The following is a 57,206-nucleotide window of genomic DNA, read 5'->3' on the forward strand; positions in this document are numbered from 1 at the left end:
CGTTATCGTGAGACGAGTTCTGATTACATTCGTGAGCAAATGGAAAAGTATATGGCAGAGCAAGCTTGTCCGAAGTGTAAAGGCGGACGCTTAAAGCCTGAAAGTTTAGCTGTATTTGTTGGTGAAAAAACGATTGCTGATGTAACGAAGTATTCTGTTCAAGAAGTACAAGAATTCTTCTCGAATGTGGAGCTAACGGAGAAGCAACAAAAAATTGCTCATTTAATTTTAAGAGAAATTCAGGAGCGCGTTGGATTCTTAGTAAACGTCGGTTTAGACTATTTAACGTTAAGTCGTGCCGCAGGAACTTTATCAGGTGGTGAGGCGCAGCGTATTCGTTTAGCGACACAAATTGGTTCTCGTCTTACGGGTGTGCTTTACATTCTTGATGAGCCTTCGATTGGTTTACACCAGCGTGATAACGATCGTCTTATTCGTACATTGCAAGAAATGCGCGATTTAGGTAATACGTTAATCGTTGTTGAACATGATGAAGATACGATGATGGCTGCGGACTATTTACTTGATATCGGGCCTGGTGCAGGTATTCACGGTGGACAGGTCGTTTCAGCGGGGACGCCAGCTGAAGTGATGCAAGATGAGAATTCATTAACAGGGAAGTATTTAAGTGGTAAAGAGTTTATTCCAGTTCCACTTGAAAGACGTAAAGGTGATGGACGTAAAGTAGAGATTGTCGGCGCAAAAGAGAATAACTTAAAGAATGCGAAAATGTCATTCCCACTTGGTACGTTTGTAGCGGTAACGGGTGTATCTGGTTCTGGTAAAAGTACGATGATTAATGAAGTGCTATATAAATCGTTAGCTCAAAAGCTATATAAAGCGAAGGCAAAGCCAGGGACTCATAAAGAAATTAAAGGTCTTGAGCATTTAGATAAAGTTATCGATGTTGATCAATCGCCAATTGGTCGTACACCACGTTCTAATCCAGCAACGTATACAGGTGTATTCGATGATATTCGTGATGTGTTTGCGCAGACGAATGAAGCGAAAGTGCGCGGATATCAAAAAGGACGTTTCAGCTTTAACGTAAAAGGTGGCCGTTGTGAAGCGTGCCGCGGTGATGGAATTATTAAAATCGAAATGCATTTCTTACCAGATGTGTATGTTCCATGTGAAGTTTGTCACGGTAAACGTTACAACCGTGAAACGTTAGAAGTGAAGTATAAAGATAAGAATATTTCTGAAGTGTTAGGGATGACAATTGAAGACGGGGTAGAATTCTTTGCTAATATCCCGAAAATTAAGCGTAAACTTCAAACGCTTGTAGATGTTGGGCTTGGTTACATGAAATTAGGTCAACCAGCAACAACGTTATCTGGTGGGGAAGCACAGCGCGTGAAATTAGCATCTGAATTACACCGTCGTTCTACAGGTCGCACATTATACATTTTGGATGAGCCAACGACTGGTTTACATGCGCATGATATTGCACGTCTTCTAGAAGTGCTACAACGTCTTGTGGAGAGCGGTGAAACAGTACTTGTAATTGAACATAATTTAGATGTTATTAAGACAGCTGATTATATCGTTGACCTTGGGCCAGAGGGCGGAGACAAGGGTGGACAAATCGTTGCTTCTGGAACGCCAGAGCAAGTAGTGAAAGAAGAGCGCTCATATACAGGTAAGTATTTAAAAGAGATTTTAAATCGCGATAAAGCAAGAATGAAAGAGAAAATAAAAGAAGTAGAGTTATCGCAATAAGTGTATGAATAAAAACCGGGTGGAAATGACACTCGGTTTTTATTGTATAGGGGGAGAAGATGGAGTTTTTAGAGGTGTTAAGAAAGAAAAATATGAAAGTAAGAGAGTTTCAAAAGTGGGGTGTATATTTTCGCAAGCGCTGGGAGAATCATTTTGCAAATCATTTAAGTGATAAAGAAAAAGGAGACATTTTTCTTTATGGAAATAAGTATGCATGTGGTTATCTATGGCACATATTTAGTTATGAGAAAAAGAAGCGTTTGGAAGGGACGGAAGCGGAGAGTGCGTTTCATAATGAAGTGAAAAAGGATTGCTATATATTCTATCAACATTGTGATGATGTACTGTTAATAAAAGATGCGAGTTTATTACATATGGATGATATATTGTGTGAGAGGGACGATGCGTATAAAGGTGATATCTATATTGTAGATAAAGATTTCACTTGGACCTTTGTGAAAACTCATGAACATAGGTGGTGTGGCCCTTATTTCACAAAGAAATGTTAGTAGGTATACAAGCATGAAGCATCGAATAAGTTGATATAAGTATTTGTATGATACTTGCGTTTATTATCTATTAGCGTATGATGAAATATATATGTTTAAAAGGATGTGTAACGAAATGAGATGGATTGTATCACTTCTTGTAAATAGCGTTGTGTTAATCGCTGTATCGGGACTTTTAAAAGGGATTGCACCAGATGCATTTTACGTAGCAAATATACAAACTGCAATTATTGCGAGTATTATATTGGCGGTTTTAAATGTGTTCGTCAAGCCGTTTTTAATTCTAATTACGCTACCAATTACTGTTGTAACTTTCGGTTTCTTCTTAATTGTTATTAATGCGATTACGTTAAAAATAGCAGATTCATTATTAGGAGATGCTTTTAATATATCAGGATTTGGTGTAGCGATTGTTGCGGCAATTTGTATTTCGATTTTTAATATGATAATTGAAAAGGCAATTGTCGAACCGTTATATGAAAAAAAGAGAAAATGACAAAAAGAAAAACATTTCATCATTCATATGAAATGTTTTTTTCTATTTATTAGAAACCGTATTTCTTGTTTTCAGAAAAAAATGGTACAATATCCGATAGAATGGAATTTTACATCAAACGAGACTGAACCCGCAGCGGAGTGGAGGTTTATACATATGCCAAAAGTAAGGACAAAAGATTTAATTGAACAATTTCAATTGGAGTTAATCAGTGGTGAAGAAGGAATTCATCGTCCGATTGATACAAGTGATTTATCACGACCTGGAATTGAAATGGCAGGATTCTTTACATATTATCCAGCTGATCGCGTGCAGCTTCTTGGAAAAACGGAGCTTACGTTCTTTGATACATTAACGACAGAGCAAAAACAAGAGAGAATGAAAGCGCTTTGTACCGAGGAGACGCCATGTATTATTATAACTCGTAATCAGGATGTACCAGATGAGTTATTACAAGCATCACGTGAATCAGGCATGCCTTTATTACGTTCTTCTCAAACGACAACGAGATTATCAAGTCGTTTAACAAATTATTTAGAAGGTAAGTTAGCGCCAACAACAGCTGTTCATGGTGTATTAGTAGATATTTACGGTGTTGGTGTTTTAATTACAGGTCAAAGTGGTGTTGGTAAAAGTGAGACAGCTCTTGAACTTGTGAAGCGTGGTCACCGCCTTGTTGCGGATGATAGTGTAGAAATTCGTCAAGAAGATGAAGACACATTAGTAGGAAGCTCACCAGATTTAATTGAGCATTTATTAGAAATTCGTGGTCTAGGTATTATTAACGTTATGACGTTATTCGGTGCAGGGGCAGTGCGAAATTATAAGCGTATTACACTTGTTATTAATCTTGAAATTTGGGATCAAAAGAAAAATTATGATCGCTTAGGTCTTGATGAAGAGAAGATGAAGATTATTGATACAGAACTTACGAAGATTACACTTCCAGTTCGTCCTGGTCGAAACTTGGCTGTTATTATTGAAGTAGCAGCGATGAACTTCCGTTTAAAACGTATGGGAGTCAATGCAGCACAGCAGTTCTCTGAACGATTAATGAGTGCAATTGAGTTAGGAAATCAGGAGTAAACATTGGAGAGGGAGGTCATACATATGCTGTTAGCTTCTGTACCACAGCTTGACCGTGTAGCCATCCAGCTTGGGCCGTTTCCTGTGTATTGGTACGGGATTATTATCGGTACAGGTGTGCTATTAGGTCTTTGGCTGGCAACTCGCGAGGGAGAAAGGCTAGGTATTCCGAAAGATACATTTGTTGACCTTGTATTAATTGCGGTACCGATCGCTATTCTATTTGCGAGAATGTACTATGTTATTTTTGAATGGGAATATTACGCGCAAAACCCGAGTCAAATTATTAATATTCGTCAAGGTGGCTTGGCGATTCATGGTGGTTTAATCGGGGCTGTTATTACAGGAATTCTTTTTGCAAAACGTCGCGGGGTTTCATTTTGGAAGTTGGCAGATATTGCTGCACCAAGTATTTTACTAGGACAAGCAATTGGCCGATGGGGAAATTTTATGAACCAAGAGGCGCATGGTGATGAAGTAACAAGACAGTTTTTAGAAGGTCTTCATTTACCAGATTTCATTATTAATCAAATGTATATTGATGGTGTTTACTATCATCCGACGTTTTTATATGAATCATTATGGAATTTTGCAGGTGTAATTTTATTACTTGCATTAAGAAAAGTGAATTTACGACGTGGGGAATTATTCTTCACATATTTAATTTGGTATTCAGTAGGGCGCTTCTTCGTAGAAGGCTTACGTACAGATAGTTTAATGCTAGGACCACTTCGTATTGCACAAGTAATGTCAATTGGACTTGTTGTTATTTCTATTATTTTCATTATTGTGAGACGAAAAATGGGGCAAGCTGATAAAAGATATTCGGAAAATTAGAGAAAAGTAGCATCTTATTATAAGATGCTGCTTCTTTCATATTCAGGAAAGAGAAAGGACTAAGGCAATGAGAATAAATACAGTGTTATTTGATTTAGATGGAACATTAATTAATACAAACGAACTTATTATTTCTTCTTTTTTACATACTTTACATACATATTATCCAGATCAATATAAGCGTGAAGATGTGTTGCCATTTATCGGTCCATCTTTGCATGATACTTTCAGCAATATTGATGAAAGTAAGGTAGAAGAGTTGATTGCAAGCTATCGTCAATTTAACCATGATCATCATGATGAATTAGTAGAAGAATATGAAACTGTATATGAAACAGTTCAAGAGTTGAAGAAGCAAGGTTATAAGGTTGGTATTGTTACAACAAAAGCGAGACAAACCGTTGAGATGGGATTAAAGTTGTCAAAGCTTGATGAATTTTTTGATGTTGTCGTGACAATTGATGATGTGGAACATGTGAAACCACATCCAGAACCACTTCAAAAAGCGCTCGAGTTATTAGAGGCGAAACCAGAAGAAGCATTGATGGTTGGGGATAATCATCATGATATTGTTGGTGGTCAAAATGCGGGTACGAGAACAGCTGCGGTTTCATGGACGTTGAAAGGTAGAGCGTATTTAGAGGCTTACAAGCCAGACTTTATGCTAGATAAAATGAGCGATTTGCTACCGATTTTGTCTGATATGAACCGTTCATAAAGGCCCAAGTAAGCAAGTAGGGGATGTGTTTCCCTAGTTGCTTAAAGTTTCACTTTTTTTAGTAGAGGAGCGAGCTAAGTGCGACGGACAACGCGCTATCCTGTTTCAGGAGAAAATTCATTATGGAATGTGTATAAAACAGTGTCTTTTTGGAAGGTAATGAAAAACTTTATTATTATCCAAATTGCGCGTTACACGCCATTTTTATCTGTGAAGAATTGGTTGTACCGCACTTTTTTACGGATGAAAGTAGGAAAGAAAACATCATTTGCGCTTATGGTAATGCCAGATATTATGTTCCCAGAAAAGATAACTGTGGGAGAGAATTCAATTATTGGCTATAACACAACGCTTTTAGCGCATGAATACTTAATTCGTGAATATCGACTTGGGGAAATCGTTATTGGAAATGAAGTGATGATTGGAGCGAATGCAACAATATTACCAGGTGTGAAAATTGGAGACGGTGCGACTGTCTCAGCTGGCACACTTGTTCATAGAGATGTACCGAGCGGTGCTTTCGTAGGTGGAAATCCAATGCGTATTATTTATACGAAAGAGCAAATGGCCGCAAGAGAAGGTTCATGGTGAAAATGTAACATTTCTCTTCTTTTTTTATGAATAAAAAGGAAATAATTGAGTATAATATACTGTTTTGTTTTTTACGGAATCGTTTATACTTATAGATAGAAGAATGTGTGAACGAAGAAAACAAAAAACTGGAGGATATATGGGGAAAAATCAAAGAATATATAAGGAGAACGGACAAGTTATCTCTTTTAATCAATTAGCGGACTTCTTTTATAAAAAAGGGATGAGGGCTTACAAAGGGCAAAAATTGCAAGATGCAATTAAATATTTTCGAAGAGCGGCACAAAGTGAGAAGGAGCCGTTTATTTTATGCCAATTAGCAATAGCTTTATCTGAAGCTGGTGAATATCAAGAGTCGAATCAAACCTTCTTAAAGTTAGTTAAATCTAATCCAGAACTTGAACAATGCTATTATTTTATTGCAAATAATTATGCATATATGGGGTTATTTCAACAGGCAAAGAAATATGCGGATCGCTATTTAGAAGTTGCAAAAGAGAAGGAATTCGTAGAAGATACATTAGAACTTCTTGAGATTATGGAAGAAGAAGCGATGGGTGCGGAAGAGATTGAGGATGAAGATGATTTAATTGTTATGCAGGAAGAAGCGAACCGTTATATTCGTAATGGACAATTGGAAGAAGCGATTGCTACATTAGAAATTGTTACGAAAGATTATCCGGAATTTTGGTCAGGTCATAATAATTTAGCCATTGCACATTTTCAATCTGGTAATGTAGACAAGGCACTGAAGTTAACGGAAATGATTTTAGAGAAAAATCCTGGTAATATACATGCGCTTTGTAATACGCTTATTTTTCTATATTCAATTGGAGAGCATAAACAAGTAAAAGCGTTAGCGGGACAGCTAGTTTCAGTATATCCGATTTCATTTGAACATCGTTTGAAACTGGGAACGACACTTGCTACAATCGGGTATTTTGAGCATGCATATAAATGGTTCAAATTATTAAAACGTCAAGGATACGAGGGAGACGTTAGTTTTTATTATTGGTTTGCATATTCTGCTTATATGGTGAAAGATCAGCAACTAGCTGAAAAAATGTGGCAACATGTCGTGGAATTGCACCCTGATAAAAAAGGAAAAGAGCCGTGGAATGCGCTAAATTCAGCGGATGAAGGGCAAAGTGTGTTATTTGAAGAATTACGAAAATCATTTCAGCAAAGTGCGACGCTAGAAGAACAAATGCTAGCTTTATATTTAATGAATGAATTGTCAACGCCAGAGAAGGTCGGATTCTTCTTTGATATAACGCAAGCGAAGAACGGTGTTCCAATCGTATCGCAACTTGCAAAGTACTTCTTTTTACTTAATAGTCATAAGAGTATCCTGGCAGATTTACAACAATTTGAGCAGTGCGTGCGAATCGCGGATGCGTTATACAATTATACGAAAAAAGATGATGAATTAATTGAAGAGTGTTTACACTTTTGGTTTTGTACGTTCATACGTTTATATACATCTGGAGACATTTTTACAAACGTGTACGGCTGGTCAGCTGCGATTGAATACATTGTACGTGGCGAACAAGGAAATAAGATGACACAGTCGGAGCTTGGAGATGTATATAATGTATCTGTATCGACTGTCCGAAAGTATGTGCAAGCTGTTAAGCGTACGCACACATAAGATAAGCAAATCATTGGGAAAAAAATGATGCTAACAGTATAATGAGGGTAACTTAATTGTGTAGGAATGGATAGGAGTGAGTAGTGTGTCAGAAGAAAAAATTTATGATGTCGTTATTATTGGTGCAGGACCAGCTGGTATGACAGCTGCAGTATATACATCTCGTGCAAATTTAAGCACATTAATGCTTGAGCGTGGTATTCCAGGTGGCCAAATGGCAAACACGGAAGATGTAGAAAACTACCCAGGTTATGAGTCTATTTTAGGACCAGATTTATCAAATAAAATGTTTGATCATGCAAAGAAATTTGGTGCTGAATATGCATACGGTGATGTGAAAGAAGTCATCGATGGTAAAGAATATAAAACAATTATTGCTGGTAAAAAAGAATATAAAGCACGTGCCATTATCGTTGCAAGCGGTGCAGAGTATAAAAAAATCGGTGTACCAGGTGAAAAAGAACTTGGCGGCCGTGGTGTATCATATTGTGCAGTATGTGATGGTGCATTCTTTAAAGAAAAAGAACTTGTTGTTATTGGCGGCGGAGACTCTGCTGTTGAAGAGGGTGTATATTTAACACGCTTCGCATCAAAAGTAACAATCGTTCACCGTCGTGACACTCTTCGTGCACAGAAAATTTTACAAGATCGTGCTTTCCAAAATGAGAAAGTGGACTTCATTTGGAACCACACTATAAAAGAAATTAACGATACAAACGGTAAAGTAGGAAGTGTAACACTTGTAGACGTAAACAGTGGAGAAGAAACAGAACTTAAAACTGACGGCGTCTTCGTATACATCGGTATGTTACCTTTATCAAAACCATTTGTTGAACTAGGTATTACAAATGAAAATGGTTATCTTGAAACGAATGAGCGTATGGAAACGAAAGTTCCTGGTATTTTCGCAGCAGGCGATGTTCGTGAAAAAATGCTTCGTCAAATTGTTACTGCAACAGGTGACGGTAGTATTGCAGCGCAAAGTGCACAACATTACGTAGAAGAATTACTAGAGGAATTAAAAACTGTATCAGAAAAATAAGGGATAATATACCTTGTGAGAAGGAAGCTACCGATAGGAGCTTTCTTCTTTTTTTTGTAAAAGTGTCAAAGTTTTGTCAAAAATAATTAAGATTATAAGCTTTCTTATTGATATACTGGACTTTACGGAAAAAATCACTATAAGAAATGAGGAATTTATTCAGTATGGAATGGCGTAATGTATATCGTGGATTTTGTATGGGCGTTAGTGATTTAATTCCTGGTGTGAGCGGCGGTACAATCGCTGTTGTGTTAGGGATTTATGAACAATTGCTTGCGGCAATTAGCGGATTCTTTAGTCGTGAATGGAAAAAACATTTAGGGTTTTTAATTCCCCTTGCAGCTGGTGTGGCAGCAGCGTTTTTAACGTTAAGTCACGTTATTAAATATTTACTTGCAAATCATTATGAACCGACTCAGTTTTTCTTCCTCGGTTTAATTATTAGTATTTTACCAATGTTAATGAGGGAAGCTGATGCAAAGGCGACGTTTAAAGGTAAGCACATCGTTTTATTAATTATTGCAGCAATTCTTGTTGCAATCACAGCTTTCTTTAAACCGGATAAGGCAGCAGACCCAATTACAACATTAACAATTTTGAATGCAATCGGTTTATTCTTTGCAGGATGGATGGCTAGTATGGCCATGCTGCTTCCTGGAATTAGTGGATCGTTTATTTTACTAATTATTGGTGTGTATCCAACAGCAATTAACGCTTTAACTACACTTAACTTACCTTTAATCGTGGTTATCGGTGCTGGTGTTATGGTAGGATTCGTTGTAAGTAGTAAAGGAATTAGTTTCTTATTAGATCGTTATAAAAGTATGACATTTGCGGCAATTATTGGACTTGTTATCGGCTCGATTGTAATTGTGTTCCCTGGGATTCCAACTGGCGGATTTTCAATTATAAGTTCAATTATTACCTTTATTTTAGGATTTGCGATTGTTACTTATTTCGGTAAGAAATAAGGGCTTTAATCCCCTTGGCGATAAAAATCGTTAAGGGGATTTTTCATGCTATTCATTGAAAGTCTAAGCATTTACATTGCTTGTTATAGGAAGCTTTTTTACAATTATTGAGTAGCATATGCTTAGCGAAAGAGGACTGGCTCCTTCGTTGTAGCAAACTGTTTTTGATAGTATAATGAAAGAAGTATGCAGTGAGGAATTTTACTGCAAGTAGCTGAGGTGAAGAAACATGCAAAGAGTGACAAACTGTGTGTTAATTAGAGATAATGAAGTACTCTTACTCCAAAAACCTCGTCGAAATTGGTGGGTTGCACCAGGCGGGAAAATGGAGCGTGGTGAGACTGTAAGAGATTCCGTTGTTCGCGAGTATCGTGAAGAAACAGGTATTTATTTGAAAAACCCAGCGTTAAAGGGGGTTTTCACCTTTGTCATCCAAGAAGGTGATAAAGTTGTTTCGGAATGGATGATGTTCTCCTTTTTAGCGACAGATTTTGCAGGAGAAAACAAACTAGAGAGCGAAGAAGGCATCATTGGTTGGCATACGTTTGACAAAATTGATGATTTAGCAATGGCGCCAGGAGATTATCACATTATTGATTATTTAATTAAAGGAAATGGTATAATCTACGGTACATTTGTATATACCCCAGATTTTGAGTTGCTTTCATATCGATTAGATCCGAGTTAAACCGTCAAGGAGAGGATACGATGACAGAGAATAATGATATAAAAATGGTAATTATTACAGGAATGTCTGGAGCTGGAAAAACAGTAGCTTTACAAAGTTTTGAAGATTTAGGATATTTTTGTGTAGATAATTTGCCACCAATGTTATTGCCAAAGTTTATTGAGCTTATGGCGGATTCAAAAGGGAAAATGAATAAAGTGGCACTTGGTATTGATTTACGTGGCCGCGAGTTTTTCGAACATTTATGGGGAGCACTTGATGATTTATCAGAACGTACATGGATTATTCCTCATATTTTATTTTTAGATGCGAAAGATAGTACGCTTGTAACTCGTTATAAAGAAACGAGACGTTCGCATCCACTTGCACCAACTGGTTTGCCATTAAAGGGAATCGAAGCAGAGCGCAATTTATTAACAGATATGAAGGCACGAGCGAATATTGTGCTTGATACATCGGATTTAAAACCGAAAGAATTACGTGAAAAAATTGTTCAGCTGTTTTCAACTGAAACTGAGCAAGCATTTCGTGTAAATGTTATGTCATTTGGATTTAAGTACGGTATTCCAATTGATGCAGATTTAGTATTTGATGTTCGTTTTTTACCAAATCCATATTACATTCCACATATGAAGCCATTAACAGGACTAGATGAAGAAGTTTCTTCGTATGTACTGAAATTTAATGAGACACATAAGTTTTTAGAGAAGTTGACGGATCTGATTACTTTCATGCTGCCTCATTATAAAAGAGAAGGCAAGAGTCAACTTGTAATTGCAATTGGATGTACAGGTGGACAACATCGTTCTGTTACGCTTACAGAGTACCTTGGGAAACATTTGAAACCAGAGTATAGTGTTCATGTATCTCATCGTGATGTGGAGAAGAGAAAGGGCCATTAAGGGATGAAAAAAGAGAGAAAACCTAAAATTGTCATCATGGGAGGCGGAACTGGACTCTCTGTTTTATTAAGAGGATTAAAGCAATATCCTGTTGATATTACAGCAGTTGTTACAATCGCTGATGATGGTGGTAGTTCAGGTAGATTACGTGATGAGCTAGAAATTCCACCCCCAGGTGACATCCGTAACGTACTTGTTGCATTATCAGATGTAGAACCACTGGTGGAAGCTTTATTTCAGCACCGTTTCACAACAGGAGATGGACTGAAAGGTCATGCGTTAGGAAATCTATTGTTGGCAGGTATGACCTCGATTACAGGAGACTTTTTCCATGCAATTACAGAAACGAGTAAAGTATTAAATGTCAGAGGACGTGTGTTACCAGCAGCAAATCAAAGTGCGGTACTTCATGCGGAACTTGAAGATGGAGAAATTGTAACAGGTGAATCAAAGATTCCTTATTACGGAAAGAAGATTAATCGTGTCTTTTTAACTCCAGAAGATGTAGAGCCATTGCATGAAACGTTAGCTGAGATTAAAAGAGCTGATTTACTTGTTTTCGGTCCAGGAAGTTTGTATACGAGTATATTGCCAAATTTAGTTGTTAACAAAATTGGGGACGCTGTTCTCGCTGCAAAAGCGAAGAAGGTATATGTATGTAACGTTATGACACAAGCGGGTGAAACGATGGGATATACTGCTTTTGACCATGTGCAGGCGTTACATGATCATTTAGGGCAACCATTTATCAATACTGCAATTGTAAATAATCGTGATATTCCTTGTGAATTACGTAAGTTATATGAGGAAGAAATGTCTACACCAGTTGTAGTGGATGAAGAACGTTTTGCTGAAAATAATATTGAAGTCATTCAAGGTGGATTAGCGAAGTATGATGATCGTGTTGTAAGGCATGATACGTTAAAGTTAGCTTCGATTTTATATTCATTGTTATAAATGTGCGTTGCCTCGTTTGAGGTAACGCTCCTCATTCATATAGGACAAGAATTTTGTTCCATAATAATCGTATAAGGAGGTGTTGACTGTGTCATTTGCATCAGAAACAAAGAAAGAGCTGACGAACCTTGAAATGAAGGAATGCTGTGAAAAAGCTGAATTATCAGCGTTACTTCGAATGAATGGATCGCTTTCTTTTTCAAACCGTCGTCTATCTATCGATATTCAAACAGAAAATGCGGCAATTGCAAGAAGGATTTATACGCTTTTGAAAAAGGGATATGATGTGACGGTAGAATTGCTTGTTCGTAAAAAAATGCGATTGAAGAAAAATAATGTATATATCGTAAGGCTTGTTGAGAAGTCTCGCGAAATATTAGCCGATCTTCATATCGTTCGAGATGACTTTTCATTTATTCGAAATATATCACAAGGATTGATTGAGAAGAAGTGTTGTAAACGATCGTATTTACGCGGTGCATTTTTAGCAGGTGGTTCAGTAAATAACCCAGAAACATCATCTTATCATTTAGAGATCTTTTCGTTATATAAGGAACATAATGATGCTATATGTGAACTGATGAACGGATTTGATTTAAATAGTAAGACGTTGGAAAGAAGAAAAGGGTACATTACCTATTTGAAAGAAGCTGAAAAGATTACGGAATTTTTAAATATTATTGGTGCTCATAATGCACTTTTAAGATTTGAAGATATTCGAATTGTTCGCGATATGCGTAATTCCGTAAATCGTTTAGTGAACTGCGAAACAGCTAATTTAAATAAGACAATTGGTGCAGCGCTAAGGCAGATTGAAAATATCCGCTATATTGATGAGACGGTTGGTCTTGATATATTGCCAGATAAACTACGAGAAATTGCGCAACTACGAAGAGATTATCAAGATGTAACATTGAAAGAATTAGGTGAGATGGTATCCGGGGGGAAAATTAGTAAATCGGGTATTAATCATCGTTTGCGTAAAATCGATGAAATTGCAGAGAAATTACGCGCGGGGGAAACGGTAGCAAAAAAATAAGAGGTTAAAGGGGAAATGGAGCTGTGGTTCAAAAAAGAGTTCAGGTTTCATTAAAAAACGGTTTACAAGCACGTCCGGCTGCGTTGTTTGTACAAGAGGCAAATCGTTTTCATGCGGATATCTTTATCGAGAAAGATGGAAAGACAGTAAATGCAAAGAGCATAATGGGGATTATGAGCTTAGCAATTGGAACTGGTAGCATGATAACAATTACAACAGAAGGTTCAGATGCAGAAGAGGCTTTAGAAGCATTAGCTGCATATGTACAGTAAGAAGCTATCGCGTATATGCGATAGCTTTTTTGTTTTGTTGTTTGTGGTAAGGATGAGTTTAATAGGTGAAGGTATGTAGACTTAGGATAAAACATAAAAAAAAGCGCCCTGTTATAAGGCGCTTTCGCTTTTAATTATATCCAGCTCCAGTGGCTAGAATGGTCGGTGGCTTCGCTTCTTCCGTCGAGGTAAAAAGCACCTCTTTGACAGAAGCTCCATCCTCCTCCCATTCTGAACGAGCCGCTATCGCTTTTAATTTATTAACGATTTGTAAAGATCTTATCGATTAAGCCGTATTCTAGAGCTCTTTCTGCTGTCATGAAGTTGTCGCGGTCTGTGTCGCGTTGTAGAACTTCAAGTGGTTGACCTGTGCGGTCAGCAAGAATTTGGTTTAATTTTTCACGTAAGAATAGGATACGTTTTGCAGCGATTTCGATTTCAGTCGCTTGACCTTGTGCTCCACCAAGTGGTTGGTGAATCATAACTTCACTGTTAGGAAGTGCGAAACGTTTTCCTTTTTCACCTGCTGCAAGTAAGAATGCACCCATAGATGCAGCCATACCGATACAGATTGTTGATACTTGTGGTTTAATAAACTGCATTGTATCATAGATTGCCATACCCGCTGTGATAGAACCACCAGGGCTGTTGATGTAGATGTGAATATCCTTTTCTGGATCTTGAGATTCCAAGAATAAAAGCTGGGAAACAATTGAGTTAGCTACGTTGTCATCAATTGCACTACCAAGCATAATGATGCGGTCTTTTAATAGTCGAGAGTAAATATCGTAAGCGCGTTCTCCACGATTTGTTTGTTCAATTACTGTAGGAATTAAATTCATCTGTTATTTCCTCCTTCTAAAGCTTTCTTAGTCTTATAATACAATTATGGTCAATAAAGGTCAAACGAAACCACTTTAAATCAAAAAAATATGTAGTTGTACCATGAATTATTCGCTATGTTTTTGAAATTCCCTGCTTATGTATCTTCAACATCATAACCGAATTACATAAATTTAAACGTTATGAAAGCTGGAGAAAAAAGAAAAGAACGCCTTTTGACGGAAGCGTTCTTTCATTATTTATTCTTTTAAAAGATAGGTAACTCTATTTAAAATCTTTTCGATTTGTTTCGCGTTTTTACTATACATTTCGCTTGCTGATTTCGACTTTGTTTCTAAGGAAAATAGTTCAAGATCAGCATGACATTTTTTTAAAGATGCCAATAATAAAGGTTTGTTTTGAGGAGAAGGCATTTGTAGTTTGTCATTATAAATGTCGATAGTAAGTTGTCCGTATGAATCCACTTGACCGAGAAAGACATTTTCAATAACAACACCGAGTTTTTCTAGTTCAGCATGTAACCAAGCGCGGTTATGTCCACTAGAGGATAGAGGTTCATCTAGTACATTTCCATCCATAATAACAGTTTGCGGTTCTTTCTCGTTTGGTACTTTTAAGCCAACGTCTTTTGCTGTAAGTGGTTGGCAGTCTTTCTTCAATAATACATTTAACTCTCCGCTCGGTTCTAATACGGCAAATTCAACATCAGCTACACTGAAAGCATCTTTTCCTCGGAGAAGTTCAAGTAATTCGTCACTTGTATATTTTTCTTTCTTTAAGTTATCTTCGAGTATTTTTCCATCTTTTATTAGTACGGTAGATTTCCCTTCAAAGAAGTCTCGAGCTGTTTTGTTCTTTAAGGAGAGGATTCCTGTGAGAAAAGGTACCACAGCGAAAATGAGTATCGCAAAGACGCCGTGGAAAAATTTTGAATCGAGCCCTGTAGATACTTGGGCAGCGATGTCACCGATTGTCATTCCGGCTATGTATTCAAAAAAGGAGAGCTGAGAGATTTGTCTTTTCCCTAACCATTTCGTAATAGCGAATAAAATAATTAATATGAATACAGAGCGAAGAATGACAAGTGTCCATTCCGGTAGGTGAGACATAGTCGTTTCCTCCAGTCTACTTAAAACCCTTTATATTGTGGTTCTTCACGTTCTAATACTGAAACTCTATCTTTTAAATCAGCGATGATGCTGTCCATTTCTAACATACATTCATGAAATACGCGTTTTGATTCTTCGTCTTGTGAATTTAAGGAAAGGGAGCTTAAACTTGCTTGAGCTCCTCTTACACTAGCAAGGCAAGTTTTTACGCTAGCTATAACAGTCATATAAACACCTCTTATCCTTTCGGTTTGAATAACAATGCCCCTATGAAGCCGAAAATAATAGCTGCGGATACGCCGGCACTCGTTACTTTAAACATTCCCGTAATAACGCCAACGATTCCGTGTTTAGCAGCTTCTTCCATTGCACCATGAACGAGGGCGTTACCGAAGCTTGTAATAGGTACAGTTGCCCCAGCTCCAGCGAAATCAATTAATGGTTCATACAAATTGAATCCATCTAATATAGCGCCGGCAACAACGAGTGTTGCCATTGTATGGGCTGGCGTTAGCTTTCCGACATCAAACATAAGTTGTCCAATTACACATATGAGTCCACCAATGACGAAAGCCCAGAAAAAAATCATTGCGTTGCACCTCCAAATTCAATCGAAACGGCGTGAGCGATACACGGAATCGTTTCTTCTTGTTGGAATGTAAGTGGAGATAGTAAAGCGCCTGTCGCAACGACAAGTATTCTTTTGAACTCTCCTCTTTTCATTCGATTTAATAAGTGACCATACACGACGGTTGCAGAACATCCAGGGCCACTAGCACCGGCTATGACAGGTTGTCCTTCTCTATAAATGATAATCCCGCAATCTTGAAACTGTTCGTTTGTTACTTTTGTTCCATGCTTATGTAGTAAATCGTAAGCAATTTCGCGACCGACATGACCAAGATCACCTGTCACGATTAGGTCATAGTAAGAGGCATCGATTTGTCGTTCGCGTAAATGGGCTTCAATTGTATCAACGGCAGCTGGAGCCATCGCACCTCCCATATTAAAAGGATCTGTTAATCCCATATCAACAACTCGACCAATCGTTGCAGAGGTTACCCTAGGACCATGTCCAGTATCGCTTAAAATGGCTGCGCCAGCTCCGGTTACTGTCCATTGTGCAGTAGGTGGCTTTTGGCCACCGTATTCGGTAGGGTAGCGGAATTGTTTTTCTACAGCTGCATTATGGCTCGATGCACCAGTTAATAGATACTTTGCGCCTTTTGCATTTACGATACTTGCCCCGAGCGCTAAACCTTCCATAGAAGTAGAACAAGCACCGAATAATCCGAGATACGGGGTGCCAAGTGTACGACACGCAAAGCTTGTAGGAGTAATTTGATTAATTAAATCTCCTGCGAGTACAAATTGAATATCGTCTTTACGAAGTTCTGCTTTTTCAGTAGCGCGACTACAAGCTTCTTCGAACAAAATCTTATGTGCTTTCTCGTAAGAATCTTGTCCGAGCCATAAATCTTCATGGAGGATGTCGAAGTCTTCGGGGATGTTGCCATTCGCTTCAAATGGTCCACCGACAACCCCTGTTGAGATGATGACTGGTTTGTTTTCAAATACCCAAGTTCGATGCCCTTGTAACATTTATAGCCCTCCCCATTGAACGAGAATCGTTTTAATAAGTGCGATGACGAAAGCGGAAAATACACCAAATAAAATAACAGAACCAGCTAGTTTAAACATATTAGCACCTACGCCAAGGACAAATCCCTCTGTTCGGTGTTCGATACACGCGGCAATAACAGAGTTACCAAATCCAGTGACAGGTACAGCTGTCCCAGCACCTGCAAACTGACCGAGACGATCATATACACCGAATCCGGTTAGCAACATTGAGATGAAAATAAGAGTTGCTACTGTTGGATTCCCTGCTGAGCGTTCAGTAAAATCGAAATACGTAATATAAAAAGTTGATATCAGTTGCCCGATTAGGCAGATAAAACCACCTACGAAAAAGGCCTTTACACAATTTTTTAAAACAGGGCGTTTCGGTTCCCGTTCTTGTTCAAATTTTTTATACTCCTGTTGTACAGGAGTTAAGTTTTTATCTTTACTAGACATTGCAATCCTTCCTTTTCTATTCGAAAGCGTTAAGTGTTAGATTCCATTTCGGATCCGATTAGCTTTAACTGTTTTTTGATCTCATCTTTAGATACTTCTTTTTTCTTAATTTTGTTTGCGAGCTTTTCGAGTAACATAAAGATTTTTTTATCTGTACTAACACGAACATCAAAAGTAGGATATTCATCACTTAATTGCTTTTGAAGTTTCTTGCGCAAAGGTTTTAATCCAAACCTTTCATGATGCTCAGGTGTAACTGCTATGTAGAGATCTAAATTTGAATTCACTGCTGCGCTTTTTATAATTTCATCCATAGCGAGGGCCTTTTTCTTAGCTCCTTGCGATATAGATTGATTAAAGGATTCTGTACTCGTCTTTGTTAATTTAGGGCCTTTTTCTTTTTCGGATCGTTTTGTTTCTTCTTTCTTTACCTTTTTATCTAATGGGCTATGATCACAACCGGTAAAGGAACTAAATAGAAGTATAAATAACGTGGTTATAAGTCCGATCTTTCGCATAATCATCATTCCATTTCTATTGCAATATGTAATGTGATAGAAAAAGGATGACTGCATATCATCCTTTTTCTATCTCACAGCAAGACAGCTTCGTTATTGCTGTGAGTATTGTGGTTCTTCTTGTTGGACTTCTTCAACGCGTGGGTTTAAAGAATCGATAATCGTTTGTGTTTGCTGCGCAGCTGTTTGGAAAAGTTGCTTAGCTTGTTGGTTATCCGTATCAAGAGCGAATCCCTCTAAGCTAGCTTGTGCACTTTTTAATCCAGAAACAGTTTGCTTTAGTTTCGTAATTACAGTCATTGAATGAAGCCCCCTTTGGAATATCAATTCAAAGATTATAATTTGTGAGTTGGAGTGAATTTATGATTGGAAAATTTAGGGGTGGAATATATTTTATATGCTTTTAGCTAAGGTGCATAAGGGAATGCGGGGATATTTTTATTGATTTAGATGGATTTTATTGCTATTATTATGAGAAGAAAATGAAGTGTTTTCTATAATCATGCGCCCATAGCTCAGTCGGATAGAGCGGTGGTTTCCGGTACCACGTCTGCCGGGGGTTCGAATCCCTCTGGGCGCGTCAAAAAGTCCTAACTTACGTTTTGTAGGTTAGGACTTTTTTATTTATACGTGTACGTTCAAAATGCCTTGTCGCATTGCCTCTGTTAAAGCTTCGGAGCGTGATTCTTATTATTATATTTTGTTCTCGGTTACTTCGTTTATGCGGCACTTTTCGCAGTGTTTGGTTCTATGGTAAGCAGGCCAGAAGAATTATCCGGAACAACGATGCCGATTACGCTTATATTGATGGGAAGTTTAGTGGTGGAGTTATTAGTAGTACTTGATAACCCTGAAGGGCTAGTATCAAGGGTGACATCATATGTTCCGTTTACAGCTCCAATTAGTATGGTAGTTAGGATTATTAATGGATCTGTGAGTAGTCTGGAAATTATAGCTTCTATATTAGTTCTGCTAGGTAGTATTAGCCTTATTTCTTTATTTGCTGCGAAAGTATATCCAAAGGGTATTTTGCGAAGTAGTAAGAGCTTGAAGTTATTTCAGCTTTTGAAAAATAGTTGATTAGTGGAAGAGAAGATAGGATCTTCTCTTTTTTTATTGCTCATTTTAATATCTTGTATTAATATTTACTATTAGTACTTAGTGTTAATTTTAAATCTTATTATTTTCTTTCAATATTATTCAAATTTCGGTTGTAAGTTGTAAATCTCATTAATACATATAAATTAATAATATTTTGGAATGGGTGTCTGTGATAGCATTCTCCTTTTACCAAACTTATTGTACAATAGAAACAAGGGGGAGATTAGTTTGAAGGCAAGTCTTTTACAAGAACAAAGCTTACGTTTGGCAATGACACAAGAGTTAAGGCAAGCGATTACAATGCTCCAGTATAATGTACAAGAATTATCGGAGTTTTTGTATGAGCAATCGTTAGAGAATCCCCTTATTGAGTTAGGTGGTTTTGAGAGGGAGAAGAAAAAGAGCTCTAACAACAGTAAAAGTACCAGCAAACAAGTCGAGAATCAGATGGAGATCTACAGTGTGGATTCTACAACGATTCAGCAACATTTATTAAATCAAATACAGTATTATAAAATAGATGAAGAAGAGCGAAAAGTATCTTCTTTCATTATTATGAACATGGATGGAAATGGATATTTACAAGAAACGAATGAAGAGTTAGCAGAGCTCCTTTCTGCGCATATTCATGTAGTCGACCGCTCTGTAGAGCTCGTCCAATCACTGGAACCAGCAGGGGTAGGGGCGCGTAATATTCAGGAATGTTTAACCTTGCAATTGAAGCGCTTACAAAGGCGGAATGGATTAGCAGAAGAGGTTGTAGAAGATCATTTCGCTTATTTTGTGAAGAAAGATTGGCGAAAGCTCGTTCAAGTGTTGAAATGTAGTAATGAGGAATTACAGAGTGCGGTAAATTGTATAACGTCATTACAACCAAAACCAGGTCTTGCGTTTTCTTCAGATAAACCACTTTATATTGTGCCTGATATGGCGGTGAAAAAAGATGGCGATCGCCTCGTTTTACAAATGAATGAGAGAAATATGCCAAGAATTGAAATTCATTCTGAATATAGTGCGCTTCTTAATAATAGTGAAAGTGAAGTAGCATCTTACGTATCAGAAAAGTATCAGCATGTGCAGTGGATTATGCGCAGTTTGAAGCAGAGAAAACAGACGCTGCTGCAAGTGATGAATATTATTATGGAAAAACAACGTGATTTCTTCTGGAAAGGTCCAGAGTATTTAAGACCTCTCGCTTTAAAAGAGGTAGCGGAAGAGTTAAGTGTGCATGAATCAACAATTAGTCGTGCGACGCGAAATAAATATGTGCAAACACCACACGGTTTATTTGAGATGAAATCGTTCTTTAGCAATGCCGTTTCGACGACTGAAGATGAAGCAGTTTCTACAAAACGTGTAAAACAATTTATTCAAACGCTAATTGGGGCAGAGGATAAGAAAAAGCCACTTTCAGATCAAAAGATTTCAAAATTATTAGAAGAAGAGCATGAAATTGTTATTTCTCGAAGAACAGTGGCGAAGTATAGAGAACAAATGCATATCCCAGCTTCGTCATTACGAAAAACGATCGGATAGGTGAAGAAGATGAAAGTTGTACTGTATACTAAAAAAGATTGTGGCCTTTGCGTGAAGGCGAAACAAGTTTTACAGGAAGTACAATGTGAATATTCTTTTCAAATCGAGGAAATAGATATATATGAAGATAATGACCTTTTAGAAAAATATCACTTAATGATTCCGGTTGTAGAAATAGGCGGAAAACAAGTAGAATATGGTAACATTCACAAAGGTGTCATAATAAACTATATAAAGAATGCAGTTAAGAGTTGAATAAGTTTCTATCTCCTGTTACAATAATACACGTAGCAGGGATTATTTTTTTAACCTATGTGGGACACAAAATGTCACTACGGGACGTAAAGTGACCACTAAGGAAAAATGAACCAATGTAGTGAGGAGAAAAGATATGCGCTCATGGATTCAGAACACAAAAAAATTATTACCTGATCTGCTACCTGTTATGCAAACGAGAATGCAAATTCTTCAATACATTAGGCTCATGCAGCCGATTGGAAGAAGAAACTTATCAGCAAGCCTCGGTATGACAGAACGAGTATTGCGAAGTGAAGTTCAAGTTTTGAAAGAACAAAACTTAGTTCACGTCGCTTCTTCTGGAATGACTTTGACAGAAGAAGGAACAGCTTTAGTTCTTGCTTTGGAAGACTTTATGAAAGAAATTTCCGGGTTAAAGGTTTTAGAAAAGCAACTTAAGGAAACATTAGACTTGGATGAAGTTTTCGTTGTCCCTGGTGATAGTGATGAATCGCCTTGGGTCAAACTGGAGATGGGCCGTGCTTGTGTGACTTGTATAAAAGACCGTCTGACAGCGAATAATATCGTTGCTGTGGCTGGAGGAACTACGCTAGCTGCTGCTGCGGACATGATGCAACTTGATTGCAAAGATTTACATATGCTATTTGTCCCAGCACGTGGTGGAATTGGAGAAGGTGTTGAACTAGAAGCCAATACCATTTGTGCCAAGATGGCGCAAAATACGATGAGTAATTATCGCTTATTGTATGTTCCAGACCATGTTAGTAGCGAAGCATATGCGTCTATTGTGACAGAGCCTTCCGTGAAAGAAGTTCTTGAGTTGATTCGATCTTCCAATATCGTCATTCATGGAATAGGTGATGCGTTAACAATGGCACGTCGCAGAAGTACTTCAGAAGCAGATTGGTTAAAGATTCAAGCAAGCGAAGCAGTTGGCGAAGCTTTCGGTTACTACTTTAATGAAGAAGGAAATGTTGTTCATAAAGTAAGAACAGTTGGTATGCAACTAGAGGATTTACAAAATGTATCTCACGTTGTAGCAGTCGCTGGAGGTTCTTCAAAGGCAAAGGCAATACAGGCTGTAATAAAGCAAGGGCACACTTCAATTCTAATTACAGATGAAGGTGCAGCAAAACAGTTAACAAAGGGTTTTACCCTTTAATATAATCCCCCAAGGAGGAAATTCAAATGACTAAAATTGGTATTAATGGATTTGGACGTATCGGACGTAACGTATTCCGCGCAGCTCTTAACAACTCTGAGGTAGAAGTAGTAGCAATCAACGACTTAACAGATGCTAAAACATTAGCTCACCTTTTAAAATATGACACAGTTCACGGAACTTTAAATGCAGAAGTATCTGCTAACGAAAACAGCATCGTTGTTAACGGTAAAGAAATTAAAGTTATCGCTGAGCGTGACCCAGCTCAATTACCATGGAGCGACTACGGAGTAGAAGTAGTAGTAGAATCTACTGGCCGTTTCACTAAAAAATCAGACGCTGAAAAACACTTAGGTGGATCAGTTAAGAAAGTTATCATCTCAGCTCCAGCTTCTGACGAAGATATCACTGTAGTTATGGGTGTTAACCACGAACAATACGATGCAGCTAACCACAACGTAGTATCTAACGCTTCTTGTACTACAAACTGTCTAGCTCCATTCGCTAAAGTATTAAACGAAAAATTCGGCGTAAAACGCGGAATGATGACAACAATTCACTCTTACACTAACGACCAACAAATCTTAGACTTACCACACAAAGATTTACGTCGTGCTCGTGCAGCAGCTGAAAACATGATTCCAACATCTACTGGTGCAGCTAAAGCTGTAGCATTAGTATTACCAGAACTTAAAGGTAAATTAAACGGTGGCGCTGTACGTGTTCCAACTGCTAACGTTTCTCTTGTTGACTTAGTTGTTGAACTTGACAAAGAAGTAACAGTTGAAGATGTAAACGCAGCATTCAAAGCAGCAGCTGAAGGCGAATTAAAAGGTATCCTTGGATACAGCGAAGAGCCATTAGTATCTATCGACTATAACGGATGTACAGCTTCTTCTACAATCGATGCATTATCTACAATGGTAATGGAAGGTAACATGGTTAAAGTACTTTCTTGGTACGATAACGAAACTGGTTACTCTAACCGCGTAGTAGACTTAGCAGCTTACATGACTTCTAAAGGTCTTTAATTCTTAATTATATAAGTAATCAATGACAAAACGAGGGAGAGGGTTTGTTCCCTCTCTCTCTTCTTTCGTTTTAAAAGCAAATGTGTTAAGCTTTTGAATGGGTTTTGTCAATCCTAACTAGTAGTCGGAGGGAAATCCAATGAACAAAAAATCAATTCGTGACGTAGATTTAAAAGGTAAGCGTGTATTTTGCCGCGTTGATTTCAACGTACCTATGAAAGAAGGCAAAATTACAGATGAAACTCGTATCCGTGCAGCTCTTCCTACAATTCAATATTTAGTAGAGCAAGGTGCGAAAGTTATTTTAGCAAGTCACTTAGGCCGTCCAAAAGGTCAAGCAGTAGAAGAATTACGTCTTACTCCAGTAGCAGCACGTTTAGGCGAGCTTCTTGGTAAAGATGTTAAAAAAGCGGACGAAGCATTCGGACCAGTTGCACAAGAAATGGTTGCAGCAATGAACGAAGGCGACGTATTAGTTCTTGAAAACGTACGTTTCTATGCGGGCGAAGAAAAGAACGATGCAGAACTTGCGAAAGAATTTGCAGCACTTGCTGACATCTTCGTAAACGATGCATTCGGTGCAGCTCACCGTGCTCACGCTTCTACAGCAGGTATCGCAGACTACCTACCAGCAGTATCTGGTCTATTAATGGAAAAAGAGTTAGATGTACTTGGTAAAGCACTTTCTAACCCAGAACGTCCATTTACAGCTATCATTGGTGGTGCGAAAGTAAAAGATAAAATCGGTGTAATTCGTCATCTATTAGACAAAGTAGATAACTTAATCATCGGTGGCGGACTTGCTTACACATTCGTTAAAGCTTTAGGTCATGAAATTGGTCTATCTCTATGTGAAAACGACAAGATTGAACTAGCTAAAGAATTTATGCAACTTGCAAAAGAAAAAGGCGTAAACTTCTACATGCCAGTTGATGTTGTAATCACAGAGGAATTCTCTGAAACTGCAACAACTCAAATCGTTGGTATCGACTCTATCCCTTCTAACTGGGAAGGCGTGGACATCGGTCCTAAAACACGTGAAATTTATGCAGATGTAATTAAAAACTCTAAGCTTGTTGTATGGAATGGACCAATGGGTGTATTCGAAATGACTCCATTCGCAGAAGGTACAAAAGCAGTAGGACAAGCATTAGCAGATGCAGAAGATACATACTCTGTTATCGGCGGTGGTGACTCTGCAGCAGCTGTTGAAAAATTCGGTATGGCTGATAAAATGAGCCACATTTCTACTGGCGGCGGTGCGTCATTAGAATTCATGGAAGGCAAAGAGCTTCCAGGTGTAGTTTGTCTTAACGACAAATAAGTAGCAGCCAAAGAAAAAGGACGGTGCAAAGCATGCGTAAACCAATTATCGCAGGTAACTGGAAAATGAATAAAACTCTATCTGAAGCAGTTAGCTTCGTAGAGGAAGTTAAAGGTCAAATCCCAGCAGCTTCAGCTGTTGATGCAGTAGTTTGCTCTCCAGCTCTATTCTTAGAGCGTTTAGTAGCTAAGGCTGAAGGAACTGACTTACAAGTAGGTGCACAAAACATGCACTTCGAAAAAAATGGTGCATTCACTGGCGAAATTAGCCCAGTAGCACTTAGCGACTTAAAAGTAGGCTACGTAGTACTTGGCCACTCTGAGCGTCGTGAAATGTTTGCTGAAACAGACGAATCAGTAAACAAAAAGACTCTTGCAGCATTTGAACATGGTTTAACACCAATCGTATGTTGTGGTGAGACTTTAGAAGAGCGCGAAAGCGGAAAAACATTTGATTTAGTAGCAGGTCAAGTGACAAAAGCACTTGCAGGTTTAACAGAAGAGCAAGTTAAAGCAACTGTTATCGCTTATGAGCCAATCTGGGCTATCGGTACAGGTAAATCTTCTTCTTCTGCAGATGCAAACGAAGTATGTGCGCACATCCGTAAAGTTGTTGCAGAAGCTGTTTCTCCAGAAGCTGCAGAAGCTGTTCGTATTCAATACGGCGGTAGCGTAAAACCAGAAAACATTAAAGAGTATATGGCACAATCTGACATCGACGGCGCTTTAGTTGGCGGTGCTAGCTTAGAGCCTGCTTCGTTCTTAGGTCTTCTGGGGGCGGTAAAATGAGAAAGCCAACAGCTTTAATCATTCTTGATGGTTTCGGACTTCGTGAAGAAACTCATGGGAATGCTGTAGCACAAGCTAAGAAACCTAATTTTGATGGTTACTGGAACAAATTCCCTCACACAACGTTAACAGCTTGTGGTGAGGAAGTAGGTCTTCCAGAAGGTCAAATGGGTAACTCTGAGGTTGGTCACTTAAATATCGGTGCTGGCCGCATCGTATATCAAAGCTTAACACGCGTAAACGTTGCAATTCGTGAAGGTGAGTTCGATCAGAACGAAACATTCCAAAATGCAATTAAAAGCGTAAAAGAAAAAGGTACTGCTCTTCATTTATTCGGTTTACTTTCTGATGGTGGTGTGCACAGTCACATGAACCATATGTTTGCTCTTCTTCGCTTAGCAGCAAAAGAAGGTGTGGAGAAAGTTTATATCCATGCATTCTTAGACGGCCGCGATGTTGGACCACAAACAGCAAAAGGTTATATCGATGCAACGAATGAAGTAATTAAAGAAACAGGAGTAGGACAATTCGCGACTATCTCTGGTCGTTATTACTCTATGGACCGTGACAAGCGTTGGGATCGCGTAGAAAAATGTTACAGTGCTATGGTGAATGGTGAAGGCCCTACTTATAAATCAGCAGAAGAGTGTGTAGAAGACTCTTATGCGAACGGTATCTATGATGAATTCGTATTGCCGTCTGTAATTGTTAACGAAGATAACACGCCAGTTGCAACAATCAATGATGATGATGCAGTTATCTTCTATAACTTCCGTCCAGACCGTGCAATTCAAATTGCTCGTGTATTTACAAACGAAGACTTCCGTGAGTTCGATCGTGGTGAAAAAGTACCTCACATTCCTGAATTCGTATGTATGACACACTTCAGTGAAACTGTAGATGGTTACGTGGCATTCAAGCCAATGAACCTTGATAACACTTTAGGTGAAGTTGTTGCGCAAGCGGGATTAAAGCAACTTCGCATCGCGGAAACTGAAAAGTATCCGCACGTTACATTCTTCTTTAGCGGTGGTCGTGAGGCTGAATTCCCAGGAGAAGAGCGTATCTTAATTAACTCACCGAAGGTTGCAACGTATGACTTGAAACCTGAAATGAGCATTTACGAAGTAACGGACGCTTTAGTAAATGAAATCGAAAATGATAAACATGATGTTATCATTCTTAACTTTGCGAACTGTGATATGGTTGGCCATTCTGGGATGATGGAACCAACAATTAAAGCAGTAGAAGCAACTGACGAATGTTTAGGAAAAGTTGTAGAAGCAATTCTTGCAAAAGATGGTGTAGCACTTATTACTGCTGACCATGGTAATGCCGATCAGGAGTTAACTGCTGATGGCGGTCCTATGACAGCTCATACAACTAACCCGGTTCCTTTCATCGTTACAAAAAATGATGTAGAGCTTCGTGAAGGTGGTATTTTAGGAGATATCGCTCCAACAATGCTTACACTTTTAAATGTGGAACAACCGAAAGAAATGACAGGTAAAACAATTATTAAATAATTTGCTTATATAAAAAGGAGAGAATTTATTATGTCAACAATTATTGATGTTTATGCTCGCGAAGTCCTTGACTCTCGTGGTAACCCAACTGTAGAAGTAGAAGTTTACACAGAAAGCGGCGCTTTCGGACGCGCTATCGTACCAAGTGGTGCATCTACTGGTGAGCACGAAGCAGTAGAATTACGTGACGGTGACAAATCTCGTTACCTAGGTAAAGGTGTTGTTAACGCAGTAAACAACGTTAACGAAATTATCGCTCCAGAAATCGCTGGTTTCGATGTAACTGACCAAGCTGGTATCGACCGTGCTATGATCGAATTAGATGGCACTCCAAACAAAGGTAAACTAGGCGCTAACGCTATCCTTGGTGTATCTATGGCAGTAGCTCACGCAGCAGCTGACTTCGTAGGTCTTCCATTATACCGTTACCTTGGTGGATTCAATGCAAAACAATTACCAACTCCAATGATGAACATCATCAACGGTGGTTCTCACGCTGATAACAACGTTGACTTCCAAGAGTTCATGATCTTACCAGTTGGTGCTCCAACATTCAAAGAATCAATCCGTATGGGTGCTGAAGTATTCCATGCACTTAAAGCTGTATTACATGACAAAGGTCTTAACACTGCAGTAGGTGACGAAGGTGGATTCGCTCCAAACCTTGGTTCTAACCGTGAAGCACTAGAAGTAATCATCGAAGCTATCGAAAAAGCTGGTTACAAAGCTGGCGAGAACGTATTCTTAGGAATGGACGTTGCTTCTTCTGAGTTCTACAATAAAGAAACTGGTAAATATGACCTTGCAGGCGAAGGCCGTACTGGCTTAACTTCTGCAGAAATGGTTGATTTCTACGAAGAGCTTTGCAAAGACTTCCCAATCATCTCTATCGAAGATGGTTTAGACGAAAACGACTGGGATGGTCACAAATTATTAACTGAGCGTATCGGTGATAAAGTACAATTAGTTGGTGACGATTTATTCGTAACTAACACTCAAAAACTTGCTGAAGGTATCGAAAAAGGTATCTCTAACTCAATCTTAATTAAAGTTAACCAAATCGGTACTTTAACTGAGACTTTCGAAGCTATCGAAATGGCTAAACGTGCTGGTTACACAGCAGTTGTATCTCACCGTTCTGGTGAAACTGAAGATGCTACAATCGCTGACATCGCAGTTGCAACTAACGCTGGCCAAATCAAAACTGGTTCTATGAGCCGTACTGACCGTATTGCTAAGTACAACCAATTATTACGCATCGAAGACGAACTAGGCGAAATCGCTGTTTACGATGGTATCAAATCTTTCTACAACATCAAACGATAATTGTAGAAAATAACGACAGACCGTGAGAAATCACGGTCTGTTTTTTTATGCTAAAATTGTTCATCCGTCATAAGTGACATGAAATGTTTAAAGAAGCGGTTATAATCAAAATCAATTGCTATGTGATGACTCGGCCAATCAATAAATGGCTTAGTGTCTCCTAAAGAGCGAAATTCTCCTATACTTGCTCCTTGTGCATAAGATTCCGTCATGACAACAATCGGTGACTTATGATAAGTGAACATAGCATTATCAAATAAGGCGAGTATTGGCATTGTGTCATGAAAGGGGCTTCCCTTTAAATGTGGTAAGGCATCTTTATAATAGCCGTAGTAATAATGATCGAATAATGGTTTGACAAGTGGGGCTTTTCCTTTTGCCTCAATATACTCCGCCATTTCGGGTGTAATGATGGAATATTGGGTGACGTTTAATGGGTAGATGTATATGTTAGCTGCGGATTGAAGAACTATATTGGCGGCAGTAGGGTCGCCAAAAAAGTTTGCTTCCGAAATAGGGGTAACGTTACCGGGGTGGAGAAAAGCACCGCCCATTACGTAGTAAGATTTAATTTGCTTCATTAATTGGTTACATACAATAAATAAAATGGCTAGAGAGGTTAGCCTTCCTAAACTGACAATGATTAATTCTTCTTTATATTGTTCAATAAGAGGAATAACTTCGAAAAAATTCTCCATTTCTTCGCTAGGTACATTCACCTTTGGAATAATTGACCCAAGCCCTTGTTTTCCATGTACATCTGTAAAGAAAGCAGGAGGGGAACCGGTAAGCGGACGTTCTGAACCACCGAATATCTTGATATTTCTATTCTTTGTTTCGTTCGTAAGAAAATGAGCATTTTGTACGGCCATTTCTTTTGGAACATTGCCGTAATCGGCAACAATACCGATGATTTCTATTTCATCGATAAAGAATGCTAAGAGGAGGGCCAACGTATCATCAATTCCAGGGTCACAAAAAATGAGAACTTTTTTGGGCATATGTTCACCACCTATTTTGTTTATCCCGCACAAACCCGTAATAATCAGTAGGGATGAAGAATTCCCGACTAATTAAAGTTTCACTTTATATATATGTAAGCTTAAGGATAAAAAGATTATTTTGTTAAAATAACAACTGGTTAAATTCAGAAAATAAAAACTTTTTATATTAGGTCAAGGTTTTTGACTTAATTTTCATTTGAAAATGCAGTCATATCAAGGTTGTAAGCGTATAACATAGGCTGTTTTTGCTGTCAAGTCGATAAATTGCAGCTTTTTACAATTTATACTATGATAAAGATATTAACAGAAGATCGTATAAACATGAGGGATGATGAACATGAAATTTACAAAGATTCTTGTCCAAATTGCTGCTCTTTACGTTTTTTATATGGTTGGAACTTGGGTACAAGAAATGTTAAATATTCCGATTCCAGGAAGTTTGATTGGAATGTTCCTTTTACTTGTTTTACTTAGCCTAAAAGTTCTCCCAGTGAAATGGTTCGATTTAGGAGCAGAAACACTCGTTGCTATTATGCCGTTTTTATTAATTCCGCCAACGCTTGGCCTAATGAATTACGGTGCTTTTTTTATGAGTAAAGGAATTTCTCTTTTCATTACAGTTGTAGCGAGTACATTTTTAATTATTATTGTCGCAGGACATACAGGGCAATATCTTGCGAATAGAAAGGAAAGAGAGTCGCGATGAGTCAAATATTAATCGGAATCGGTTGGGTTCTTTTTACGGTGCTATTATATCAATTATCTAAAAAAATCTATAAATTATTTCCAACACCATTTACTATTCCAATGCTTGTAGCGACAGGATTAATGGCTTTCTTATTTATCGTGCTTGATATACCATATCAACATTATATGGAAAGTGGTGGTGGCTGGATTGCAAAGCTACTGGGACCCGGTGTTGTAGCCTTTGCAATTCCTCTTTATAAACAACGTCATGTTCTGCAAAAATATGTTGTACCGATTGCGGGCGGCGTATTAGTAGGTACAACAGTTGCAATCGCTAGTGACTTTGCCATTGCTTCACTTATGGGAACAGATAAAAGCTTAATTTTATCTTCTTTACCAAAATCAGTAACAATGCCAGTTGCGATGAGCGTTTCTGAACAAGTTGGTGGTGTACCTTCCTTAACAGCGGCTTTCGTTGTTATCGCAGGTATTACTGGAACGATTACAGGACCTCTTTTATTAAAATGGAGCCGTGTTACAAATTCAGTTGGTAAAGGTATCGGATTTGGATGTGCTTCTCATATTATGGGCGTTATGAGAGCGATGAAAAATAACGAACATGAAGGTGTTATTGGATCGGTAACAATGACATTAACAGCAATTTTGACATGCTTACTTGGACCGTTATTTGCAATGATGTTTATGTAATAGAAGAAAAGCGAGAGCGCCTCTATAGCTCTCGCTTTTCTATAGGATTTATGCTACAGTTACAATAACTGAATCTTTGTAGGAGGTACGCTAAGTGCATACGTTATTATCAGTTTTACTTATTATTGTATCGATTTTAATGATTGTTATGGTACTTATGCAATCTAGTAATAGCTCAGGCCTTTCAGGTGCAATTTCAGGCGGTGCGGAGCAATTATTTGGTAAGCAAAAGGCACGTGGAATTGAAGCGGTATTAAACCGTATTACAATTGTTTTAGCTGTATTATTCTTTGTATTAACAATTGGTGTTACGTACTTCAATTTATAGAATTGAAAGAAGAAGCGTTAGTGAATGGTACTAATGGTTCTTCTTTTTTATTTTGCTATTTGAAAAAAGTTTCTAATTAGATTATAGAAATATAAATATGGTACACTAGATATAGAAAGAATACGACTAGATTACAGAAGAGAAAGAGGAGAAGTACATGATGAAATTAGCATCTCCGAAACCATTTACATTTGAGGGTGGAGACCGCGCTGTTTTATTACTACATGGATTCACAGGAAACTCAGCTGATGTACGTATGTTAGGGCGTTTCTTAGAAAAGAAAGGCTACACTTGTCATGCGCCAATTTATAAAGGACACGGCGTACCACCAGAAGAACTTGTTCATACAGGCCCTACAGATTGGTGGCAAGATGTAACGGAGGCATATCAGCTTTTAAAAGATAAAGGCTTTGAGAAAATTGCTGTTGTTGGTTTGTCACTAGGCGGAGTATTTTCTTTAAAATTAGGTTATACAGTACCGGTTTTAGGTGTAGTACCAATGTGTGCACCGATGTATATTAAGAGTGAAGAAACGATGTACCAAGGTATATTGGCATATGCTCGCGAATATAAAAAGCGTGAACAAAAATCACCAGAGCAGATTGAACAAGAAATGCTAGAATTTCAAAAGACACCGATGAATACATTAAAAGCATTACAAGAATTAATTGCTGACGTACGCAATAATGTAGATATGATTTATGCACCAACATTTGTTGTACAAGCACGTCATGATGAAATGATTAATACAGATAGTGCTAACATTATTTATAACGGTGTAGAATCTACGTTAAAAAACATTAAATGGTATGAAGACTCTACGCATGTCATTACACTTGATAAACAACGTGACGAGCTACATGAGGATGTATATAACTTCTTGGAGCAACTAGATTGGTAAGGTCTAGTTGCCTCTTTTTTTCATAAGGGAATTTTTCACCCCGCTATTTGCGGGCAGTAAGACTAATAATCAGTGGGGATGAACAAAACCCCCACTGATTAAAGTTTCACTTTATGGAAGCTGTAAAAAAATCATTGGGAGATGATTAAAGTTTCACTTTATCCCGCATTAACGGGCAGTAAGACCCCAACCTTAAAATTCAGCAAAACAAAGAAGTTAGGTAGGGATCAACTGCCCGTAAAAGCCCGATTGGTTCAACTAATAATCAGTGGGGGGATGAACAAATCCCCACTGATTAAAGTTTCACTTTATACATCCCCCATCTTTCGGATACACTAAATAATATAAGGGTTTAAAGGAGGTATTTCTGCTTGGAAGAAATCATACAAGAACATATTGATAAGTTGTTATTATTTATGAGAGAAGAAGCGTATAAACCGCTAACGATACAAGAGTTAGAAGAGGCATTTGGAATTGAAGGTTCTGAGGGCTTTAAAGATTTTGTAAAGGCACTTGTAATGATGGAAGAGAAGGGGCTTGTTATTCGTACACGTAGCAACCGTTACGGTCTTCCTGAAAAGATGAATTTAGTACGAGGTAAGTTAATTGGACATGCACGTGGCTTTGCGTTCGTTGTGCCAGACGAGAAGAAAACAGGAGACGATGATCTTTTCATCCCGCCTACAGAGTTAAACGGTGCACTTCACGGTGATACAGTATTAGCACGTGTTAGCTCACAATCAAGTGGATCACGCCAAGAAGGTTCAATTGTACGTATTTTAGAGCGTGGTACGAAAGAATTAGTTGGTACATATACAGAGTCGAAAAACTTTGGATTTGTTATACCTGATAATAAGCGCTGGACAAGTGACATTTTCATATTGAAAAGTGCATCAATGGGAGCTGTAGAAGGCCATAAAGTAGTTGTGAAAATTACGAGCTACCCAGAGAACCGTTTAAGCGCAGAAGGTGAAGTTATTCAAATTCTAGGTCATAAAAATGATCCAGGAGTAGATATTTTATCTGTCATTCATAAACATCATTTACCTTTAGCATTCCCTGAAGAAGTGATGGAGCATGCAAACAGTGTACCAGAAACGATTTCAGAAGAAGATTTAAAAGATCGCCGTGATCTGCGTGACCAAATGATCGTAACGATTGATGGTGCAGACGCGAAAGACTTAGATGATGCTGTTACAGTAACGAAGCTTGAGAATGGCAATTACAAGCTAGGCGTTCATATTGCGGATGTAAGTCATTACGTTCAAGAAGGTTCTCCAATTGATGTTGAAGCAGCGGAGAGAGCGACGAGTGTGTATCTTGTTGACCGTGTAATTCCGATGATTCCACATCGTCTATCTAACGGTATTTGTTCATTAAATCCGAAAGTAGACCGTCTGACATTATCTTGTGAAATGGAAATCAACAACTTAGGTGATGTTGTCAAACACGAGATTTTCCAAAGTGTGATTAAAACGACAGAGCGTATGACGTATGCTGATGTAAGAAGCATTTTAGAAGATGAGGACGAAGAGTTAATCAAGCGCTATGAGCCGCTAGTACCGATGTTTAAAGAGATGGGCCAATTAGCACAGATTTTACGTGAAAAACGTATGCGCCGTGGTGCAATTGACTTTGACTTTAAAGAAGCGAAAGTATTAGTAGATGAAGAAGGAAAACCGACTGATGTTGTCATGCGCGATCGTTCTGTATCAGAGAAGTTAATTGAAGAATTTATGCTTGTTGCGAACGAAACAGTAGCAGAGCACTTCCACTGGATGAACGTACCGTTTATGTACCGTGTCCATGAAGATCCGAAAGAAGATAAGCTTGAGCGTTTCTTCGAGTTTGTAACGAACTTCGGATATGCGGTAAAAGGACGTGCGAATGAAGTACACCCTCGTGCATTACAACAAATTCTTGAAATGGTTCAAGGACAGCCTGAAGAAGTAGTAATTTCAACGGTTATGCTTCGTTCTATGAAGCAAGCACGTTACGATTCGGAGAGCTTAGGACATTTCGGCTTATCAACTGAGTTCTACACGCATTTCACATCGCCAATTCGTCGTTACCCAGATACGATTGTTCATAGATTAATTCGTGAATACATCATTAACGGTAAAGTCGACAGTGAAACACAAGCGAAATGGCGTGAAAACTTACCAGAGATTGCAGAGCACTCTTCTAATATGGAACGCCGTGCTGTTGAAGCAGAGCGTGAAACAGACGAAATGAAAAAAGCAGAGTATATGGTCGATAAGATCGGTGAAGAGTATGACGGTATGATTAGCTCTGTAACAAACTTCGGTCTGTTTGTAGAGCTTCCAAATACGATTGAAGGTCTTGTACACGTTAGCTACTTAACGGATGATTACTATCGTTACGACGAAAAACATTTCGCAATGATCGGAGAACGTACAGGTAACGTATTCCGCATCGGTGATGAAATCACAATTCGCGTTATTAATGTAAATAAAGACGAGCGTGCAATCGACTTTGAAATCGTTGGCATGAAAGGCACACCTCGCCGTAAGTTCAAAGATCGTCCAGTCGTTATTGAACAGCCAAGAACAGGCAGAAAGAAACGCGGTGGACGTAGCGAGCGCAGTAATGAGCGCGGCGGAGAACGTGGCACAGGTAGAAAATTTGACCGTGGTGGCAAAGGAAAAGGAAGAGGAACAGCATCAGCATCCACATCCGCATCCGCAAGTCAGCCAGGGAAAAAAGATGGTAACGGCAAGAAGAAAAAAGGATTTTTCGAAAACGTACCAGGATTCAAGAAGAAAAAGAAAAAGCGTAAGTAAGAAAAGGATGGCTTCGCTTTGATGAAAAGCGGGGCCTTTTCTTTTTTATTGTAATCCAGCTACAGTGGCTAGAATGTTCGGCGGCTTCGCTTCTTCCCAGAGGCAAAGGGCGCCTCAAGGTTAGAAGCTCCGTCCACCTCACATTCTGAGCGAGCCACTTTCGCTTTTTGATGTAATCCAGCTACAGTGGCTAGAATCTGTTGGCCATTTCACTCCCTCGGACGAAGCAAAAAGCGCTTCTCTGTCGGGAGTTCCAATGTCCAAAGATTCTGAGCGAGCCACTTTCGCTTTTTATTAACATTTGTTACAATAGTAAAAATAGAGGAGGGACGTTATATGCCAAAAGGTACAGGTAAGGTTATTGCACAAAATAAAAAAGCATTTCATGATTATTTCATCGAAGAAACATACGAAGCAGGGCTTGTCCTTCAAGGAACGGAAATTAAGTCGATTCGCGCTGGACGCGTAAACTTGAAAGATGCGTTTGCACGTATACATAATGGTGAAGTATGGGTTCATAATATGCATATTAATACGTACGAACAAGGGAATCGTTTCAACCATGATCCACTTCGTACGAGAAAATTACTTCTTCATAAAAAAGAAATTGATAAGCTAGCGGGCGCTGCAAAAGAAACGGGCTACGCATTAGTTCCACTTAGAATCTATTTGAAAAATGGATTTGCAAAAATGGCACTTGGTTTAGCAAAAGGTAAGAAGCAATACGATAAACGTCACGATTTAAAAGAGAAAGAAGCGAAACGTGAAATTGCACGCGTGTTCCGTGATCGCCAAAAGATGTAATACAGATATTTACATTTGTAAAACGGCGCGCGTATGATATAATAACTTATGTAAGGTTGTTGCACATTGAAAAACAGCTCTTAGTAGCTATCACGATATTTTCTTCGTATGCTCCATTTTTATCATGGGGACGTTACGGATTCGACAGGGATAGTTCGAGCTTAGGTTGCGAGTCGAGGGGATCGGCCTCGTCAAAACGTCAAAGCCTATAATTGGCAAACAAAACAATCTTTCTTTAGCTGCTTAATTGCACTAAAGGTTCCTCCCTCCATCGTCCATGTGGTAGGGTAAGGGACTCAAACTAAGTGGACTACGCCGGAGTTCGCCGTCTGAGGACAAAGGAAGAGAACAACCAGACTAGCAACTTGGAAGCCTGTCGATAGGCCGAAGAGTTCGCGAAATGCTAATATATCGACTACACTCGTAGAAGCTTAAGTGCCGATATTTTTGGACGTGGGTTCGACTCCCACCGTCTCCACCAATACATATTTGGTGGTTTTTTTATTTTGTATATAACAAGCAGTATAAGATGGCCGTTTTGGCCAACTTATACTGCTTTTAGTTTATGGACAACTTATATAACTTTTATAGAAAATAAGCGGTTTTTTTATTAGCTCCTTTCTTATATGTAATATTGCATATAAGAGTGTATTGATAAAAATGCAAGGGCTCCCTATAATGAGGGCATAAAGATAAATCAAATTTCAGTAACAATAAAAAAGGAGGAAATAATATGGAAATCGCAATGGCAGTTTTGAAATTTTTAGGTGGAGTAATTCCGTTAGTTCAAGAACTTCTAAAAGTATTTATGTAAGTTTATTAGTTGGCTATCATTTATCAATCATTATCATATGTAACTAAAAAAGAACGGGGTGATTTTTCTGAATATTATGAAAAATACCAAGAGAAGAAAGTTCCTTGCATGTCTATTAGTTAGTTTATGCACTATTAATTATTCATCTATTTCCTTCGCAGAAACACAAGTAAGTAATGCAACTGATGTAAGTAAAAATGCTAGTGGCATTGATACTGGTATAGCAAATCTTAAATATAATAATCAAGAGGTTTTAGCTGTAAATGGTGATAAAGTAGAGAGTTTTGTTCCGAAAGAAAGTATCAATTCAAATGGTAAATTTGTAGTAGTGGAACGCGAGAAAAAATCACTTACAACGTCACCAGTCGATATTTCAATTATTGATTCTGTAGCGAATCGTACGTATCCAGGAGCTGTACAACTTGCAAATAAAGCTTTTGCAGACAATCAACCGAGTTTATTAGTGGCTAAGAGAAAGCCTTTGAATATTAGTATAGACTTACCTGGCATGAGAAAAGAAAATACAATCACTGTCCAAAATCCGACATATGGTAATGTAGCTGGAGCAGTGGACGATTTAGTATCTATTTGGAATGAAAAGTATTCCGCAACACATACGTTACCTGCAAGAATGCAGTATACAGAATCTATGGTTTATAGTAAATCACAAATAGCAAGTGCTCTTAATGTTAACGCTAAATATCTTGATAACAGTTTAAACATTGATTTTAATGCGGTTGCAAATGGAGAAAAAAAAGTGATGGTAGCGGCATATAAGCAAATATTTTATAGTGTAAGTGCTGAACTACCTAACAATCCATCCGATCTCTTTGATAATAGTGTTACTTTTGGTGAGTTAACTCGTAAAGGCGTAAGTAATTCAGCTCCACCTGTTATGGTTTCAAATGTAGCTTATGGTAGAACAGTTTATGTAAAATTAGAAACAACATCTAAGAGCAAAGATGTACAAGCTGCTTTTAAAGCATTACTTAAGGATAACAGTGTCGAAACAAGTGGACAGTATAAAGATATTTTTGAAGAAAGTACCTTTACTGCTGTAGTATTAGGTGGAGATGCGAAAGAGCATAACAAGGTTGTTACTAAAGACTTCAATGAAATCCGAAATATCATTAAAGATAATGCTGAATTAAGTCTTAAAAATCCAGCATACCCAATCTCATATACAAGCACTTTCTTAAAAGATAATGCAACTGCTGCTGTTCATAACAATACAGATTATATTGAGACGACAACTACAGAATATTCAAGTGCTAAAATGACACTTGATCATTACGGGGCTTACGTTGCTCAATTTGATGTATCTTGGGATGAATTCACATTTGATCAAAATGGTAAAGAAGTACTAACACATAAAACATGGGATGGTAGTGGCAAAGACAAAACGGCTCATTATTCTACAGTTATCCCTCTTCCACCGAATTCGAAAAATATAAAAATTGTAGCAAGAGAATGTACAGGTCTTGCATGGGAATGGTGGAGAACAATTATTAATGAACAAAATGTTCCATTAACAAATGAGATAAAAGTGTCAATTGGAGGAACAACATTATACCCAACCGCTAGTATTAATCATTAGGTATAAAAAAGCGCCCTATAAGTAGGGCGCCTTTTTACTTAGTCACAAATTTTAATCGTTACAAAACTCATTAATAATGAAATTCCTAATATAGTTAATCGACGTTGATTTACTACTTCACGTAAAATGGATTGAAATGAAATTCCTATTAATTGGACAAGTGTTGCTAAAAGCGCGGTATTAGTAATAGGGCCTGGTAGGATTACAAAAGTGTAATGTGGGTGTAAGGAAACTGGATTGTACCTTTTTTGGAGATAAAGCATACTCAAGGTAAGGAAGATTTATATGTTAATGAATATAAATCTTACAAGTAGAACAGAAAGGTTAGGTATTATCATATGAAATGGATTATGAGAATTTTTGTGTTATTAGCTATAGTAGGAGGGGCTTTCTACTATCTGAAGTCAGGGAATGGATACTATTCAACTAAAGAATATTATGTAAAAGTAATGACGGATTCTACAGTTGAAAATGAAAAATTAGATAATGGAGAAGTTCTTACGTATCATGTTTACGATGAGAAGGTGTATGATACAAAAGGAAAAGAAAGAAAACTAAAAATTTCTGTAAAAGATAAATTGGAAAAAAATCAATATTATTTGATTGATTGGGAAGATCGCCGTGGGATTGTTTCTAAAATAGCTAAAGTGGATCAGGCAAAAATAGATAAAAGTATTTTAGACAAATTGAATGAAGCCTCATAATGAATGAAGACAAATTAACTAATAGCTGTGTTAGAGTAAAGAGGTATAAGAACAAGATGTTGTAGAAAATAAGAGAGATTATTACAAAACGAAAGAGACCGAACCGTCTGGTTTTGTCTCTTTTTATTAGGCGAGAATTGAGGCTGTAACACCTGTACAGATAATTTGCATTGCAATTCTTCTGTATCATAATCTTTGTTATTTATATTTCAATATGGCTTAAATTTTTTAAACAGGGGCTATTAGAGAAGTTTTGTTGTTATATGACATATGGGAAAAAGAAATGCTGTCAATTAAAGTAACAAATTATAGTTACTATAATAGCTGTCCCTTAATGATTAAATAACATTTATCCCGCTATTTGTGGGCAGCCCAATTGGTAAATTTTCATTAGGTTTTCACTTTATTCAAATCTTCATATGTTTTGTGTTTTTATCCATACCTATTGTAAGATTATATAGAGTTCTCCTAATAAGCTGTTATAATGGCTTTTTTTAGGGATTTAATACTTATAAATCTTAAATTGTTTTTTCGGGATAATTTTTTATCTAAATAAGTTATATTGAAGTAGAGGTGAACCATCGGTGAGGCAGGTGTTGGTAATTAAGAATGAACGGTCTTTAGCGAAAAAAATCGTAAGCGGTTTAACGCAAGAAGGCCATTTCATTTTAAAACTTCACAATGAAAACGAAGGTTTAAATATAATATATGAACAAGATTGGGATATTATCGTATTGGATTGGGATTCATTAAGTATATCCGGACCGGAAATTTGCAGACAAATACGACTTGTTAAAACCACACCGATCATTATTGTGACCGACAATATTTCTAGTGAAGATTGTGTAGCAGGGTTACAAGCAGGCGCAGATGACTATATAAGAAAACCATTTGTGAAAGAAGAATTAGTAGCAAGGGTTCAAGCTATTTTAAGGAGAAGTGACTGTAACCAGCAAAATGAGATAAACTTTTTTCAGTTTAAAGATCTCTTTATTGATGCATCTAGCAATATTGTGAAAAAAGGTGGCGAAAACCTCCCGCTTACTAAGCGCGAGTACGATTTACTTGTATTTTTAATCAAGAATAAAAATACAATATTGAGCCGTGAAATGCTTTTGAACCAAGTTTGGGGATATAACGTAGTAGTAAATCCAAATGTAGTGGACTTATATATTGGGTATGTAAGAAAAAAGCTAAAGTGCGAGAAGGAAGACAGATATATTCAAACGATACATGGCAGGGGCTATTCAATGATTGAATGATAAAATAAGGTAATAGGTAAAGTACAGTTTTTCATAACAATCAATATCCAGCATAATAGAAAAACGAGTAAAACTGAATGAAACAGCTTTACTCGTTTTTCTATTAAATCTAATAATCAAATAGTTTCTGAGAAGTATTAAAAGATGTAAAAAGAATATTTCCATCAGGAAATGGATTATGAAAATATTAGTTATTAATGGGCATGTTTTGTAGGAGGAATCATGGTTTATAAGGGGCTCATCTATTGTTTAGTTTTGGGGAGACGACTCTAGCGCGCATTAGTTGAGGGGAAAGTGCCTACTCGAAAAGACAATCGACATGCATGACTTTAAATATTACTTCTTGCATCCAATTTATGCTTTGGTTTTATTAATTCACACCATTCACAAGATTTTCACAGAATTAATGACTATACTAATTAACAGGATATTCGAATGAAAATGATTATCAATAGCGATTCAATTGAATAAAAGTTACTTTCTAATTCAATCTATGGATGTCATCATTTTCGAAATAAATCACACTATAAGGAGTATACATATGAAAAAATCTATGCTTTTAAAATTAGTGAGTATTCTAGCAATTTTCACTTTAATGTTAGTAGCTTGCTCAGATTCAAGTAAAGAAACTTCGAAGGCTAATAATAAAGATAATGGTAGTGATAAGCCAAAAACGGTTGAAATCACTGATGCTCATGGAACTGTTAAAGTCCCTGTAAACCCAAAGAATGTAGTTGCTTTAGATAACAGAACGTTTGAAACTTTATCTGATTGGGGAATTAAATTAGCGGCTGCTCCAAAGGATGTAATGCCTGCAGATTCAGCATATGTAAAAGATAGTTCAGTTCAAAATATTGGGAATCACCGTGAACCAAATCTTGAAATTATTGCAGCTGCAAACCCTGAACTTGTAATCGTTGGTCAAAGATTTGCTGGCCATTACGAAGAAATCAAAAAATTAGTACCAAATGCAGCTGTTATTGATCTTAATTTTGATGTTTCTGAGAAATCTACTAAGCCTGGCGAAAACTTAGTAAAAGGACTTAAAGATTCTACAGTTACTTTAGGAAAAATCTTTGATAAAGATAAAGAAGCTAAAAAATTAGTAGCTGATTTTGATAAATCTATTGAAAACGCAAAATCTGCTTATAACGGAAAAGATAAAGTTATGAGTGTTATCGTTACTGGTGGGAATATCGGTTTTGCTGCTCCACATTCTGGTCGTGTTTGGGGACCAATGTATGAAATTTTCGGTTGGGTTCCAGCATTAGAAGTTTCTAATTCTACTGCCGGTCATAAAGGTGACGACGTTTCTGTTGAAGCTATTGCACAAACAAATCCTGATTGGATTTTCGTATTAGATCGTGATGCTGCAACATCTGATGCAGCTACTTCAGCTCCAGCTAAGGATGTTATTTCTAAATCACCTGCTCTTCAAAACACAACTGCTGTTTCTAAAAACCAGGTTATTTATGCACCAGAAGATACTTACACAAATGAATCAATTCAAACTTATATAGAGTTATTTGGAAATATTGCAAAAACTTTAGCTAAGTAGTGTAAAGGAGTACGAAACAGTGTCAAAAAATATAATTTCTAGGGTTGAGAATATTTCTCAACCCCAGTTTTATAATCACAATAAATTATGGACAAAACCTTTTATAATAGCGATTATAGTTGTTATAATTTTAGGGATTATATCACTGTTTACTGGAGTTTATGATATACGTGGACAAGAGGACGGAATGGAGATGTTTTTCATCACTCGTGTTCCGAGAACAGTTGCATTAATGCTTACTGGAGCTGCGATGGCGATGGCAGGGCTCGTAATGCAACTTATTACACAAAATCGCTTTGTTGAACCTACTACAACAGGGACGATTGAATGGTCAGGCTTAGGCCTGCTTTTTGTATATTTATTATTTCCTGCCCCAACTTTAATTCAAAGAATGACTGGTGCAATCATTTTTTCTTTTATAGGAACTATGATTTTCTTTCTATTTTTAAGAAGAGTTAAGCTTCGTTCGTCTTTAATTGTCCCGATTATTGGATTGATGCTTGGAGCAGTAATTTCTGCAGTGTCTACTTTTTTAGGACTCCTTTTTCAAAAGACGCAAAGTATTGAAACTTGGTTTGTAGGTTCATTTGCTAACGTTCAGGTGGGAAGATATGAATATTTATGGCTGATTGTTATCATTACTTTTCTTATTTTTATGTATGCTAATAGATTGACTTTAGCTGGACTAGGAGAAGATGTCGCAACAAGCCTTGGAGTTAATTACAATAGAATTGTTCTTTTTGGGACTGCTCTTATTTCTGTTGCAGTTGGAATTGTTGCAGCTGTTATTGGACACTTACCTTTCTTGGGATTAATTGTGCCAAATATCGTTTCAATGTTTAGAGGTGATGATCTTAGGAGTAATTTACCTTGGGTTTGTGTGATCGGAATGGGGTCAATAACTGCCTGTGACATCATTTCTCGAACAATTATACAGCCTTTTGAAGTACCTGTTTCTTTAATACTTGCAACAGTGGGAGCAGTCGTGTTTATTACTATTTTATTGAGACAAAGAAAACCAAGGAGGCTACGATGATCACATTAGAATATAGAAAAAAAGAAAATGTCGAAATCGATTCTAGCCTTCATAATGAAAGTAGATCAGCTAGTGCTTTTCGTTCTAAGAAGGAAGCGAGACGTTATTGGATTTTACTGATAACATTGATTGCTTTAGGACTCCTTTCTTCATATGGACTTTTAGTTTATAACAATCCAGTTCCGATAGATTCACCTTCTTTTATCCCAGTTGTTAAGAGAAGGATAGTAGCTATTGTTGCAATGATTATTGCTGCAGTTTGCCATAGCTTGTCGACAGTTGCTTTCCAATCTATTACGAATAATAAAATTATTACGCCTTCGCTTTTAGGTTTCGAATCACTTTATTCAGCAATTCAAACGAGTACAATATTCTTCTTTGGTGCTAGTGCATTAATAAATTTTAATGGAATTGGATCATTTTTATTCCAAGTTGTTGTTATGGTCTTCATGAGTTTGATACTTTATGGATGGTTACTTTCCGGTAAATACGGGAATTTACAACTTATGCTTTTAGTTGGAATTATTATTGGTACCGGGCTAAATTCTGTGTCAACTTTCATGAGAAAACTACTTGCGCCTTCAGAATTTGATATTTTACAAGCGAGATTATTTGGTTCTGTTAATCATGCAGACCCTGCATATTTTCCTATTGTAATTCCTATGATCATAATTGTAGCAGTATTAATTTTTTCTCATTCTAAGAATTTGAATGTTTTGTCACTAGGAAAGGATGTTGCTACTTCTTTTGGAGTTAAATATCAACCTAGTGTAATTTATACGCTTGTATTAGTAGCTATTTTAATGTCCATTTCAACAGCTCTAATTGGGCCACTTACTTTCTACGGATTTTTAGTAGCGACTTTGAGTTATCAGGCGGCGTCAACTTATGATCATAGATATATTTTTCCGATGGCTTTTGCTATAGGATTTTTGATAATGACGAGCGCATACTTTTTAATGTATCATGTATTCCATGCTCAAGGTGTAGTTTCAGTTATTATTGAATTATTTGGTGGAATCATATTCTTAACTATAGTTTTAAGGAAGAGGGCTTTATGATAAAAATAGATAATGTTAAAAAGTTCTATACTGATAAGGTAAAAATAGGACCTTTGGATATTGAAATACCAAAAGCAGGCTTTACTTCTTTAATTGGACCAAATGGCGCTGGAAAATCCACGACACTATTGATGATTGGAAGACTTTTAGATATGGATGAAGGTCAAATTCAGGTAGCAAATATGGATGTTTCTGAATCCAAATCAAAAGACTTGGCAAAAGTTTTGACTATATTGCGACAAGAAAATCATTTTGTAACTAGGCTTACTATTAGACAACTAGTTGGATTTGGGCGCTTTCCTTATTCAAAGGGAAGATTAACGAAAGAGGATGAAGCTATTATTTCTAAATACATCGATTTTTTAGATTTAACCAATTTAGAGAATAGATATTTAGATGAGCTTTCTGGTGGTCAAAGACAAAGGGCATATGTAGCGATGGTATTGTGCCAAGAGACTGAATATGTACTTTTGGACGAACCTCTGAACAACCTTGATGTTGCTCGTTCTGTTCAAATGATGGAGCATTTGAGACGTGCAGCTAATGAATTTGGAAGAACAATTTTGACTGTTATGCATGACATAAATTTTGCAGCTAAATACTCGGATAAAATTTGTGCTATGAAAGATGGACAAATTGCTGCTTTCGGAACAGTAGAAGAGGTTATGGACCCCACACTTTTGACAGATATTTTTGAAACAAAAATAGAAATTATTAATGGTCCTTATGGGCCGATCGCCGTTTATTAGTTGCAAAATGTAAAAAAACACTGTAGCTTGCGTATATTATGCAAGCCACTCTAGTTGAAGTTGCTGTCTGTATTTTATAGGCAGCAGCTTTTTTTACCTTGCAATCAAATTAATCTTGATATATAGTTTAGTTAACTAAACTAAACTATATTTAGGGGGTTTTGAAATGGAAAAAGAAATAGTTTCAAACGAAAATAAACAAAAAAAGCCATTGCTTTTTAAAGTTGGAATAGGGCTTCTAATCATATATGTTTTACTTTGGGGAAGTGCTTTAATCATACCATTTACTTCACTTTCGACGCAGGTAAAGGCTATTGTCATTCCAGGGTGTATAGTAATAGGAGAAATTCTATTTTTGATAGGTGCTGTCTTTGTTGGGAAAGAAGTGGTGGCAAAATATAAAAAGTATTTAAACCCGAAAAATTGGAGAAGAAAAGGTGAGAGAGAGAAGTATGATAAATAAAAATATAGCTGAGGAAATCAATCAAACACTTGAAGAACTATGGATATTACTTGAAACGAAAGAAAGGTCCTATACGAATTTCAATTTAAATAATCAGCAATATACGTTGTTAACATTAATTATTCGGTACCCATCATCCACTCCTAAAGAGTTAGCTGAAAAAATGAATGTGACGAAGAGTGCTATTAGCCAGCAGTTAGTGAAACTTGAAACGGAAGGATATATTTTCAGAAGACAACATGCAGAAGATAAACGTGCATTTTCAGTGGAATTAGGTGAGAAAGGCTTATTATATAAAAAAGAAATGGACGCATATATGCAACAGGTTTCTGAAAAGTATTATGCCAGTTTATCACCTGAAGAATTAACAAACTTTTTATCAGCACTCCAAAAACTAACGAAAGTAATCGATGAGCTGTAGTGGTTGTTCCATGTAAAAATTAGTATAAGCTGACCAAAACGGTCAGCTTATACTAATTCATGTTTCGAATATAAAAAGTGGATTTTTAATCAAATCAATTAAAAACTAAATTGTGGTTTCATATCACCTTTATAAGGTTCATGTTCAACGAATACAGTGATGTCTTTACCCGCTTGGTCTTTACCAATTCTTTTATACGTAAATTTATTATTATTCAGTTCAGTAAGTTCAAGAGCGGCACCATATTTGTTATTTCCAATTGAAACATGGGCTCTTATTTTATTTTCGTGTGCAACATCGAAGTAGCCATAATCACCGCGGCTTTGACCTGTTTCGCTATTGAAGAACTCATATTTATTAGACTTGTCATCAAATTTTGCTAAGCTTATAAAATTCGAATTAAACTGTGTTACATCGTTACCAGCTTCATCTAATACTTTTGTTCCGTGCCAAAGGGTACCACCTAAAATTTTATCTCCATCAATATTTTTAACGATATCTCCTGTAGTAGAGTTCAGTTGCTTGTCCAGATCAGTGAAAGAAAGTTCTTTTTCTTTATATGGAACATGTTCAACGAAGACTTCTACATCTTTACCGTTAGCGTCTTTCCCCATTCTTTTATAAGTAAATACATTTTTATTTAGCTTTGTCATATCAACAACAGCTTGATATTTCATTGATTCTGAAATTAATATTCTCTTCTTCCCGTCATTTGTGACGAAGAAAGTTCCTTTATCGCCACGACTTGCACCTGTTTTAGCATCAAAGAATTCATATCTTCCTGACTTTGCATCATATTTTGCCAGGCCAATGAAGTTTGCATTCTCTTTTGTTAAGTCATTTTTATCTTTGTCTAACACTCTTGTACCTTGCCAATTCGTATCGCTAAGAATATTAGCCATTTTTTGTCCTTTCGTTAACTTATTTTCCTTTTTTGTTTCTTTAACAGCTTGTTCTTGTTTTTGTTTACTATGATTTTCTTCGGCTTTAGTACCAGCACAACCTGTTAATGCTAATGTGAATCCGAGTAGTATGGATGATAGTGCTTTTGTTTTTTTATTCATTTTTATCGTCTCCTCATTGTATGATTTTCATGTTATTCACATGGTTTTAAGTAGTACGGTTTGTGATGCACTTAGTTGCTACGTTTATTATGTTAATCCTCGAGTATAAACTGCCTCTAAATAAAACATTAAAAAAAGATAAACTAATTCCTAAAATTTGTTCATACTTATAAAAAACAATCGCTAGTTTGCAGTATGTCTCTTTTGAACACTTATCAAAGTTGTTCCTAATAGAGTTAATCGATTGTATTGCAAAATTTTTGGGTGAAAGCGTAGGGGAAATGAAAACCTTATAGAAGTTGTTTCATATAGGAAGGGGATGTCTATGTTTGATTCAACAGATTTTAAAATTATACAGTTGCTACAAGAAAACGCTAGAATGAACTGGAAGGAAATTGGAGAAATAGTACATTTGACTGGCCAGGCTGTTAGGAAAAGAATTAATAAATTAGAAGAGGCAGGTGTCATTAAAAAATATACGATAGATATCGACAGGGCTAAGTTGGAAGGATCTATTATGACGTTTGTTACGCTATTTTTGCATGCACCGCATTATCATAATCAAATTCAAAGCTTTTTCGAAAAAACGGACGTAATTACTGAAATGTATCGTATAAGTGGCGATGGGTGTTATATCATGATTCTTCACACATCTTCGCATCAGCAATTAGAAGAGACTCTTGCAGATGTTTTACATTATGGTGATTACCGTATAAATACTGTCATTAAGACAATTGAAAAAAAGAAAGAATAAGAGATTTATCCTTTCTTTTTTCATATGGAACTGCAATTCTTTATTTGTTTTTGTTTATGAAATAGCTCGCTGATATGACTTTTGCGTAAATATCACCAAACTCTAATGCACTCATGAACGATTGGTGAGCGTGTACTGCGGGGATTAGATTTCCTTGGAATTCTAAATCTTTTGTTGTACAAGCATCTTCAATTACAATACATTGAAATCCTAAATCACTAGCAGCACGTACTGTTGCATCAATGCATACATGAGTCATCATACCGCAAATGACTAGTTGATCTATTTTTTCTGTCTTTAATGTTTCTAATAAATTTGTGCTTAAAAAACTGTTAGGGTGATGTTTTTGTATGACTCTTTCGTTAGCAATCGGTTGTACATCATCATGAATTTGAACACCTAATGTATCGGGCAAGAAGAAAGTAGCCCCTTCATTGTTCCCAATATGTTGTACATGAATAACTGTTTTATGTTTTTCACGAAACACTTTCAATACTTCCTTTGCTTTTTGTACGGCTTTTTCAGGTTGATGTAATTCCATATTTCCGCCTTTAAAGTAATCATTTTGTATGTCTACTAATAGTAACGCTTCGTTCATCGTTAATCCCCCCACTGATTAAATTTTCACTTTATACAGCACGTTATTTGTACTGTACCGTTATTATATAAATTGCAACTATGTGGAAGTAATAACGTCGTGAAACAATTTTGACGTATATAGTTTCATTGTGAAAAAAGTGGAATGGTAACAATAATTTAAAAAAGAAGTATGAATATTATCTTTTTAATCCACTAATAAATCCATCTAATTCTTCTTTTTATAATTAAGTATATAAATACTTTACTCTTTCCAAAACTGTTCTAGCAGAATAACGATCATAGTACCTACGAGTAGTCCATTACTTAAAACATATTGTAAAGCAGAAGGAATACCGCTAAATGCGCTTTCTGGAAGAAACATTATTCCAAAACTGATTAATAATGTAATTCCCAATATAGTTAATCGGCGTTGATTTAATTCTTCACGTAGAATCGAGTGAAATGAAATGCCTATTACTTGGACAAATGTTGCTAAAAGTGCAGCATTAGCAATAGGGCCTGGAAGCAAGGATATAAAGCTTACAATTGAGGGAATAAAAGAAATTCCTGCTAATATAAGACTTGCTATAAGGAACGACTTCACTTTTCTTTGTCCTGTTAGTTGAATAAATCCTGCTGATGCAGGTAATGGTACAATTCCAATTGTAGAGAACAACGAAGAGATAATATGTGATATACCTCCGACCCATATACCACGGTTCAGTGTTTGTCTTTCATTTTCTTTAGATAGCGGAGCCACTTGTTTTACAGCTGAAACAGCAGCAATCATATTTGCAACTAACAGAAATGTAAATAAAGTTGCAGTTAGAGTCATTCCAATATCGAATCTAGGCATGCCCCAAGCGAATATCTGTGGTAACTTAATTAGCGGTGTGTGTGAAGGCATATGAGACGACTTTCCTAATAAAGCATACAAGAGCCAACCAAATGAAATGCCAAGTAACACAGCGTAACTTTTCATCCATTCTTTCCCTTTAATTGATAAGAAGGTAATTATGGCAAAAACAAAGAGTGCAATAGTAATTGTTGTATAATCAGGATAAATTGCAGTCCCTTGTAATCCCATCATTCCTTTTAGTAACACACCACTAAGCTGAAGTGCTAAGATTAAAAGAAAAGTTCCTGTAACCAAAGGTGTAAATAAACGTAGAATTCGATGTACAAGCCCTGTTATACCAAGAACAAAGAGTAATATACCTGCAATAATTAACCCGCCTTCTAAAAGTTGCAACACGTCTTTTGCACTTTGTCCCTGATGCATAGCTACTTGTCCCAGTATGACAAATATACTTACCCATGAACCAGCTGGACCATCCGCTATGGGATAGCGATGCCCAAACCATACTTGTATAAATGAACTTATTCCCACGACTAAAAAAGTTCGCTGCATTAATGTTGAAATATCTTCTATTGATAAATGGAATATTCCACCAATAATGATAGGTAATGCAATTGCATTTGCTAATAAAAAAACAAACCACTGTAGAATACTAAAGCTCGTATTAAAGTATTTTTTATTCATATTATTCTCCTTTACCGAAAAAGAATCTCATAGTAAAAATCCATCCTTTCTATACAGTTAGATTAAAAAGGATGGATTTTGTAATTCTATAAAATCATTTTAATTATATAGTTAGATTTTTAATTAATTACCATGTACGGAACGGTAAGAATTTCCCATTAAGTGTAATAACGATACGAGGATCGCCACCTTTTGGATCTTCTTGTGTATCCACACCTAGATTGAAGTTAATTGCACTCATTACACCTTCGCCAGCTTTTTCTAAGATTAATTCTCTAAGAGTTGGTGCGTATTGTAACATCATTTCATATAATCGATATAAGATTGGGTCAGTAGGAGGCATTTGCATTACTTGACCTCTAAGTGGAACTACTGTTAATGCTTGAATTACTTCTTTATCTAATGCTAATAGTTTACCGATTTTTTCTGCTTCCGGACGTGTCATTGTAGCTTGTCCTAATAATGCTGTTACAACCCAAGTCTCAGAGTTTTCACTTACTTTTGAAATTTCTTCCCATGTTAAACCTTTTGCGATTTTTGCTTCCATAATTTTTTGCGTAGCTTCTTGTCTATTCATATCCAATAACTTCCCTTCATTTAAGTAATAATTAATGTTTCATACCATTTAATGTTTTGTATCCATCAACTATTAAATCTAATTTACCTGTGTGAGGATCAATAACTAAACCATGTACAGGAACATCTTTTGGAATAAGTGGATGATTTCTTACTAAATCAACATTAGCTTGAGTCGAATCGCAGACATCATCGAATCCAAATAGCCATTTTTCAAGGTCAACACCAGCATATTCAATTGCTGATAAAATTTCTGGTGAAGCTACTCCACGATCTAATATTTTTTGAAGTGTTCCTTTTGGATTAGTTTGACTTGCACCACATCTATGGTGTCCGATAAGAAAGATTTCATCTGCATTTAGATCATATACGGATGCTACAACACTTTGCATAACGCTATCGAAAGGAGAAGTAATTTTACCACCTGCATTTCTGATAACTTTTGCATCACCATCGTGTATATCTAAAGCTTTTGGGAGTAGCTCAATTAAACGAGCATCCATGCAAGAAACAACAACCATACGTTTTTTAGGCATTTTTGTCGTTTCACGAGGAGCATATTCCTTACTTTCTACAAATTGTTCATTGAACGATAGAATTTCTTGTAATAACATATTTGTAACCTCCTTTAAATCTAGATTTATTTTTTTGTTGCGTCCTCTATGTTATAAGTGAATATACTTGATAAATAATGTGATGTAAGAGGATAAACTAAGTATAGTGAATTGTATCGATAAGCAGAATAAGTTGGCGAAACACTTTCGGGCTTTCTACTTTCACGGTGAAAGGATTGGTTTATATCATTGATCAAACAGATTTTGAGATACTGAAATTATTAGGAGAAAACTCAAGAATACAATGGAAAGAACTTGGTCAGAAAATACATATGACAGGGCAGGCTGTAGGAAACCGAATTCGGAGATTAGAGGATTTAGGAATTATTGAACAATATACAATCGCAATAAACCGAATCAAGTTAGGACAAGTAGTGACTGCATTTGTTACTTTGTTCGTAACAACAGCTAATCATCAAGAGTTTATGAATTTCTTTCAAGGAGAAGAAGGAATTTCTGAAGTACACCGTATAAGTGGTGAGGGGTGTTATTTATTAAAAACACATTTTGCTTCCAATGAAGATTTAGATAACTTTCTAGGACGATTATTAAAGTATGGGAACTATCGTGTTAACCTATCAATAGGAAAGTTGAAATAAGGTTTCTTTTCTTTGGAGGTTATAGTAACTTTATTTGCTGTTTTGTGGACAACTTATAGGTTAATAATTAACTAAGTGATATTGTAGACTGAAAATCATAACTTTGCCGGAGAGGCGGGGCTATGTTTTTTTGTTTGTAGATTTTTAAGTTAGAACTAGAAGTTTGAGGGATATGTTGAGGAGGTATGTAATGTTAACTTAATGATTCATCTAATCGTATGTTTACTTAGAAGAATCATTAAGTAACAAAAGGTCTTGGAATTTTCATGCGTTATTATCATTTTTTAGTGATAATTTTTGTTGTTCTTTTAATTTTTTAGGTGTCAGGTCATTTCCTAAAGGATCTAATATTTTTAATCCTGTAACAGTGGTGTTGATTTGACCACGAATAATTTGAAGGTATTCCTCGCGTAATTTCATACGTTCAATTAACTCTGTTTTTGTTAAACCGTCTTCTTTTTATTTTTTAGCTAGGTCATTCATTCGATTTAAAACTTCAAGCATTGTTTTCACGCCATTCTTTTGTGCAAGTCGTGATAGTTTAATTAATAGAGTTTATCGTACTTTTATTGCAACAGTACGATAAACTCGGTGATTAAAACTCGCCATTCCAAGAAGTTACTTCATCTACAGTTAATCGAACGGATGGGAATCCTGGCTCTTTTGCTTTTCCTAGTGCAATCATTAAAACATCAGTTAAGTTTTCTGGAACGTTAAATGCTTTGCGGAATTCTTCAACATTATAGCCAAGCATTGGAACTGTATCATATCCTCTCGCTTTTGCAGCAAGCATCAATTGCATAGCTAACAAACCACCATCAAGCATTTGCCATTCTCTTTTCCCTTGGTCACTGACAGGTGCATAAAACTCACGAATACTGTTATTCAGTCTGTTTTTAATTTCTTTTGTCATGAATCCAGCAGCTACTGCACGTTCATTCACTTTATTAACATGTTCGAATTCATGGGCATTATTTTCGCTTAGGATTACGATCATAGCGGATGCTTCTAACACTTGTGGTTGATTTAAAGCGATTGGGTGAAGCTTCTCTTTTAAATTTTGATCTGTAATTACCATGAAACGCCATGGGTTTAAGTTTGAACTACTTGGTGCTAACATTGCTTCTTCTAAAAGTTCTTTAATTTCTTCATTAGAGATTATAACTGAAGGATCATAGGAGCGAACGGAACGACGCTCACGAATCACATCATAAAAATTTGCAGTACGATTTTCTTTTTTCATTTTAAAATACCTCCACTAAGTTGATGTTCTGTTATAAGTTGCTTACATGCATCATTATGGTATAGTACAGGTACTATGAAAAGTACGCACTTTTCCGTGATATAGACACCATCTCGTGACATAGGCACGAGAAAGTGCCTATCAAAATACAGAAGGAGTTCAATATGAAAAAAGAGTATAACAATAGAATTGAAGTCGTTTTGGATGTGATCGGGGGTAAGTGGAAATCCCACATTTTATATCATTTAACAAGTGGACCGACAAGAAACGGTGAGTTAAAACGATTGGTCACTGGTATTACACAAAAAATGCTTACTGAACAATTGAAAGAGCTCGAAAAGGATGGGCTTGTATCTAGAAAAGTATATAATCAAGTGCCGCCGAAAGTGGAATACTCCCTTACAGAACAGGGAGAATCATTAAAACAAGGCTTAAAAGTACTTTGTGATTGGGGAAGCGATTATATTAACCATAAATATCCGAATGGTGAAGTGATAGTGAAAGAGGATGATCATCTTTGATTTAACACTTCTATAAGTATAATTTTGCTATAATAAATAAGTACCTATACGAAGGAGAGTCTAAAGAGAATATGAAATCATTTAATATCGATCATGTTATAGCTAGTGTTTTGCAATGGATATTAAATATAGCTTTAATTATATTATCCATTGTGTTATCGATTTTCTTAGTGAATGAGACGATCACGTTTGTGCAGTATATTTTTTCGGCAAAAGAGTATACGTCATATAAATTGGTTGAAAGTATCATCGTCTATTTCTTATACTTCGAGTTCATTGCATTAATTATTAAGTATTTTAAATCAAACTATCATTTCCCGTTACGTTATTTTATTTATATCGGAATTACGGCCTTAATTCGATTAATTATTGTGTCTCATGAGGAACCGATGGAGACGTTATTATACGCAGGAGCAATTCTTGTTTTAGTTATTGCTTTATACATATCAAATATGAGAGATTTGAGAAAAGAGTAGTAGTGCAGACGTAAGTTTGCACTACTTTTTTCATCTTGACCTTCAAGTTGCTTGAAAGTTTACAATGAAATTAGGGCGTTTGAAATCGAAAAAAATTGAGAAATTAAGTGAAGAGGTTTCTTTTACTTGGAGGTTATAGGAATGAATCAGGAATTGAAGTTACGTCCATTAGAGCGAGAAGATTTAAAGTTTGTACACGAACTTAATAATAATGCACATATTATGTCTTATTGGTTTGAAGAGCCTTATGAGGCATTTGTGGAGTTGCAGGATTTATATGATAAACATATACATGACCAAAGCGAACGCCGATTTATCGTTGAGAAAGACAATGAAATGGTTGGATTGGTTGAGTTAGTAGAAATCGATTATATTCATCGAAGAACAGAATTTCAAATTATTATTGATCCGAGTTATCAAGGGTATGGATATGCAGCTGATGCGACACGTTTAGCTATGGATTACGCTTTTTCCGTATTAAATATGCATAAGCTTTATTTAGTGGTCGATAAGGAAAATGAGAAGGCTGTACATGTTTATAAAAAGGTCGGATTTGTCGTTGAAGGTGAACTGCAAGATGAGTTTTTCGTTGATGGATCTTACCATAATGCGATAAGAATGTGTATGTTCCAAAAGGCATATTTTGGAGTGAAATAATGGAGTGAAAAGGTTATAGACGAAATATTGTCTATAACCTTTTTTGTGAAGTGAAAACATAAATTTATCGAATTACAATAAAATATTATTGATTTATAATATGGTGTGTATTATTATGATGGTAACAAGATTAGTGATAATTAACGAAGGAGAATATATGATGAAAAATAAATATGTAATGGCTATTTCTTTCATGATTTTAGCGATTATTTCTTTAACTATACATGCTTCAAATAGTAAAGTAGGAGAAAATGGACTTCTTGAAGAACCTTTCTTTTTCTTAGTACCGATAAGTTATATATTATTTTTTAGTGGTATTGGTGTATTACTATTTGGATTTATTATTTCAAAGCTGAAAAAAGGTAATAGATAAAATGAAGTTTAATTAGTGAGGAGTCCATCAATTGGGAAAAAACACTCACTATGAAATAGAAACATACCATATGGAAGAAAAATAATAAGTGAGCTGAATAATGATGAATCATTATTTTTATAGTGAAAGACAAGTAGGATCGGCTATTACTTGGGCAGGAGCACAGGGGACAATTCATGCTGTGTATCAGGCTGTTCACATGCAGCAGCAAGCACAAGCGGCACAAATGATGCAAATTCAGTATATGCCGTATTCACAGCTTCCGATGCAAATTGTACATTATGATGTGCATCCAGCTGGGTTATTTTCCATTCCATATGGTGGAACATACTTCTTATGAAAGAAAGCGACTCAATAGAGTCGCTTTTTTATATTCCGCCGATCTTCATTCCAAGGAAGGCAAAGGCGATACCAATTATGTAAGTAGCACTTAAATATAAAAGGAAGATGTACAGTTTTTTACGATTGAGAAGCTGAACAGATTCAAATTTAAAAGTCGAAAATGTAGTAAATGCTCCCATAAATCCAGTACCTAATAATAATTGACAACCTGTGGTAATTCCATTGCCAATTATATACCCGAGTAAAAAAGCTCCGGTTATATTAATAAGGAATGTAGCAATTGGAAATGGTGTTTTATTTCTTTTCTTAAACCAATTGCTAATTGCAAATCGTGTAATAGCACCGAAAAAACCCCCAGCTGCGACTAATAAAGCTTCTATCATGAGTAATCACCTTCCATAAGGCGTTTCTTAATTAAGAAATCTCCAAGTGTATAGCCAAGGCCAGACATAATGAGACCACCAAGTATGCTACATGATACATATAAGAAGGCTATGCTCCACTCAGAATGATTGATCAATTGCACAGTTTCTACACTAAATGTTGAAAAAGTCGTAAAGGAACCGATGAATCCAGTCCCAATGCCTGTGATAACCTCTGAAGGTAAGAGGTTTAGCCGAGCGATATACGTAGTTAGCCATGCTAAGAAGAAGCAACCGATTAAGTTAATAAGTAATGTTGCTAAAGGAAATGAATGATGCCAAAATGTAGTGATATTAAGACCTAAATAATAACGAGAAAGGGCTCCTAATATACCGGCAATGCCAACGATAATATAAATCAATTTTTTCACCTCTTTAAATAGCTTGCTCAAAAAAATAGACTCCTACCAGTAGTATACTGGTAGGAGTCATTAGCTAAGCAGCGTTTATGGCGAACTCCATCGCCTATGATTATTACATATAGTGTACTAAACATTGCGTTTGATTTCCAGTGGAGAATTTGGTGCATTTTGTATTTTTTTGATGATTTAAGATCGAGAGTTATTACTTATAAACTAAATATAGTGATATAAGGTTTTCAATGTGATAAAATATTTCGTATGTCTGTCATTTGGTTTTAGTTGACTGAAAATAAAGAAAAGTTAATTGTGTGTTTTAGAAAAGGGGCGTTTATTTGAAGAAATTATTAAAGATCGTACTTATATGTATTGTAGTAGGAGCGGGCATTGTAGGTGGTTTTTTAGGTTATATGACACTTACTAAAGAACAGCCTGCTGATGTTATAAGTTTGAAGGTGGAAAATAATAAAGAGCGCGTATTAGCGACTGAAAATGAATTTAAAGTTACAACATTTAATATTGGCTATGCTGGATTAGATAAGGATCAAGATTTCTTTATGGATGGGGGAAAAGGATCGGGTTCCAGTAGTAAAGAGCAAACGGAAACGAATTTAAAGAATATGCTTTCGTTTTTACAAAATGAGAATAGTGATTTTGCGCTATTACAAGAAGTTGATATAAAGTCACTTCGTTCATTTGATGTAAATGGGCATGAATTTTTGAAAAAAGGATTACCTGATTATGTTTCTTCATTCGGGAAGAACTATGATACGAAATGGGTTCCGGTGCCAATAACAAGTCCAATGGGATATGCGGAAGCTGGATTAAGTACGTTTTCTAAATACACTGTTCAAGAAGCGAAGAGGTTCCAGCTTCCTGGGATGGAGCCTTGGCCAAAGCGTCTATTTGATTTAGATCGAGCAATTGTTGAACATAAAATTCCTGTTAATAATGGGAAACATGTCAGGCTCGTAAATTTACATTTGTCTGCTTATGATGAAGGCGGAAAAATTAGAAAGCAACAAGTGGAGTATTTAAAAGAATATATGAACAAGCATTATAACAATGGTGATTATGTAATAATGGGCGGAGATTGGAATCAATTACTTTCGAATGCTCAGTTAAGTGATCCGAAGTTCGTGAAAGAGCGTCCGGAGTGGTTAGTAGAATTACCGAAGGACTTTACTGATGGTGGCTTTAAGTGGGCTGTAGATCCATCTGTTATGACTGTGAGAGATGATGTGAAGAAATATGTGGAAGGTGAAAACTTTGTCACAATTATTGATGGCTTTATCGTTTCACCGAATGTTGAAGTTGTAAATGTACAAGGGAAAGATTTAAAGTTTGAAAATAGTGATCATAACCCAGTAAGTGCGGTATTTAAACTGAAGTAATTGATACGTATAAGTAGAAGGTGGGGCTTCATATGGAGTGGTTAAAGAGAACTTGTTTTTCTAACCTTGAGAAAGAATCACAGAAAAATCATTTATTACTGTTTATAACGATTTGTAGTTTCTTTCTTGGGATAATCGCGATTGGGTATTATGGATATATTTTTACAGAGAGAGCAGTAGCGTTTTGGATTTGTGGTATTTCTGTAGTTGTATTTGGGACGCTTTTTACTTTTATAAAAAGTATGGAGTCAGCGTATAAATATATGATGACATTCATGTTGCTTACGATGTCTTACATTATGGTACAAGCATTTAATGAAAGCCCAGCTGTATTTCAAATGGTCTATTTTACACTAGCAGTTTCATTAATTTATTTAAGTGAACGTCTCATTTTAATTCTTGGTGGGGTAGCTGTTGTAATTACATTTATACTTTGTAGCTATTGGCCAAATCAATTTTTTGCTTATACAGCCTCGTCTGAAGCTGCTAATTTCGCAAGTTTGTTAGCGATTGTAACAATCGCTATGTGGGGCGTCACGAAAATTGGTTCTAATCTATTGGTTCGTTTAAGTGATGAAAAACAAGAAGTAATGAGGAAAGCTCAGGAGCTAGAAGAGACACAAAGGCTTATTGAAGAAACAGTTGTGAAACTAGATAGTAATTTCAATCACTTAAGGCAAAATATGAATACGTCGATGGAGTCGATG

At 36.6% G+C, this 57,206-nt stretch carries 64 protein-coding genes, 1 tRNA gene, 1 other RNA gene, 3 pseudogenes and 1 riboswitch (2 of these 70 cut by a window edge); of the genes and pseudogenes, 50 read left to right on the forward strand and 19 right to left on the reverse strand.

Annotated features, from left to right (window positions below; genetic code table 11):
* The 15 genes from uvrA to COK05_RS04305 all read left to right on the forward strand — a co-directional run.
* Positions 1-1,722 carry the 3' portion of an excinuclease ABC subunit UvrA gene (uvrA, locus tag COK05_RS04235; RefSeq protein WP_098611590.1) on the forward strand. Its footprint begins 1,155 nt before the window's first position, so 1,722 of the gene's 2,877 nt are visible here — the last part of the coding sequence; its start codon lies beyond the left edge, outside the window; its stop codon occupies positions 1,720-1,722.
* A 59-nt stretch (positions 1,723-1,781) separates the two neighbouring features.
* On the forward strand, positions 1,782-2,231 hold the full coding sequence (locus COK05_RS04240) for a DUF4275 family protein (protein ID WP_098611591.1): 450 nt from the start codon (positions 1,782-1,784) through the stop codon (positions 2,229-2,231).
* 115 nt (positions 2,232-2,346) lie between these two features.
* Entirely contained in the window at positions 2,347-2,727 is a 381-nt protein-coding gene (locus tag COK05_RS04245) for a phage holin family protein (RefSeq protein WP_001267308.1), read from the forward strand.
* 156 nt (positions 2,728-2,883) lie between these two features.
* Positions 2,884-3,813 carry an HPr(Ser) kinase/phosphatase gene (gene hprK, locus COK05_RS04250; protein WP_001127251.1) on the forward strand — a complete coding sequence of 310 codons (930 nt, stop codon included), beginning with the start codon at positions 2,884-2,886 and terminating at the stop codon, positions 3,811-3,813.
* Between the two features lie 24 nt (positions 3,814-3,837).
* Positions 3,838-4,650: a prolipoprotein diacylglyceryl transferase gene (gene lgt, locus COK05_RS04255; RefSeq protein ID WP_098611592.1), complete on the forward strand. Its 813-nt coding sequence runs from the start codon at positions 3,838-3,840 to the stop codon at positions 4,648-4,650.
* 67 nt (positions 4,651-4,717) lie between these two features.
* The gene (gene ppaX / locus COK05_RS04260; RefSeq protein WP_098611593.1) at positions 4,718-5,368 is read left to right on the forward strand and encodes a pyrophosphatase PpaX; all 651 of its coding nucleotides are present in this window, start codon (positions 4,718-4,720) and stop codon (positions 5,366-5,368) included.
* 78 nt (positions 5,369-5,446) lie between these two features.
* A complete protein-coding gene (locus COK05_RS04265; RefSeq protein WP_098611594.1) occupies positions 5,447-5,959 on the forward strand; it encodes an acyltransferase in 513 nt (170 codons plus the stop codon).
* Positions 5,960-6,098: 139 nt separating this feature from the next.
* Positions 6,099-7,610: a tetratricopeptide repeat protein gene (locus tag COK05_RS04270; protein WP_098611595.1), complete on the forward strand. Its 1,512-nt coding sequence runs from the start codon at positions 6,099-6,101 to the stop codon at positions 7,608-7,610.
* Positions 7,611-7,695: 85 nt separating this feature from the next.
* Entirely contained in the window at positions 7,696-8,652 is a 957-nt protein-coding gene (gene trxB / locus COK05_RS04275) for a thioredoxin-disulfide reductase (protein ID WP_141538893.1), read from the forward strand.
* Between the two features lie 164 nt (positions 8,653-8,816).
* The gene (locus COK05_RS04280; RefSeq protein ID WP_098611597.1) at positions 8,817-9,623 is read left to right on the forward strand and encodes a DUF368 domain-containing protein; all 807 of its coding nucleotides are present in this window, start codon (positions 8,817-8,819) and stop codon (positions 9,621-9,623) included.
* Positions 9,624-9,852: 229 nt separating this feature from the next.
* A complete protein-coding gene (locus COK05_RS04285; RefSeq protein ID WP_001190080.1) occupies positions 9,853-10,311 on the forward strand; it encodes an NUDIX hydrolase in 459 nt (152 codons plus the stop codon).
* 20 nt (positions 10,312-10,331) lie between these two features.
* Entirely contained in the window at positions 10,332-11,213 is an 882-nt protein-coding gene (gene rapZ, locus COK05_RS04290; protein ID WP_098611598.1) for an RNase adapter RapZ, read from the forward strand.
* A 3-nt stretch (positions 11,214-11,216) separates the two neighbouring features.
* Positions 11,217-12,170, forward strand: a complete 954-nt coding sequence (locus tag COK05_RS04295) for a gluconeogenesis factor YvcK family protein (RefSeq protein ID WP_098611599.1) — start codon at positions 11,217-11,219, stop codon at positions 12,168-12,170.
* A gap of 88 nt (positions 12,171-12,258) precedes the next feature.
* Positions 12,259-13,209, forward strand: a complete 951-nt coding sequence (gene whiA, locus COK05_RS04300; protein ID WP_098611600.1) for a DNA-binding protein WhiA — start codon at positions 12,259-12,261, stop codon at positions 13,207-13,209.
* Between the two features lie 23 nt (positions 13,210-13,232).
* Complete coding sequence (locus tag COK05_RS04305) at positions 13,233-13,481, forward strand: HPr family phosphocarrier protein (RefSeq protein ID WP_000250307.1); 249 nt, start codon at positions 13,233-13,235, stop codon at positions 13,479-13,481.
* A gap of 260 nt (positions 13,482-13,741) precedes the next feature.
* Here COK05_RS04305 and clpP read toward each other — a convergent pair whose 3' ends face one another.
* From clpP to COK05_RS04350, 8 genes are all read right to left on the reverse strand, one after another.
* Positions 13,742-14,323 carry an ATP-dependent Clp endopeptidase proteolytic subunit ClpP gene (gene clpP / locus COK05_RS04315; protein ID WP_001049156.1) on the reverse strand — a complete coding sequence of 194 codons (582 nt, stop codon included), beginning with the start codon at positions 14,321-14,323 and terminating at the stop codon, positions 13,742-13,744.
* Between the two features lie 240 nt (positions 14,324-14,563).
* Complete coding sequence (locus COK05_RS04320) at positions 14,564-15,433, reverse strand: DUF421 domain-containing protein (protein ID WP_098611601.1); 870 nt, start codon at positions 15,431-15,433, stop codon at positions 14,564-14,566.
* 20 nt (positions 15,434-15,453) lie between these two features.
* Positions 15,454-15,660, reverse strand: coding sequence for a DUF1657 domain-containing protein (locus tag COK05_RS04325; protein WP_098273235.1), 207 nt, complete (start codon positions 15,658-15,660; stop codon positions 15,454-15,456).
* 11 nt (positions 15,661-15,671) lie between these two features.
* Positions 15,672-16,022, reverse strand: a complete 351-nt coding sequence (spoVAE, locus tag COK05_RS04330; RefSeq protein ID WP_000575919.1) for a stage V sporulation protein AE — start codon at positions 16,020-16,022, stop codon at positions 15,672-15,674.
* Complete coding sequence (gene spoVAD / locus COK05_RS04335) at positions 16,019-17,035, reverse strand: stage V sporulation protein AD (protein WP_098611602.1); 1,017 nt, start codon at positions 17,033-17,035, stop codon at positions 16,019-16,021. Before spoVAD ends, spoVAE begins: the two co-directional genes overlap by 4 nt.
* Complete coding sequence (gene spoVAC, locus COK05_RS04340) at positions 17,036-17,512, reverse strand: stage V sporulation protein AC (protein WP_098611603.1); 477 nt, start codon at positions 17,510-17,512, stop codon at positions 17,036-17,038.
* Positions 17,513-17,541: 29 nt separating this feature from the next.
* Positions 17,542-18,030, reverse strand: a complete 489-nt coding sequence (locus COK05_RS04345) for a YhcN/YlaJ family sporulation lipoprotein (protein WP_098611604.1) — start codon at positions 18,028-18,030, stop codon at positions 17,542-17,544.
* A 93-nt stretch (positions 18,031-18,123) separates the two neighbouring features.
* The gene (locus COK05_RS04350; RefSeq protein WP_000216166.1) at positions 18,124-18,330 is read right to left on the reverse strand and encodes a DUF1657 domain-containing protein; all 207 of its coding nucleotides are present in this window, start codon (positions 18,328-18,330) and stop codon (positions 18,124-18,126) included.
* A 204-nt stretch (positions 18,331-18,534) separates the two neighbouring features.
* Between COK05_RS04350 and COK05_RS04355 the strand changes: the two genes are divergently transcribed.
* The 10 genes and pseudogenes from COK05_RS04355 to eno all read left to right on the forward strand — a co-directional run bounded on the left by COK05_RS04355 (position 18,535) and on the right by eno (position 28,082).
* Positions 18,535-18,610 (forward strand) — tRNA-Arg (locus COK05_RS04355).
* Positions 18,611-18,726: 116 nt separating this feature from the next.
* Positions 18,727-19,110: pseudogene (locus tag COK05_RS04360) on the forward strand (ABC transporter permease); the annotation flags it as partial.
* Positions 19,111-19,359: 249 nt separating this feature from the next.
* Entirely contained in the window at positions 19,360-20,667 is a 1,308-nt protein-coding gene (gene rpoN / locus COK05_RS04365; protein WP_098611605.1) for an RNA polymerase factor sigma-54, read from the forward strand.
* Between the two features lie 9 nt (positions 20,668-20,676).
* A complete protein-coding gene (locus COK05_RS04370) occupies positions 20,677-20,922 on the forward strand; it encodes a glutaredoxin family protein (RefSeq protein ID WP_029443579.1) in 246 nt (81 codons plus the stop codon).
* A gap of 136 nt (positions 20,923-21,058) precedes the next feature.
* Positions 21,059-22,087, forward strand: coding sequence for a gapA transcriptional regulator CggR (cggR, locus tag COK05_RS04375; protein WP_001258185.1), 1,029 nt, complete (start codon positions 21,059-21,061; stop codon positions 22,085-22,087).
* Positions 22,088-22,113: 26 nt separating this feature from the next.
* Positions 22,114-23,118 carry a type I glyceraldehyde-3-phosphate dehydrogenase gene (gene gap / locus COK05_RS04380; RefSeq protein ID WP_000161234.1) on the forward strand — a complete coding sequence of 335 codons (1,005 nt, stop codon included), beginning with the start codon at positions 22,114-22,116 and terminating at the stop codon, positions 23,116-23,118.
* A 139-nt stretch (positions 23,119-23,257) separates the two neighbouring features.
* Positions 23,258-24,442, forward strand: a complete 1,185-nt coding sequence (locus COK05_RS04385) for a phosphoglycerate kinase (RefSeq protein ID WP_075309618.1) — start codon at positions 23,258-23,260, stop codon at positions 24,440-24,442.
* Between the two features lie 32 nt (positions 24,443-24,474).
* Entirely contained in the window at positions 24,475-25,230 is a 756-nt protein-coding gene (gene tpiA, locus COK05_RS04390; RefSeq protein ID WP_048566659.1) for a triose-phosphate isomerase, read from the forward strand.
* On the forward strand, positions 25,227-26,756 hold the full coding sequence (gpmI, locus tag COK05_RS04395; protein ID WP_001231145.1) for a 2,3-bisphosphoglycerate-independent phosphoglycerate mutase: 1,530 nt from the start codon (positions 25,227-25,229) through the stop codon (positions 26,754-26,756). The genes tpiA and gpmI overlap by 4 nt, the downstream gene beginning before the upstream one ends.
* Positions 26,757-26,786: 30 nt before the next feature.
* Positions 26,787-28,082: a phosphopyruvate hydratase gene (eno, locus tag COK05_RS04400; RefSeq protein ID WP_000103951.1), complete on the forward strand. Its 1,296-nt coding sequence runs from the start codon at positions 26,787-26,789 to the stop codon at positions 28,080-28,082.
* 50 nt (positions 28,083-28,132) lie between these two features.
* Here the strand turns inward: eno and COK05_RS04405 are convergent, their stop codons facing one another.
* Positions 28,133-29,083 (reverse strand): nucleoside hydrolase, encoded by a 951-nt coding sequence (locus COK05_RS04405; protein WP_098611606.1) that lies wholly within the window; start codon positions 29,081-29,083, stop codon positions 28,133-28,135.
* 340 nt (positions 29,084-29,423) lie between these two features.
* On the opposite strand from COK05_RS04405, the gene COK05_RS04410 reads away from it, so the two are divergent.
* The 8 genes from COK05_RS04410 (at position 29,424) to alo (ending at position 37,729) form a co-directional block, all read left to right on the forward strand.
* Positions 29,424-29,792 carry a CidA/LrgA family holin-like protein gene (locus COK05_RS04410; RefSeq protein WP_000673222.1) on the forward strand — a complete coding sequence of 123 codons (369 nt, stop codon included), beginning with the start codon at positions 29,424-29,426 and terminating at the stop codon, positions 29,790-29,792.
* Positions 29,789-30,481, forward strand: a complete 693-nt coding sequence (locus COK05_RS04415) for an LrgB family protein (RefSeq protein WP_000078304.1) — start codon at positions 29,789-29,791, stop codon at positions 30,479-30,481. Before COK05_RS04410 ends, COK05_RS04415 begins: the two co-directional genes overlap by 4 nt.
* A 94-nt stretch (positions 30,482-30,575) precedes the next feature.
* Positions 30,576-30,809 (forward strand): preprotein translocase subunit SecG, encoded by a 234-nt coding sequence (gene secG, locus COK05_RS04420; RefSeq protein ID WP_000557264.1) that lies wholly within the window; start codon positions 30,576-30,578, stop codon positions 30,807-30,809.
* 160 nt (positions 30,810-30,969) lie between these two features.
* Positions 30,970-31,710 carry a carboxylesterase gene (gene estA / locus COK05_RS04425; RefSeq protein WP_176539411.1) on the forward strand — a complete coding sequence of 247 codons (741 nt, stop codon included), beginning with the start codon at positions 30,970-30,972 and terminating at the stop codon, positions 31,708-31,710.
* 371 nt (positions 31,711-32,081) lie between these two features.
* Positions 32,082-34,514, forward strand: coding sequence for a ribonuclease R (gene rnr / locus COK05_RS04430; protein WP_098611608.1), 2,433 nt, complete (start codon positions 32,082-32,084; stop codon positions 34,512-34,514).
* 336 nt (positions 34,515-34,850) lie between these two features.
* Positions 34,851-35,318, forward strand: a complete 468-nt coding sequence (smpB, locus tag COK05_RS04440) for an SsrA-binding protein (protein WP_001123917.1) — start codon at positions 34,851-34,853, stop codon at positions 35,316-35,318.
* 126 nt (positions 35,319-35,444) lie between these two features.
* Positions 35,445-35,799: a transfer-messenger RNA gene (gene ssrA, locus COK05_RS04445) on the forward strand.
* Between the two features lie 391 nt (positions 35,800-36,190).
* Positions 36,191-37,729, forward strand: a complete 1,539-nt coding sequence (gene alo / locus COK05_RS04450) for an anthrolysin O/cereolysin O family cholesterol-dependent cytolysin Alo (RefSeq protein ID WP_098611609.1) — start codon at positions 36,191-36,193, stop codon at positions 37,727-37,729.
* A gap of 65 nt (positions 37,730-37,794) precedes the next feature.
* On the opposite strand, the pseudogene COK05_RS30845 reads toward alo, so the two are convergent.
* Positions 37,795-37,932: pseudogene (locus COK05_RS30845) on the reverse strand (purine/pyrimidine permease); the annotation flags it as partial.
* Positions 37,933-38,067: 135 nt separating this feature from the next.
* On the opposite strand from COK05_RS30845, the gene COK05_RS04455 reads away from it, so the two are divergent.
* The 8 genes from COK05_RS04455 to COK05_RS04490 all read left to right on the forward strand — a co-directional run bounded on the left by COK05_RS04455 (position 38,068) and on the right by COK05_RS04490 (position 44,983).
* Positions 38,068-38,433 carry a YxeA family protein gene (locus COK05_RS04455; RefSeq protein ID WP_098611610.1) on the forward strand — a complete coding sequence of 122 codons (366 nt, stop codon included), beginning with the start codon at positions 38,068-38,070 and terminating at the stop codon, positions 38,431-38,433.
* 584 nt (positions 38,434-39,017) lie between these two features.
* Complete coding sequence (locus COK05_RS04460) at positions 39,018-39,695, forward strand: response regulator transcription factor (RefSeq protein ID WP_098611611.1); 678 nt, start codon at positions 39,018-39,020, stop codon at positions 39,693-39,695.
* Positions 39,696-40,236: 541 nt separating this feature from the next.
* Complete coding sequence (locus COK05_RS04465; protein WP_098611612.1) at positions 40,237-41,253, forward strand: siderophore ABC transporter substrate-binding protein; 1,017 nt, start codon at positions 40,237-40,239, stop codon at positions 41,251-41,253.
* Between the two features lie 19 nt (positions 41,254-41,272).
* The gene (locus tag COK05_RS04470) at positions 41,273-42,289 is read left to right on the forward strand and encodes an ABC transporter permease (RefSeq protein WP_098611613.1); all 1,017 of its coding nucleotides are present in this window, start codon (positions 41,273-41,275) and stop codon (positions 42,287-42,289) included.
* Positions 42,286-43,350: an iron chelate uptake ABC transporter family permease subunit gene (locus tag COK05_RS04475; RefSeq protein ID WP_098611614.1), complete on the forward strand. Its 1,065-nt coding sequence runs from the start codon at positions 42,286-42,288 to the stop codon at positions 43,348-43,350. The genes COK05_RS04470 and COK05_RS04475 overlap by 4 nt, the downstream gene beginning before the upstream one ends.
* A complete protein-coding gene (locus COK05_RS04480) occupies positions 43,347-44,099 on the forward strand; it encodes an iron ABC transporter ATP-binding protein (RefSeq protein WP_098611615.1) in 753 nt (250 codons plus the stop codon). The genes COK05_RS04475 and COK05_RS04480 overlap by 4 nt, the downstream gene beginning before the upstream one ends.
* A gap of 166 nt (positions 44,100-44,265) precedes the next feature.
* Entirely contained in the window at positions 44,266-44,562 is a 297-nt protein-coding gene (locus COK05_RS04485) for a transporter suffix domain-containing protein (RefSeq protein WP_098611616.1), read from the forward strand.
* On the forward strand, positions 44,552-44,983 hold the full coding sequence (locus COK05_RS04490) for a MarR family winged helix-turn-helix transcriptional regulator (RefSeq protein WP_098611617.1): 432 nt from the start codon (positions 44,552-44,554) through the stop codon (positions 44,981-44,983). Before COK05_RS04485 ends, COK05_RS04490 begins: the two co-directional genes overlap by 11 nt.
* 98 nt (positions 44,984-45,081) lie before the next feature.
* Here the strand turns inward: COK05_RS04490 and COK05_RS04495 are convergent, their stop codons facing one another.
* Positions 45,082-46,047, reverse strand: coding sequence for a DUF4822 domain-containing protein (locus COK05_RS04495; RefSeq protein ID WP_098611618.1), 966 nt, complete (start codon positions 46,045-46,047; stop codon positions 45,082-45,084).
* 319 nt (positions 46,048-46,366) lie between these two features.
* Here COK05_RS04495 and COK05_RS04500 point away from each other — a divergent pair, with 319 nt between their 5' ends.
* Positions 46,367-46,801 (forward strand): Lrp/AsnC family transcriptional regulator, encoded by a 435-nt coding sequence (locus COK05_RS04500; RefSeq protein WP_141538894.1) that lies wholly within the window; start codon positions 46,367-46,369, stop codon positions 46,799-46,801.
* 40 nt (positions 46,802-46,841) lie between these two features.
* Here the strand turns inward: COK05_RS04500 and COK05_RS04505 are convergent, their stop codons facing one another.
* The 4 genes from COK05_RS04505 to COK05_RS04520 form a co-directional block, all read right to left on the reverse strand.
* A complete protein-coding gene (locus COK05_RS04505; protein WP_098611619.1) occupies positions 46,842-47,399 on the reverse strand; it encodes a cysteine hydrolase family protein in 558 nt (185 codons plus the stop codon).
* 243 nt (positions 47,400-47,642) lie between these two features.
* Complete coding sequence (locus COK05_RS04510; protein ID WP_098611620.1) at positions 47,643-48,923, reverse strand: purine/pyrimidine permease; 1,281 nt, start codon at positions 48,921-48,923, stop codon at positions 47,643-47,645.
* A gap of 127 nt (positions 48,924-49,050) precedes the next feature.
* Positions 49,051-49,500, reverse strand: a complete 450-nt coding sequence (gene cynS, locus COK05_RS04515; RefSeq protein ID WP_098611621.1) for a cyanase — start codon at positions 49,498-49,500, stop codon at positions 49,051-49,053.
* Positions 49,501-49,531: 31 nt separating this feature from the next.
* The gene (locus COK05_RS04520; RefSeq protein ID WP_098611622.1) at positions 49,532-50,113 is read right to left on the reverse strand and encodes a beta-class carbonic anhydrase; all 582 of its coding nucleotides are present in this window, start codon (positions 50,111-50,113) and stop codon (positions 49,532-49,534) included.
* A 167-nt stretch (positions 50,114-50,280) separates the two neighbouring features.
* On the opposite strand from COK05_RS04520, the gene COK05_RS04525 reads away from it, so the two are divergent.
* Entirely contained in the window at positions 50,281-50,712 is a 432-nt protein-coding gene (locus COK05_RS04525; protein ID WP_002008929.1) for an Lrp/AsnC family transcriptional regulator, read from the forward strand.
* Positions 50,713-50,976: 264 nt separating this feature from the next.
* On the opposite strand, the pseudogene COK05_RS04530 reads toward COK05_RS04525, so the two are convergent.
* Positions 50,977-51,216, reverse strand: a pseudogene (locus COK05_RS04530) (DUF896 domain-containing protein).
* A gap of 91 nt (positions 51,217-51,307) precedes the next feature.
* Positions 51,308-51,955 (reverse strand): nitroreductase family protein, encoded by a 648-nt coding sequence (locus COK05_RS04535; protein ID WP_098611623.1) that lies wholly within the window; start codon positions 51,953-51,955, stop codon positions 51,308-51,310.
* Positions 51,956-52,119: 164 nt separating this feature from the next.
* On the opposite strand from COK05_RS04535, the gene COK05_RS04540 reads away from it, so the two are divergent.
* From COK05_RS04540 to COK05_RS04560, 5 genes are all read left to right on the forward strand, one after another.
* On the forward strand, positions 52,120-52,476 hold the full coding sequence (locus tag COK05_RS04540) for a winged helix-turn-helix transcriptional regulator (protein WP_098611624.1): 357 nt from the start codon (positions 52,120-52,122) through the stop codon (positions 52,474-52,476).
* Between the two features lie 71 nt (positions 52,477-52,547).
* Positions 52,548-52,952, forward strand: coding sequence for a phosphate-starvation-inducible protein PsiE (gene psiE / locus COK05_RS04545; protein WP_000834708.1), 405 nt, complete (start codon positions 52,548-52,550; stop codon positions 52,950-52,952).
* Between the two features lie 141 nt (positions 52,953-53,093).
* Positions 53,094-53,609: a spermidine N1-acetyltransferase gene (gene speG / locus COK05_RS04550; RefSeq protein ID WP_098611625.1), complete on the forward strand. Its 516-nt coding sequence runs from the start codon at positions 53,094-53,096 to the stop codon at positions 53,607-53,609.
* Positions 53,610-53,769: 160 nt separating this feature from the next.
* The gene (locus COK05_RS04555; RefSeq protein ID WP_255290301.1) at positions 53,770-53,982 is read left to right on the forward strand and encodes a DUF3955 domain-containing protein; all 213 of its coding nucleotides are present in this window, start codon (positions 53,770-53,772) and stop codon (positions 53,980-53,982) included.
* Positions 53,983-54,082: 100 nt separating this feature from the next.
* Positions 54,083-54,322 carry a DUF3947 family protein gene (locus COK05_RS04560; RefSeq protein ID WP_098611626.1) on the forward strand — a complete coding sequence of 80 codons (240 nt, stop codon included), beginning with the start codon at positions 54,083-54,085 and terminating at the stop codon, positions 54,320-54,322.
* Positions 54,323-54,350: 28 nt separating this feature from the next.
* Here COK05_RS04560 and crcB (COK05_RS04565) read toward each other — a convergent pair whose 3' ends face one another.
* Positions 54,351-54,707 (reverse strand): fluoride efflux transporter CrcB, encoded by a 357-nt coding sequence (gene crcB / locus COK05_RS04565; RefSeq protein WP_098611627.1) that lies wholly within the window; start codon positions 54,705-54,707, stop codon positions 54,351-54,353.
* The gene (gene crcB / locus COK05_RS04570) at positions 54,704-55,108 is read right to left on the reverse strand and encodes a fluoride efflux transporter CrcB (protein WP_176539412.1); all 405 of its coding nucleotides are present in this window, start codon (positions 55,106-55,108) and stop codon (positions 54,704-54,706) included. Before crcB (COK05_RS04570) ends, crcB (COK05_RS04565) begins: the two co-directional genes overlap by 4 nt.
* Before the next feature lie 53 nt (positions 55,109-55,161).
* Positions 55,162-55,221: riboswitch (Fluoride riboswitch) on the reverse strand.
* A gap of 219 nt (positions 55,222-55,440) precedes the next feature.
* On the opposite strand from crcB (COK05_RS04570), the gene COK05_RS04575 reads away from it, so the two are divergent.
* Complete coding sequence (locus tag COK05_RS04575) at positions 55,441-56,499, forward strand: endonuclease/exonuclease/phosphatase family protein (RefSeq protein WP_098611628.1); 1,059 nt, start codon at positions 55,441-55,443, stop codon at positions 56,497-56,499.
* Between the two features lie 32 nt (positions 56,500-56,531).
* On the forward strand, positions 56,532-57,206 hold the 5' end (the start) of the coding sequence (locus tag COK05_RS04580) for a DUF4077 domain-containing protein (RefSeq protein ID WP_098611629.1). Its footprint extends 828 nt past the window's final position; only the first 675 of its 1,503 coding nucleotides appear in the window; its start codon is at positions 56,532-56,534; its stop codon lies off the right edge, out of view.

This window comes from Bacillus cereus (assembly GCF_002567495.1).
Classification (GTDB): Bacteria; Bacillota; Bacilli; order Bacillales; family Bacillaceae_G; genus Bacillus_A; species Bacillus_A cereus_AQ.

Excerpts from the sequence above, each read along its gene's own strand:
- COK05_RS04240 (WP_098611591.1), top strand. The coding sequence starts at position 1,782 with ATGGAGTTTTTAGAGGTGTTAAGAAAGAAAAATATGAAAGTAAGAGAG.
- COK05_RS04245 (WP_001267308.1), top strand. The coding sequence starts at position 2,347 with ATGAGATGGATTGTATCACTTCTTGTAAATAGCGTTGTGTTAATCGCT.
- hprK (WP_001127251.1), top strand. The coding sequence starts at position 2,884 with ATGCCAAAAGTAAGGACAAAAGATTTAATTGAACAATTTCAATTGGAG.
- lgt (WP_098611592.1), top strand. The coding sequence starts at position 3,838 with ATGCTGTTAGCTTCTGTACCACAGCTTGACCGTGTAGCCATCCAGCTT.
- ppaX (WP_098611593.1), top strand. The coding sequence starts at position 4,718 with ATGAGAATAAATACAGTGTTATTTGATTTAGATGGAACATTAATTAAT.
- COK05_RS04270 (WP_098611595.1), top strand. The coding sequence starts at position 6,099 with ATGGGGAAAAATCAAAGAATATATAAGGAGAACGGACAAGTTATCTCT.
- COK05_RS04280 (WP_098611597.1), top strand. The coding sequence starts at position 8,817 with ATGGAATGGCGTAATGTATATCGTGGATTTTGTATGGGCGTTAGTGAT.
- COK05_RS04285 (WP_001190080.1), top strand. The coding sequence starts at position 9,853 with ATGCAAAGAGTGACAAACTGTGTGTTAATTAGAGATAATGAAGTACTC.
- rapZ (WP_098611598.1), top strand. The coding sequence starts at position 10,332 with ATGACAGAGAATAATGATATAAAAATGGTAATTATTACAGGAATGTCT.
- COK05_RS04295 (WP_098611599.1), top strand. The coding sequence starts at position 11,217 with ATGAAAAAAGAGAGAAAACCTAAAATTGTCATCATGGGAGGCGGAACT.
- clpP (WP_001049156.1), bottom strand. The coding sequence starts at position 14,323 with ATGAATTTAATTCCTACAGTAATTGAACAAACAAATCGTGGAGAACGC.
- COK05_RS04320 (WP_098611601.1), bottom strand. The coding sequence starts at position 15,433 with ATGTCTCACCTACCGGAATGGACACTTGTCATTCTTCGCTCTGTATTC.
- COK05_RS04325 (WP_098273235.1), bottom strand. The coding sequence starts at position 15,660 with ATGACTGTTATAGCTAGCGTAAAAACTTGCCTTGCTAGTGTAAGAGGA.
- spoVAE (WP_000575919.1), bottom strand. The coding sequence starts at position 16,022 with ATGATTTTTTTCTGGGCTTTCGTCATTGGTGGACTCATATGTGTAATT.
- spoVAD (WP_098611602.1), bottom strand. The coding sequence starts at position 17,035 with ATGTTACAAGGGCATCGAACTTGGGTATTTGAAAACAAACCAGTCATC.
- spoVAC (WP_098611603.1), bottom strand. The coding sequence starts at position 17,512 with ATGTCTAGTAAAGATAAAAACTTAACTCCTGTACAACAGGAGTATAAA.
- COK05_RS04345 (WP_098611604.1), bottom strand. The coding sequence starts at position 18,030 with ATGCGAAAGATCGGACTTATAACCACGTTATTTATACTTCTATTTAGT.
- COK05_RS04350 (WP_000216166.1), bottom strand. The coding sequence starts at position 18,330 with ATGACTGTAATTACGAAACTAAAGCAAACTGTTTCTGGATTAAAAAGT.
- COK05_RS04370 (WP_029443579.1), top strand. The coding sequence starts at position 20,677 with ATGAAAGTTGTACTGTATACTAAAAAAGATTGTGGCCTTTGCGTGAAG.
- cggR (WP_001258185.1), top strand. The coding sequence starts at position 21,059 with ATGCGCTCATGGATTCAGAACACAAAAAAATTATTACCTGATCTGCTA.
- gap (WP_000161234.1), top strand. The coding sequence starts at position 22,114 with ATGACTAAAATTGGTATTAATGGATTTGGACGTATCGGACGTAACGTA.
- COK05_RS04385 (WP_075309618.1), top strand. The coding sequence starts at position 23,258 with ATGAACAAAAAATCAATTCGTGACGTAGATTTAAAAGGTAAGCGTGTA.
- tpiA (WP_048566659.1), top strand. The coding sequence starts at position 24,475 with ATGCGTAAACCAATTATCGCAGGTAACTGGAAAATGAATAAAACTCTA.
- gpmI (WP_001231145.1), top strand. The coding sequence starts at position 25,227 with ATGAGAAAGCCAACAGCTTTAATCATTCTTGATGGTTTCGGACTTCGT.
- eno (WP_000103951.1), top strand. The coding sequence starts at position 26,787 with ATGTCAACAATTATTGATGTTTATGCTCGCGAAGTCCTTGACTCTCGT.
- COK05_RS04405 (WP_098611606.1), bottom strand. The coding sequence starts at position 29,083 with ATGCCCAAAAAAGTTCTCATTTTTTGTGACCCTGGAATTGATGATACG.
- COK05_RS04410 (WP_000673222.1), top strand. The coding sequence starts at position 29,424 with ATGAAATTTACAAAGATTCTTGTCCAAATTGCTGCTCTTTACGTTTTT.
- COK05_RS04415 (WP_000078304.1), top strand. The coding sequence starts at position 29,789 with ATGAGTCAAATATTAATCGGAATCGGTTGGGTTCTTTTTACGGTGCTA.
- estA (WP_176539411.1), top strand. The coding sequence starts at position 30,970 with ATGAAATTAGCATCTCCGAAACCATTTACATTTGAGGGTGGAGACCGC.
- smpB (WP_001123917.1), top strand. The coding sequence starts at position 34,851 with ATGCCAAAAGGTACAGGTAAGGTTATTGCACAAAATAAAAAAGCATTT.
- COK05_RS04455 (WP_098611610.1), top strand. The coding sequence starts at position 38,068 with ATGAAATGGATTATGAGAATTTTTGTGTTATTAGCTATAGTAGGAGGG.
- COK05_RS04465 (WP_098611612.1), top strand. The coding sequence starts at position 40,237 with ATGAAAAAATCTATGCTTTTAAAATTAGTGAGTATTCTAGCAATTTTC.
- COK05_RS04475 (WP_098611614.1), top strand. The coding sequence starts at position 42,286 with ATGATCACATTAGAATATAGAAAAAAAGAAAATGTCGAAATCGATTCT.
- COK05_RS04480 (WP_098611615.1), top strand. The coding sequence starts at position 43,347 with ATGATAAAAATAGATAATGTTAAAAAGTTCTATACTGATAAGGTAAAA.
- COK05_RS04485 (WP_098611616.1), top strand. The coding sequence starts at position 44,266 with ATGGAAAAAGAAATAGTTTCAAACGAAAATAAACAAAAAAAGCCATTG.
- COK05_RS04490 (WP_098611617.1), top strand. The coding sequence starts at position 44,552 with ATGATAAATAAAAATATAGCTGAGGAAATCAATCAAACACTTGAAGAA.
- COK05_RS04495 (WP_098611618.1), bottom strand. The coding sequence starts at position 46,047 with ATGAATAAAAAAACAAAAGCACTATCATCCATACTACTCGGATTCACA.
- COK05_RS04500 (WP_141538894.1), top strand. The coding sequence starts at position 46,367 with ATGTCTATGTTTGATTCAACAGATTTTAAAATTATACAGTTGCTACAA.
- COK05_RS04505 (WP_098611619.1), bottom strand. The coding sequence starts at position 47,399 with ATGAACGAAGCGTTACTATTAGTAGACATACAAAATGATTACTTTAAA.
- COK05_RS04510 (WP_098611620.1), bottom strand. The coding sequence starts at position 48,923 with ATGAATAAAAAATACTTTAATACGAGCTTTAGTATTCTACAGTGGTTT.
- cynS (WP_098611621.1), bottom strand. The coding sequence starts at position 49,500 with ATGAATAGACAAGAAGCTACGCAAAAAATTATGGAAGCAAAAATCGCA.
- COK05_RS04520 (WP_098611622.1), bottom strand. The coding sequence starts at position 50,113 with ATGTTATTACAAGAAATTCTATCGTTCAATGAACAATTTGTAGAAAGT.
- COK05_RS04535 (WP_098611623.1), bottom strand. The coding sequence starts at position 51,955 with ATGAAAAAAGAAAATCGTACTGCAAATTTTTATGATGTGATTCGTGAG.
- COK05_RS04540 (WP_098611624.1), top strand. The coding sequence starts at position 52,120 with ATGAAAAAAGAGTATAACAATAGAATTGAAGTCGTTTTGGATGTGATC.
- psiE (WP_000834708.1), top strand. The coding sequence starts at position 52,548 with ATGAAATCATTTAATATCGATCATGTTATAGCTAGTGTTTTGCAATGG.
- speG (WP_098611625.1), top strand. The coding sequence starts at position 53,094 with ATGAATCAGGAATTGAAGTTACGTCCATTAGAGCGAGAAGATTTAAAG.
- COK05_RS04555 (WP_255290301.1), top strand. The coding sequence starts at position 53,770 with ATGAAAAATAAATATGTAATGGCTATTTCTTTCATGATTTTAGCGATT.
- COK05_RS04560 (WP_098611626.1), top strand. The coding sequence starts at position 54,083 with ATGATGAATCATTATTTTTATAGTGAAAGACAAGTAGGATCGGCTATT.
- crcB (WP_098611627.1), bottom strand. The coding sequence starts at position 54,707 with ATGATAGAAGCTTTATTAGTCGCAGCTGGGGGTTTTTTCGGTGCTATT.